Origin of the sequence: Streptomyces sp. NPDC014656 (assembly GCF_043084305.1) — a bacterium.
Lineage (GTDB): Bacteria > Actinomycetota > Actinomycetes > Streptomycetales > Streptomycetaceae > Streptomyces.
In genome coordinates, this window is record NZ_JBIBZN010000003.1 from 565,017 (window position 1) to 618,801 (window position 53,785).

Sequence of the window (53,785 nt, forward strand, 5' to 3'; positions counted from 1 at the left end):
CGCTTGTCGATGACGAGGCGGGCGGCACCGGCCTGGAGGGCGACGATGCCGATGCTGTGGGCGACGGTGTCGTGCATCTCGCGGGCGATCCTGAGCCGTTCGGCGATGACGGCCTGTTCGGCGGCGCGGGTGCGGGTCTCCTCGGCGTGGAGCCGGTTCTGGCGTACGGAGCGGCCGAGGAGCCAGACGGCGCCGGCGGTGGAGAGCACGGCGAGGGCGGTGGTAGTGCCGGCGGTCCAGCCGGCGAGCAGCCGGACGGCGAGGTGGCCGAGGACGACGCCGACCGCGAGGAGGGCGGCGCGCTCGGCTTCCTTCGTCGGCCGGTGGACGGCGATGGCGTAGAGGGCGACGTCGACGGCGAGGTACTGGGCGAGCGGTATGGCGGTGACGCCCAGCGGGAAGGAGCAGAGGACCGCGGCGGCGAGGAGGTGGCCGAGGCCGGCGGTGGGCCTGCGGTCGAGGAGCGCGCTGCCGCGGAGGGCGAGGGCGGTGGCGAGGCCGAGCATGGTGAGGCCGTCCCAGCGGAGGAAGACGACGCCCACGAGCACGTCGGCCTCTTCCTGACCGGGCAGGCGCATGCGCAGGAGCACGGTGAAGAGCAGGCCGGCGAGCCAGGCGAGCGCGGCCCACCAGCCGGGCGTGACCCGTTCGCGGAGCGGCACTGCCGAGGTCGCTGACATGCGGGGATCGTAGATCGCGGGGACGTGTCGGGTCATCAGACCCAGGTTGTACGACCGGGGATGACTGCCCGTCGCGTGATTGTCGGTCCTGGTCTGATGCCCGGGGGCGGGGCGGGGCGGCACCGTGGTGGACATGATCGAAGTCAGGGAACTCACGAAGCGCTACGGCGCCACCACCGCGGTCGACGGGCTGACCTTCACCGTGCGGCCGGGCCGGGTCACCGGCTTCCTCGGGCCCAACGGCGCGGGGAAGAGCACGACGCTGCGGATGGTCCTCGGTCTGCACGCGCCGACGAGCGGCGCGGTGACGGTCGGGGGCCGGCGGTTCGCGGACCGGCCGCGCGGGCTGCGGCACGTGGGCGCGCTCCTCGACGCCGCGGACGTGCACGGCGGTCGGACGGCGCGGGCGCACCTGTCGGTCCTCGCGCGGAGCAATCGGATACCGCTCGCGCGGGTCGACGAGGTGCTGGAGGAGGTCGGGCTCGGTGCCGCGGCGCGGCGGCGGATCGGCGGCTTCTCGCTGGGGATGCGGCAGCGGCTGGGCATGGCGGGCGCCTTGCTGGGTGATCCGCCGGTGCTGCTGTTCGACGAGCCGTTGAACGGGCTGGATCCGGAGGGGGTGCGCTGGGTGCGGGAGCTGTTCAGGCGGCTCGCCGGAGAGGGGCGGACGGTGTTCGTCTCCAGCCATCTGATGAGCGAGATGGAGCACACGGCCGACGACCTGGTGGTGGTCGGCCGGGGGCGGCTGATAGCGGAGGAGAGCCTGGCGGAGTTCGCGGCGCGCGGGGCGCGGCCGAGCGTGGCGGTCGGGACGCCGGATCCGGGGGTGCTGGCGCCGCTGTTGCTGGCCTCGGGTGCGGAGGTGGTCGCGGAGGAGGGCCTGCTGACGGTGACGGGGCTGAGCGCGGCCCGGATCGGTGAGCTGGCGGCGGAGCACCGGGTGGTGCTGCACCGGTTGACCACCCGCGGGGCCTCCCTGGAGGAAGCGTTCATGGAGCTGACGGCGGAGAGCGCCGACTACACGGCAGGAGGTGCCCGGTGACGGCGTCGGTCGTTCACGTGGTGGAGCCGCGGGCCCGGTTCCGCGATCTGGTGGGGTCGGAGTGGCTGAAGCTGTGGTCGCTGCGGTCGACCGGCTGGTCGCTGTTGCTGGGCGCGCTGGCGGTGATGGCGTTCAACGTGGGCACGGCCTGGGACCACTACCGGTACTGGTTCGCGTACGACGAGGCGTCCCGGGCGGCGTTCGTGGCGGACGGGATGGCCCTGGGGGACGCGTTCACGGGGAACGCGGCGATGGTGCTGGTGCTGTGCTCGGCGGCGATGGGCGCGGTGACGGTGGTCGGCGAGTACGGCAGCGGGCAGGTGCGGACGGCCTTCGCGGCGGTGCCGGCCCGGGGGGCGCTGATATCGGCGAAGGCGCTGGTGCTCGCCGGGGTACAGGCCGGGTTCGGGGCGGTGGTCGCGGGCGGTTCGTTCGGGGCGTCGCAGGCGGTGCTGTCGCTGCGGGGCGTGGGGGTGTCGCCGGGTCATCCGGGCGCGGTGCGGCTGGTGGTGGCGTCGGCGCTGCTGGCGCCGGTGTGCGCGCTGGCGGGGATGGCGCTGGGGACGCTGGTGCGGCGCGGGGCGGCGGCGGTGGTCGGCGCGGTGGCGCTGCTGCTGTTCCTGCCGATGGTGCTGAGCGAGGAGCGGTGGCTGACGGCGGTGCTGGGGCACGGGACGCCGTTCCGGGCGTGGCAGCGGCTGGCCGGGGAAGGGCTGGCGGGTCCGTTCCCGTGGACGACGGGCGGGGCGTGGCTGGTGTACGGCGCCTGGGTCGTGGGGGCGGTGGTGGTGTCGGTGGTGACGGTGCGTCGGCGGGATCAGTGAGGCGGGTCGGGGTCGGTGCGGGTGAGGCGCCGGCGGACCCGGGTCTCGTGGACGAGGCGGCCGACGAGGGCGCTGCCGTAGACGACGAAGCCGACGCCGACGAGCCAGGACTGGAGGACGAGGACGGTGCCGAACTGGCCGTAGGTGACGGCGTTGGAGGCGATCAGGGGGGAGAAGACCAGCTGGGAGAAGATCCGCAGTCCGAGGAGGCCCAGGGCGGTGAGGACGGCGCCGGGCAGGAGGGCGCGCCAGCGGATGCGGCCGCAGAGGAGGAAGCGCTGGGACCACCAGAAGAAGAGGAAGGTGCCGATGAGGTCGCCGAGGGCGACGAGGGCGGTCACGCCGGCGGGAGCGCGTTCGGGGGCCGGGAAGGCGACGAAGAGGAGGAGGGCGACGATGAGGACGGCGAGCCAGACGACGTGCCGCCACATGGTGTGCCAGCGGGCGGTGGGGAGGTCCCAGGCACGTTCGTAGCCGGTCTGGACGGCGGAGCCGAAGGTGACGCCGAAGGCGGCGAGGGCGGCGAGGCCGAAGGCGGTGGTGCGCTGGAGGGCCTGACCGGGCTGGCCGAAGAGCTGTTCGACCTCTTCCTCGGAGACCTCGGTGACGCCGAGGCCCTGGATGAGCCAGCGGGCGAAGCCCTGGCCGCGGGAGAGGTCGGCGGCGGCCACCACGATGAGGAGGGGGACGAGGGTGAGGAGGCTGAGGGCGGCGAATCCCATGGCGCGGTGCATGAGTTCCATGGCGCGGCCGCGGTTCCAGGCGAGCCCCACGGACGAGTCGAGCAGGCGGGCGTGCAGCCGGCGGAGCCGTGGGACGTGTTCGGGCGGCGGCTGGTCGCTCGGCGTACCGGGGGTGGGGGGCATGCATGGTCCGGTACCCGCCGGAGCGGCGGGTACCGCAGTGATGGGGCCGAACGGGTGGGCCCGGGTCAGGGGAGGGGGCGGGCTCCCGGGCCCGGGGCGACGGTGACGTCACGGGCGGTGAGGACCTCGGCGTCCTCGCCGGCGCACCGGACGACGACCTGGACGGGAGAGCCGCAGGCGGTGTGGCGGATGTCCAGGGCGGGGCCCTCGGGGCCGCCGGTGTGGGTGTCGCCCCATTGCTTGAGGGCGAGCATGACGGGCCAGAGGTCGACGCCCTTGGGGGTGAGCCGGTACTCGTTGCGGGTGCGGGCGCCGGGTTCCCGGTAGGGGACGCTGCGGAGGACTCCGGCGGCGACGAGCTTGCGGAGCCGGTCGGCGAGGACGGCCTCGGAGAGGCCGATGTGGCGGTGGAAGTCGTCGTAACGGCGGACGCCGTTGAAGGCGTCGCGCAGGATGAGCAGGCTCCACTTCTCGCCCACGAGGTCCAGGGTGCGCCGGACCGAGCAGTTCTCGGTGTCCGTCTCCAGCCACTTCATCGTCACACTCTAGCCAGCTGGCTGCGTCGTTGACAGTCAGCCGGCACGAGGTCTAGCTTCGCAGTACAGAGCCAGCAGTCGCCACGGCGGCCGGGAACGACGGAGCGGAGTGGTCATGGGGCGGTCACGGACGGTCGAGTGGGAGGACGCCGGGGCCACCGCGCGGGCGGCGGCGTCGATGGCGGGGCTCGACTTCCTGCGCGAGATGATCGCGGGCCGGCTGCCGGGCCCGCCGATCGCGGCGCTGCTCGGGTTCTCCCTGGAGGAGGCCGAGCACGGGCGGGCGGTCTTCGTCCTGGAGCCGGGCGAGGAGCACTACAACCCGATCGGCAGCGTGCACGGCGGGGTCTACGCCACGCTGCTCGACTCGGCGGCGGGGTGCGCGGTGCACACCACGCTCCCGCGGGGCACCGCCTACACCTCGCTCGACCTGCAGACCCGCTTCCTGCGTCCGATCACGACGGACACGGGCAAGGTACGGGCCGTCGGCACGGTCATCTCGCAGGGCCGGCGCACCGCGCTCGCGGAGGCGGGGCTGTACGACGGGCAGGACCGGCTCCTCGCCCACGCCACCAGCACCTGCATGCTCTTCCCGGTTCCCGGCCGGGAGACGGGCGACGGCGCTCGCGCCTGACGCCCGGCGCGCGCCCGTCCGGTCAGCGCTGGACGAGGACCGGGCGGGCGCGGGTACAGCGGTCGGGAGCCGCGTCCGGGGCCGCGGTGGCCTGGAGGGCGGCGCTGACCAGGGTGGCGAGCAGGTCGATGTCGGACCCCGCGTCGAGCAGGACCGTCACCCAGCCGGACCCGGCCCGGAGCCGTACCGCGGTGGAGTTCTGGAGGGCGGGCCGCAGCCTGGCGACCATCGCGCGGGTGAGGTGGACGTCGGCCTCGTGCTCGCCGTGGAAGTGGACGATCTCCTCCGTCGCCGTCCCGAGACCGAGTTCCGCACCGCAGTGCGCACGGCCACGGGTCAGCGAGGGCCAGCTCATCAGACGTTCACTGGCATGCCTGGCCGTGTTCATACGAGGAGCGTGCCGGGCTCCGGGGCGCGGCACAAGCGTCCTGGCGAAAGAATCCCGTCGAGGCCGGAAACCGTCGGCCGGCGAGGGCGGGGTGACGGATTGTCACCACCGTGGGTGGGGTCGGGGAAGCGTTCCGTCACCGCCTCCGGGTCAGGTCGCCGGGCGGCTGCGGACGCGGGCCGCGAGGACGGCGACGTCGTCCTCCGCGTGGTGGGCGTCGAGCCGGGCGAGGACCTCGTCGACGACCCGTTCCGGTCCGGGGTCCGGGGGCAGCCGGAGCCCCGCCAGCCGGGCCAGCGAGACGTCGATGTCCTCGCCCCTGCGCTCGACCAGGCCGTCGGTGAAGAGCAGCAGCGTGTCGCCCTCGGCCAGTGGCCGGGTGACGGGCTCGTAGCCACCGACGCCGGTGCCCAGCGGCGGGCCGACGGGCAGGTCCACGAGTTCGGCCGAGCCGTCCGCTCCGAAGACCGCCGGCGGGAGGTGGCCCGCGCCGGCGAAGGTCGCGGTGCCGCGCCCCGGGTCCACCCGGACCAGGAGGCAGGTCGCCGGGCGGCGGGCGCCGTCCTCGGCGACGACCGCGTCCAGATGACGCAGCACCCGGTGGGGCGGCAGGTCGGTGGCGGCCACCTCGCGGAGCGCGGAGCGGTAGGCGTTCATGTCGACGGCCGCGTCGAGGCCGTGGCCCATGACGTCGCCGACGACGAGCAGGCTCCGGCCGAAGTGGAGCCGTACCGTCTCGAACCAGTCGCCGCCGACCAGGGTCCGGGGCCCGGCGGGCAGATAGCGGCCGGCGATCTCCAGGTTGGGGTGGGGCCTGCCGGGTTCGGCGACGAGTGCCCGCTGGAGGTGGAGGGCGGTGTCCTCGGTGGCGGCGAGCCGCCGGGCGTGCCGGAGGTGACGGGCGGCGAGCCGTGCCGCCTGCCGCAGCACGACGAGGTCGTCCTCGGTGTACGGCTGCGCGGGACGGGCGACCGTGACCGTGCCCAGGGGGCGCTCGCGGTCCACGGCGAGCGGGACGGTCAGCGCGTGGACGGCCTCCTCCCCGCCGTGCGCCGGCGGGGAGGGAGGTGCGGGGGCCGGACCGGCGCCCTCGGCGCTCGCGGGCGTCAGCTCGACGGTGGCGGTACCGCCGGGGTGCCGGGCGAGGAAGGCGGTGAGTTCGCGGCAGGTGGTGGTCTCGTCGAGCGTGGTGCCGATGGAGCCGATCGCCGCGGCCAGGGCCTCGGCGAGACGCCGCCCGGCCGCCCCGGCGGACGCCCGCCCGGGGACGACCGGGGTGGGAGGGGGTGCCTCTCCTCGTTCCGCCACGACACCTCCACCGCCGTGCGGCCATCGGGCGGGCGACGGGCGCCCGCTCACCCCATTGCACCAGCGGGCGGCGTTCCGCGCACGGTGCGCACCGGCGCGGGGAACGGTTGTGCGGCGATGCGGGATCTGATCACGTACGGCCCGAGGCTACCGGTCGGTACTCTTCTTCGCTCCCCCGCCCCGCGCCCGTCCCCCTACCGGCTGTACGGTCCCGGGCCGGGCGAATTAGCGTGGGGCCCATGGAACTCCTGGGAGACATCGCCCCCGACCGCCCGCTGCTCGTCCTCGCCGTCAAGGAGGAGGCGCAGTTCCTCGACACGGCCCTGCCCGTGCTCCTCACCGGGATGGGCAAGGTGAACGCGGCGACCGCGCTCGCCACCGCCCTGGCCCGGGGGCCGCGTCCCTCGGGCATCGTCAACCTCGGCACCGCCGGCGCCCTGCGCTCCGGCTGGACGGGCACGCACGTCGTCGGCACGGTCGTCCAGCACGACCTGGACGGCGAGCTCCTCGCGACGCTGACCGGCGAGACGTACGGCGCCCCCATCGCCCTCCCCGACGGCGGTGACGTGGTCCTCGCCACCGGTGACGCGTTCATCTCCGACGAGGCCGCCCGGGCGCGGCTGGCCGAGCGGGCCCCCCTGGTCGACATGGAGGGGTACGCCCTGGCCGCCGCCGCGGAGCTCGCCGGGGTGCCGCTGCGGATCGTGAAGCACGTGAGCGACGAGGCCGGCGACGGCGCCGACCGCACCTGGCGCGAGTCGGTCGCCGCCTGCTCCCGCGAGCTGGCCGACTGGGCCGCCGCCCACATCCCGGCGTACCGCGCCTGACGCCGTCCCCGCCGCCGCCTCAGCCCAGCGGCAGTTCCAGGAAGGACGCGGCCTCGGGCGGCGAGCCGAGTCCGGTCTGCGTCCAGGTGACGGAGGCGTCCCCGTACAACGGGTCCTTGCTGTCGACGACGAGCATCAGCCGGTGGCCGGCGGGGATGTCGTACGAGGCGGCCTGGAGGCGCCAGGTGACGGTGGTGTCCCGGTCGGGCGTCAGGTCGTGGGCGTTGAGCGGTTCGTGGGTGATGATGCGGGCCGTGTCGTCCTCGGCGACGTCGAAGAGGTGGGCGATGAGACCGGCCGCGGAGACGGTGGAGCGGACGGTGAGGCGGAGCCTCGGTACGCCGCGGACGCGCCGGCCGACGGGGCCGCCGTCCGCCGGGACGAGGGGCGCGGTGGTCCAGGCGAGGGCGTGCCGCCGGTCGATCTTGCGGGTGTCGTAGATCTTGGGGTCGCCCCTCCATTCGGCCTGGCCGGTCCTGAGCAGTTCGCCCATCGCGGTGGCCTCCGTGTCGACGCCCGCGAGGAAGGTGCGGCGCCAGCCGGTCGTCTCCCCGTCCTCCCCGGGGGCGACGAGCCGGCCGTCGGTGCCGCCGGCCCCCTCGCCGGTGAGGCCGAGGAACTCGTGGCCGACGGTGACGTCCTGCCAGGTGGGCCGGGATTCGCGGACGGCGGGTTCGACGATCCGCCGGGCGCCGGTGGGCCGTCCGGTGACCGGGTCGGTCGCGGGCTCGGTGACGTACGTGAACATCACCTGGCCGCAGACCTCGTCCCACTCCTCCACGCCGTTGCGCTCGCCCTTGAGGTGGTGGTCGAGCCAGGCGTACGCCTCGTCCAGGACGGGGTCGGGGGCGCCGGGCGTGGTGCCGAGGAGGCCGGCTCCCTCGGGGGCGGCGTGGTCGCCGATCCAGAGGTTGAGCCGCTTGGGGACGCGGAGCCGGTCGAAGGTGTCGACGGCCTCGTTGACCGCGAAGAGGCTCTCGTGCCAGGTGTTCGAGAAGAAGGTGGGGGTGCCGTGCTCGTCGGTAAGGTCGGTGTACGTCTCCGGGGAGCGGCGCTCGCCCCAGCGGACGACCGCGTCGAGGTTCCGGTCGTTGAGGAAGTCGTCCAGGATCCGCCGGTTCTCCTCGTCGAACTTCTCCTCCACGGGTCCGCCGGTGAAGCCGATGAGGGCCTTCACCGCGGCCAGGTGGCGGGTCCTGTTCTCGTACAGGCTGGTGGCGAGGTTGCCCCAGGTGCTGAGGGCGACGACGGCGGCGACCCGTTCGTCGTGGGCGGCGACGAGCTGGCTGATGCCGGAGCCGTAGGACTCGCCCAGGAAGCCGGTGACGGCGGGGGCGAACCGCTCGATGCCGAAGTCGACGACGGTGGAGCCGTCGGCCACGTCGCGCGGGCCGGCGACGTCGACGTACCCCTCCGAGGTGGTGGGGAGCCCGGGGATGCCGAGGCCGCGCGGGGTGTAGGCGAGGACGTGGTAGCCGCGCAGGGCGAGGGCGATGTAGGCGCCGGGGAAGAGGCCCCAGCCGAAGGGGGTCCAGCCGGAGGGGACGACGACGAGGGGGTGGGGGCCCGGGGCGAGCTGCCGCAGGCTGAAGGCGGAGAGGCGGTGGCCGTCGTCGGTCTCGATCCGGTGGTAGCCCGGCAGGGCGAGGCCGCGCACGCGCGCGACCCGTTCGGCGAGTCCGGCGGGGAGCGTCTCCCCGGCGGTCGCGCCGTCGGCGAGGAGGGCGGTGAGGACGGTCTGGCCGAAGCGGACGGCCCCGGGGTGGACCGTCCCGCCGGAGGCCCACAGGCCGTCGGCGGCGACGCGGTCCGCGTCGGCCTCGGTGAGGGCCGTCCCGGCCCCGGGGAATCCCGGGAACTCCTCGGACGGGCCGTCGGGGGTGGAGCTGGGCTGGGGCACGTGCACCCGTTCCTCTCGACTGGAGTGTGACTGTCCGTCATACGGACGCACGCAAGCCTCACGTATCGGGAAGGGAGCGGCCAGAGCGCACGAAGGGCGCACGGGTCACGCAAGGGGGCGGGAACGACCCAGTCCGCCGCGAACTCGGCGTTTGAGAGCGGACGGAGTCGTTCCGGAGGTGGTCAGCGCGGTCCCTCCGGCGCGGTCGTCCCGCCGGTGCTGACGATGAGCAGCGCGGCGACGTCGTCGTCGAGCCCGCCGGCGCCGTAGGCGGCGAGATCCCGGTGCAGAAGCTCGGGGACCTGCTCGGAGGGGGCCCCGGACCACTGGCGGGCGCGCTCCTCCAGCGGGTAGAAGGCGCCGGAGCGGTCGCGGGTCTCGCTGACGCCGTCGGTGTAGAGCAGCAGCCGGTCCCCGGGGCCGAAGGGGAACTCCTCGACGTGGTGGCGGGAGTCGGCGAGACCGGTGAGGTTGAGCGGCAGCGAGGGGTCGGCGACGTCGACGGTGGTGACGTCGGTGCCGTGCTGGAGGAGCGGGGCGGGGTGGCCGCAGTTGAGGAGGCGGGCGGTGCCGGTGCCCTCGGGGAGTTCGACGAGGACGACGGTGGCGAAGCGTTCGGCGGCGTCGGAGTCGGGGTCCCAGGCGGCGTACCGGGCCAGGCCCTCGTCGAGCCGGTCGGCGAGCGCGGGCAGGTCGGGGGCGTCGTACGCGGTGGAGCGGAAGGCGCCGAGCAGGACGGAGGCCGTCTCGACGGCCCCGAGGCCCTTGCCCTGGACGTCGCCGAGCATGATCCGTACGGCTCCGGGGATCTGCACGGCCTCGTAGAAGTCGCCGCCGATGCGGGCCTTGGCCGCGGCGGCGACGTACAGCAGGTGGAGTTCGACGGGGCCGAGGCGGGGCGGGGGCGGACGGAGCACCACGCGCTGGACGACGTCGGCGACGGCGGTCACCTCGGCGAGGTCCCGCTCGTAGCGGGTGCGGACCGCGCTGACCCAGGCGGAGGCGGTGGTGACGCCGAGGATGAGGCCCTCGCTCGCGAGCAGTTCGGCGCCGGGTTCGCCCCGGCCCGCGACGAGCAGGGCCCTCAGGGCCATCGCGAGGAGGCCCATGCCGATGGTGGCCCGTACGCTCCAGGTGGCGGCGGCGAGCGCCGGGACGGTGATGAGGAGCCGGTCGACGCGCTCGGAGTCGGGGGTGACGAGGTCCACGGCGACGACCAGGACCATGACCAGGACGGGCAGGGCACGGCCGAGGTTGACCTGGGTCCGGGACCCGGTGGCGGGCCGGGGCCGGGGCCGGGAACCAGCTGCGCGCATTTCATGATCGTACGCAGAACGGGCGGCGGGACCGGCGTGCGGCGGGCTGGCGTGTCCCGCCGTCCCGGCCGCCGGACGCCCCCGGGAGCGCGAGGGCGGCGGGCAGGGTGAGGCCCGCGACGAGCGCGAGGGCCGGGAGGGCGGCGCCGTGCGCGGGGACGAAGCCGCCGGCCGGGACGACGGCGAGGAGGAGGGCGGCGGTGGCGACGCCGAGGGCGGGCCCGGTGTTCATGGCGGTCTGCTGGAGGCCGCCGGCGACCCCGGCGTGCTCCTCGGGCGCGTGCCGGACGATCGCGGCGGTCGCGGTGATCATCAGGGTGACGAACCCGGCGCCGAGGAGGGCCGCGCCGGTCCCGGTCGCCACGGCCCCCGCGGCGGTGTCGAGGCGGGCGAGGACCAGCACCCCGGAGGTGAGCAGGCCGCCGCCGGCGAGGGCGGCGCCCCGGGGGCCCAGGCGGCGCTGGAGCGGCGGACAGCACACGGCGCCGAGCACCATCAGGACGGCGAGCGGGAGGAAGCGGAGACCGGCGTCGAGCGGGTCGAGGCGCTGGACCTCCTGGAGGAAGTAGGTGGTGACGAAGAGGGTGCCGGAGAGGGCGGCGGAGGCGGCGAGCAGCGCGCCGAGCCCGGCGGCCACGGGCCGGCCGCGCAGCAGCGCGGGCGGCAGCAGGGGGTGCGGGGCCCGCCGTTCGTGGCGTACGAGGGCGAGCGCGGCGGCCGCCGAGGCGGCGAGGGTGACGGCGGCCCGGCCGGCGGCGCCGGGGTGCGGGAGGGTGACGAGCCCGTGCACGAGGAGGCCGAGCGCGCCGGCGAGCAGCAGGGCGCCCAGTGGATCGCCGCCGGCACGCGCGCGTGCCGGCTCCGTCCGGCGGGGCTCGCGGACGGTGAGGGCGAGGAGTCCGGCGGCGAGCGTCGGGGGCACGCCGAGGAGGAAGACGGAGCGCCAGCCGTACGCGGAGACCAGGGCGCCGCCGAGGAGCGGGCCGGCCGCGGCGGCGAGCCCGATGGCTCCGGTGCGCAGCGCGATGGGGCCGGTGAGCCGGTCGGGCGGGTAGGCGGCGCGGAGCATGCCCAGGGTGGCGGGCTGGAGCAGCGCCCCGCAGACCCCCTGGAGGACGCGGAGCAGCACGACGGCGCCGATTCCGGGGGCGAGCGCGATCCCGGCGGAGGCGGCGGCGAAGCCGAGGGCGCCGAGGGCGAAGACCCGGTGGTGGCCGTGCCGGTCGCCGAGGCGCCCGGCGAGGACGAGGAGGCTCGCGACGGCGACGAGGTAGCCGGTGCTGGTCCACTGGACCTGGGCGACGCCGGTGTGCAGGTCCCGCTGGAGGGCGGGCTGGGCGAGCGTCAGGACGGTGCCGTCGAGGGCGACGACGGCGGCACCGGTGACGCTGCACGCGAGGGTGCGGGCGCGGGCGCCGCGGGCGGGGAGGGGGCCGGCGGCGACGGTCACCGGGTGGGCTCCGCCGGGCCGAGATGGGCGTCGAGGGCGGCGCGGACGAGCGGGGCGGGGTCGTCGGAGCCGGTGGCGAGGGGGAGGCTGCCCCAGTGGCGGAGCTGGGCCAGTCCGTGGAGGTTCGCCCAGAGCGCGCCGGCGGCGGAGACGGCGTCGGTGCCGGGGCGGAGCTCGGCGACGAGCGCGGTGAGGCGGACGAAGAGCGGCAGGCTCGTCCCGCGCAGCCCCAGCCGGCCGCTCTCCAGCAGGTCGTGGCGGAACATCAGCTCGTACATGCCGCGGCGGTCGGCGGCGTATCCGAGGTAGACACGGGCGAGCGCCTCGATCCGGGCCCGGGGCCCGGCGTCCGTGCCTTCGGCTTCCCGGTCGGCCTCGGCGACGCGGGCGGCGAGTTCGGCGAAGCCCTCCCGGGCGATCGCCGAGAGCAGGTCGAGGTGGGTCGGGAACCAGCGGCGGGGCGCGCCGTGGGAGACGCCGGCGCGGCGGGCGATCTCGCGGAGCGTGAGGGCCTGGGCGCCTTCGGCGTCGACGAGGGCGACGCCGGTCCTGACGAGCCGTTCGCGCAGTCCGTCGCGCGCCTCGGCCTTGCCGGTGCGGTCGGCCCCGCTGCCGGCCTTCGCCTCGACGTCGACGTCGGGGGGCGTCTGAGCGTGATCCTGAGGTGCAGGGTGAGACATGGACACTGTCTACCACCTCGCGCAGACAGTGTCTACGAATCTCGGCCCGAGGGATAGACAGCGTCTACTTCCCCGGCGGCCCATCGGTTACACTGGTGGGCAGCGAAGGGGAGTAGCCCTGCGAACCGGTCGTCGACACACTGGAACCCCCGGGTTCCCGGTGACCGGGTCCGCGCACGACGCGGACGGGCGAGACCTTCGGCCAGGCATCACCGCGTCCACGATTCCGTGGGCGTGGTCCGTCATGCCGGGCCGAGTGGTCCTCCCGTCGCCCACCGAGGCGCCGTGCGGAGCCACCGGGCCCGGACCGAGCAGAGAGCGCCGGTATGCACCTCGACCCCTTGGCGATCGTCACCGCCTTCGGGCTCATCTTCCTCGCCGAGCTTCCCGACAAGACCATGTTCGCGTCGCTCGCCATGGGCACGCGCATGCGTCCCCTCTACGTGTGGTTCGGCACCTCCGCGGCCTTCGCGGTGCACGTCGCCATCGCCGTCGGCGCCGGCAGCCTCCTCGGGCTGCTCCCCGGCTGGATCGTCAAACTCGTCTCCGCGCTGCTGTTCGGCTTCGGCGCGTTCATCCTGCTGCGCGCCGGGGGCGACGACGAGGAGGACGACGCGGGCGGCAGGACCGTCACCGGCTTCTGGCCGGTGTTCTCCACCGCGTTCATGGCCGTCTTCATCAGCGAGTGGGGCGACCTGACCCAGATCACCACCGCCAACCTCGCCGCCACCAACGGCACCGCGTCGACCGCGATCGGCTCCTTCCTGGCGCTGACCTCGGTCTCCGCCCTGGCCCTGGTGGCCGGCCGCTTCATCGCCAAGCGCGTCCCGCTCAAGACCGTCCAGCGCATCGGCGGTGTCTGCATGGCGGGCCTCGCCGTCTGGTCCCTCGTCGAGGTCTTCACCGGCTGACGGACGCCGACCGCTCCCCTCCGGGGCCGTGACCGCACCCCGCGGGCACGGCCCCGGAGCCGTGTCCCCCGGGCCCCTCCGGTGCGATCACGCGATCCATGACCGCCGCCTCCGAACCGGCCGGCCGCCTCACGGCGTTCGGGAACCAGCTCGTCGACGTCCACCTCCGGCTCCGCGAGGAGCTCGCCCGGCTCCGCTCCGGGCTCGACGCCCTCCTGTCCGGCACCGGCGAGCGCCCCCACGAGCTGCGGGCGCGCTGCCTCGCCTTCTGCTCCGTGCCCACCCGCCACCACACCGCCGAGGACGGCGGCGTCTTCCCCGCGCTCGCCGGGGCCCGCCCCGAGCTGCGGCCCGTCCTCGACGAACCGGCCCACGACCACGTCCAGGCGGAGGAGGCGCCGGTCCGCCTCCAGGCCCTCCTCGACGGCCTGCCCACCGCGTCCGCCGCGCCGTTCGGCGCCGAGGAGGCACGCCGGGTGAGCGGCGAGCCGGACGGCCCGATCGCGCTCGTCGAATCGCACTTCACCTACGAGGAGAAGGAGCTCGTCGCGGCGCTCGACGCGCTCTCCGTCCCGCTGCCCGAGGACTTCGCGCGCTCCGCGACCTCACCGGCGGCTGACGCGCACCCCCTCACCGGTCACCGCCCCGAGCCCCTGGTCACCGTCGGGCGGCGCCCTCCCGCCTCCGCCGTCCGACGGCGAGCCTCATAGCGGGAGGGCTCCCGGTGGGGCACCGTCCCATCCGCAGACACCGGCACGCGCCGACCGCCACGAGAGGACGTCCCATGACCCACGATCCCGTCCACACCGAGCTCGACCGGCTGGCCGAGGAGACCTCCGCCCAGGTGATCGCCTGGCGCCGCCACCTCCACCGGCACCCCGAGCTGTCCAACCGCGAGGAGGGGACGGCCCGGCTGGTCGCCGACCACCTGCGGAGCCTGGGGCTCGACGAGGTCCGCACGGGCATCGCCGGGCACGGCGTGGTGGGCGTGCTGCGCGGTACGGCCGGCGGGGGCGGCGGCCGGGTGGCGGCGCTGCGCGCGGACACGGACGCGCTGCCGGTGAAGGACCTGTGCGGGGTGGACTTCGCCTCGGAGGTGGTGGACGCCGACTACCCGGGCGGCCCGTTCCCGGTCTCGCACGCCTGCGGCCACGACTGCCACACCGCGATGCTGATGGGCGCGGCGACGGTCCTGGCCGGGGTGCGCGACCGGCTTCCGGGCACGGTCCTCCTCGTCTTCCAGCCGGCCGAGGAGGGCCCGCCGGTGACCGAGACCGGCGGCGCGCTCGCCATGGTCGACGCCGGCGCCTTCGCCGACCCGGTGCCGACGATGGCGTTCGGGATGCACGTGACGCCGTTCCCGAAGGGGTACGTGGGCTACCGGGCGGGCAACCAGTACGGCGCCTCGGTGCTGGTCCGGATCACCATCGGCGGCAAGCAGGTGCACGGCTCCACCCCGTGGCAGGGGGTGGACCCGATGCCGGCGGCCGGCGCGGTGCTCACCGGCATCGGGCAGCTGTACCGCCAGGTGTCCGCCTTCGACCCGGTCACCGTCACCATCGGGCACGTCGAGGACGTCGGCCGGTTCAACATCATCGGCCAGACGGTGACGCTCTGGGGCACCGTCCGCTGCGCGGTGGAGGCCGACATGGCCGAGGTGCGGGAGCGGCTCCGGCGACTGGCCGAGCACTCGGCGGCGGCGTACGGGGCGACGGCCGAGGTGGAGTACCTCCAGCCGGTGCCGCCGGTGCACAACGCCGGGCCCTGGGTGGAGGCGGGACTGCCGACCTTCCGGCGGGTGGTGGGCGAGGAGCGGGTCACCGAGACCGGGGCGACCCTCGGCTACGACGACGTCTCCGAGTTCATCCGGCGCTTCGGCGGGCTGTACGTGATGCTGGGCGTCCAGGACGCGAAGCTGGGCGCCGACGGGCTGCCGGTCCCGGAGGAGGGCGGCCGCGGCCTGGTCACCAACCACAACCCGCACTTCTACGCCGACGACGACACCCTCGTGACCGGTGTCCGGCTCCACGCGCACGTGGCGTACGACCACCTGACGGGAGCGCTCCTCCCGGCGGGCTGAGCCCGGTCCCGCGGCCCCGAGTTGCGCCTCCGTACGCAGCCTGGAGGCTGGGGGTATGAACCAGGACCTCACCGACCTCACCGCCGTCGCCGACGAGCACCTGGCCGCCGCCCGCAGCGCGCCGCACGGGCGCAGCGCCCATCTCGTGCTGCACGACGGCGCGCTGCGGCAGACAGTGATCGCGCTGAAGGCCGGCACGGCCCTGGACGAGCACAACGCTCCCCCGGCGGCGAGCCTCCAGGTGCTCAGCGGCCGGGTGCGGCTCACCACCCACGGCTGGTCGGACGAACTGGCCGCGGGCGCGCTGCGGCTGATCCCCCAGGAACGGCACGGGCTCACCGCGGTGGACGACTGCGTGGTGCTCCTGACGGCGGTCAACGACTGACGACCGCCGGCCGGCCGGAGGCGTCACCCGGTCGCGTCGAGGTCCCGCGCGTAGTGCTCGATGGCCCTGCGGTACTCCCGTACGGACGGGTCCTCGCTGGTGGCGGCGAGGAGGGTCAGGAGCAGCCGTACGGAGTCGTGGTGGCGGCCGGTGTTGTAGAGGGCCATCGCGAGGAAGGCGCGCAGGGCGCCGTCCTCGGGGAACTCGGCCGAGGCCCGTCCCAGCAGCGCCGCGGCGTCCTCGTACCGGCCGAGGGTCCGGTAGGTGCTGCCGAGGCCGAGGAGGGCGCCGCGCCGGTCGTCGGCGGTCAGGCCGGTTCCGGCGAGCGCGGTCTCGTAGTAGGGCACGGCCTCGGCCTCCAGGCCGAGCACGTCGTGGGCCCAGGCGGTCTGGTAGGCGACCTCGGCGTCGCCGGGGAGCCGCGCGGCGAGGGCGACCAGTCGCCGCCGGGCCTCTTCCTCGCCGCCTCCGGAGCGGAGGACGACGGCCTCGGAGAGGAGGCGGTCACGTTCCTCGGGGGCAGGGGTGCTGTCGTTCATCCGGTCATGCTCGCAGCGGGGGCGCCGGCGGGCGAGGCGTTTTCGGGCGGCCTGGCCGGGTGCCCCGGGGGCGGCGCCCGGAGGCGGTGCGGAGCGCGTACCGGCGGGCACGGGCGCGGCGGCTGACGCTCCGTCGCACCCGCCCCTCGCTCCGGCCCCTCGCTGGCGCCCCGCGCCCACCGGGCTCCCGCTCACACCCCCCGCCGCTGTTAACGTTCATGAATGCGGCCTTTGTCCCGATTCGATGTGCGTGGTCTCGCGCGGCGGGCGGCAGCCCTGCGGCCCCGGCGGCGCACCGGCACCGTCACCCTGCCGGAGGACGGGACGGCCGGCCGGGAACGGCTCCGGGACCTCGCCTCGCTCCTCTGCGAGCTCGGTTCCGACCTGCTGCGGGCCGCCGAGCGCAGCTCGGAGGTCGAGCGGACGCTGCACGACGTCGCCACCCGCTACGGCACCCGGGCCCGCTGCTTCGTCGTGCCCACCGGGCTCTTCGTCCGCGTCGGCGGCGGACCCGACGGGCGCGGCGGCGAACTCGACTTCGCCCCGGTCGAGGGCCCCGACCTGCGGCTCGACCAGGTGGAGTCGCTCCAGGCGCTCGTCACCCGGATGCGCGCGGAGGAGGTGCCGTTCGACGAGGTGCGGCGCGCGCTCCGGGAGAACCGGGAGCGGCCGGACCGGTTCAGCCCGGCGACCACCGTCCTCGGCTACGTGCTGCTGACGGTCGGCCTCGGCACCATGCGGCACGCGACCGTGCCCGCCGTCGCCGGATACGCGGTGCTCGGCGCGGGCGTCGGCCTGCTGCGCCTCTTCGGCGACCGGCTGCCCGCCGCCCGTACCGCCCTGCCGGTCGTCACCGCCATCCTGGTCACCGCCGCCGCGCTGCGCTGGGCGGGTCCCCTCCTCCACGAGAACCCCGCCGTGCTCTACATTCCGCCGCTCATCGCCTTCCTGCCCGGCGCGGCGCTCACGCTCGGCGCCATCGAACTCGCCACCGGGGCCGCGCTGTCCGGGATCTCCCGGCTGGCCGGCGCGGTGAGCGTCCTGCTGCTGCTGTCGCTCGGCATCCTCGTCGGCTCCGAACTGCTGCGGCCCCACCCCGTCGGCGGGAAGGCCGCCGAACCGCTCGGCGCGTGGGCCCCCTGGGCCGGCGTGCTGCTGCTCGGCTTCGGCTTCCTGCTGTACTTCTCCGCCCCGCCCCGGGTCACCGGCTGGCTGCTCGGCGCCCTCCTCGTCGAACGGCTCGTGCAGTCGACCGCCTCCGAGGTGGCGGGCGCGGCCTTCGGCGCCTTCGCCGCCGGAGCGGTCCTGCCCCCGATGGCGAGCTGGATCGAGAAGCGCTCCCGCACCCCCGACCAGGTGGTCTTCCTGCCCTGCTTCTGGCTCCTGGTCCCCGGCGCGGTCGGGCTCACCAGCGTCTCGGAGATCATCGTCGAGAAGGACACCGACGGCGGCCTGAACAGCCTGACCGGCACGGTGATCACGGTCGCCGCGATCGCCCTCGGCGTGCTCGTGGGCGCCGGCCTCCAGCGCCGGCCCCGGCTGCTGCTCGGCGAACCCGCGCCGAGCACCCCCGAGCCCGCCCCCGGCGAGGAGGGACCCGGCGGGGCCGTCGGCGCGGAGACCTCGCGGGAGGGCGCGGGCGGCTGAGCCGGGCCCGGGGAGGGGCGGGGGCCGGGCTCGGGGAGAAAGGCCGGGACCGGGGAGAAAGGCCGGGACCGGGCTCGGCGGACGGGGCTCAGAGGGCGGGGCGCAACGGGGTTCCGGCCGCGCCGGGACGGGCCGCCCGGGCCCCGAGGGCGCTGCCGCGCAGCCACTGCGACCAGCCGAGGTTCCAGTCACCGTAGCCGTTGTCGAACGGGGTCATCGGCTCCCCGTACCCGTTGACGACCCGCACCGGGTCGCCCTCGCGGACCGTGCGGAAGAGCCAGCGGGCGTCCTCCGTGGACATGCCCGTGCAGCCGTGGCTCACGTCCTCGCTCCCCTGCGCGTCCAGGGACCAGGGGGCGGCGTGCAGGTACTCGCCGCTCCACGTCACCCGGGTGGCCCAGCGCACCTTCAGGTCGTAGAACTCGCGGCTGCCGCGGGCGATGCCGATGGAGTCGCCGCGCATCCGGACCACGGCCTCCTTGCCGAGGACGAGCTTGGTGCCGACCCGGGTGCGGAAACCGGGCTTGCCGGTGGTGACCGGGATGACCCGCACCAGACCGCCGTCGCGGTAGACCCGCATCTCGTGGGCGGCGACGTCGGTGACGGCCTCCACGCGGGCGCCCGTGGTGAAGGTGAGGGGGCGTGAGCGACCGCCGCGCAGACGGTCGGTGACGCGGGCCCCGTCGAGACCGGAGCGGACCCGGACGGTGGCGCCCGAGGGCCAGTAGAAGCGCGGCCGGTAGTGCAGGGTGTCGGCGTCCACCCAGTGCCAGGCCCCCTCGGCCCGGGGTTCGCTGCGCACCTCCAGGGCCCGCTCGACGACCCGGCGGGCGGCCGGATCGGCGGCCGGGACGGGGTGGCTGAGCTCGGCGGTGACCGGCTGGCCCACTCCGTACGTCCGCCGCCGCTCACCGTCGCCGGGACCGAAGGCGACGGTGAGCCGCTCGCCCTCGGGAGCCTTCGCGGTGCGGACGGCGAGCCGGAGGACCCTGCGGCGGGGACCGTCCGGCCCGTTCTCCTCCAGGACGAGCCGGGCGGTGTACGCGCCTCCGGCGGGCAGCGGGAGCTCGCTGGTCCAGCGGGTGCCGTCGGCGCCGGTGCGGCCGGCGATCCGGCGGCCCGCGCGGTCGGTGACGGTCACGTCGGTGAGCCGGCCGGGGCCGCGCAGCGCGAGGTCGACGGGGCCGGTGGCGGTTTCGGGCAGGGCGACGGCCGGGGCGTCCGGGGCGTCCAGGGTCACGGTGGTGCGGGGCACCCGGCAGAGGCCGCCGGTGCCGGAGCAGGTCCCGACCGTGAGGACGGCGGGCCCCCGGGGGGTCGCGGCGGCGGCGCGGCCGGTGGCGGGGGCCTGCGCGGCGGCGGTGGTGACGAGTACGGCCCCGACGGCGAGGGAGAGCGCTCCCCACCCCTGTACGTATCGGCGTGACGGCACGTCGGACACCCTCCCCTTTCGTCACCGACCGGTCGGAAGGCCGGCGGACGGGCGCCGGCCCGATCATCAGAACCGACGGGAGGGGAAAAGGATGATCACGGGCCCGGGCGTGGCGGAGGAGAGGCCGGGGAGACGACTCGAATGGGTCAGCGGGGCGGTTCCGGAAGCTCCTCGCCGGTCTCCAGGAGCGACTTCAGGCTGGAGACGATCGCGGGCCAGCCCTCCCCGATGAGTCCCCGCACGATGCCGTCCGGTTCCAGGCCGTCGTGGGTGACGGTCAGCCGGACCGTGTCGCCCGAGGGTTCGACGGTGAAGGCGACGGTGGACCTGCGCTCGCGGGAGAGGACGCCGTACACCTCGTCGTCCAGGCCGACGGCCTTCGCCCATTCGGGGGTGAAGGTGTGCCAGGTGTAGGCGAGGCGGCGGCCCGGGACGGCCTCGACGACGACCTGCTCGGGGTCGGCGGTCCTGCGGTCGCCCTCGTCCCAGACCATCGGCGCGCCGGGGGTCCACTCCGTCTCGAAGGCCACGCCCCAGTAGCGCCGGGTGAGTTCCGGCTCGGTGAGCGCCCTCCAGAGCTCGTCCGGAGTGGTCCTGATGTAGCTGGTGTAGACGTACGCGTCGGTGTCCATGGCGCTGCTCGATCCTCCGGCTCGCCGGTCGTCTCCCCCGTGGTGTCGTGGTGATCCAGCCTAGGCAGGCGCCGGACCGCCCGCGCGGCAGGGACGTGCGGACCGCCCCCGCCGCGCCGGGGGCGAGGGGTCCTTCCGCTCGTTGATTAGGTGCGGAGGAAACTATTCAACGGACTGCTAGCGTGTCCGGATGTCGCTCAAGCACGCCGTCCTCGCAGCTCTCCTGGAGGGCGAGGCATCCGGATACGACCTCGCCAAGATCTTCGACGTGTCCGTCGCCAATTTCTGGGCCGCCACCCCCCAGCAGCTCTACCGCGAGCTCGACCGGCTCTCGGAGGCCGGTCTCATCACCGCGCGGGTCGTCGAACAGGAACGGCGGCCGAACAAGCGGATGTTCAGCCTCACCCCGGAGGGCCGGCGGGACCTCGACGCCTTCACCTCCGCGGCACCTCGGCCGACGGCGGTCCGGGACGAGCTGATGGTGCAGGTCCAGGCGTGCGACGGCGGTGACACCCGGGCCGTACGGGGCTTCGTGGCCCGACGCATGGACGCCTCCCGGGACAAGCTGGCGCGCTACGAGCGGCTGCGGGAGTGGCTGCTCGACGGCCGGGACGAGGAGACGTACCTGCGCGATTCCGAGCGCGTCGGCCCGTATCTGACGCTGATGCGCGGCCGGTTGCTGGAGGAGGAGAACCTCCGCTGGAGCGAGCGGGTCCTGGCGGTGCTGGACGCGCGGATCGCCGCGGGCCGGGGCGGCCACGGGGTGACGGCGGCTCCTACCCTGCGGTAGAACTCTCGGGTAGCCCGCCGGGGTGGCCGGCGGACGCGGAACGGGCGGACACCGGTGACCGGGACGCCCGGCGAAGGGGCGACCTCATGAACGTCGGCGATCTCGTCGAGGACTTCACCCTTCCGGATGAGACCGGGGCGGCGCGCTCCCTCTCCGGACTGCTCGCCGAGGGGCCGGTGGTCCTCTTCTTCTATCCGGCGGCGATGACACCCGGCTGCACCGCGGAGGCCTGCCACTTCCGCGACCTGGCGGCCGAGTTCCGCGCGGCCGGCGCGCTGCCCGTCGGCGTGAGCGGCGACGGCGTGGAGCGGCAGCGGGAGTTCACCGAGCGGCACTCGCTCGGCTATCCGCTGCTCTCCGACCCCGAGGGCACCGTGCGGGAGCGCTTCGGCGTGCGGCGCGGCTTCTCGCTGGCCCCGACGAAGCGGGTCACGTTCGTGATCGGGCAGGACCGGCGGATCAAGGAGGTCGTCCGCAGCGAGCTGCGGATGAGCGCCCACGCGGACCGGGCGCTGACCGCGCTCGCGGCGCTGCGCACCGCCTGACCGCGCCCGGGTCCCGGGCCCGCACGCCGAGCAAGGCGGGACGGCCACGACATGCGGGCGCGGGCCGGACGGGTGAGACTCGCTCCAACGCTCGGCCTCCCGGCCGGCGAGCGAACGGAGTGTGCAGGAATGGACGACTACCCCCTCCTGAACGTCTTCTGGACGATGATGTGGTTCTTCCTCTGGATCATGTGGCTCTTCCTGCTCTTCAAGGTGATCACGGACATCTTCCGGGACCACGGACTGAGCGGCTGGGGCAAGGCGGGCTGGCTGATCTTCTGCATCCTGCTCCCCTATCTCGGCGTGCTGGTCTACGTGATCGCCCGGGGCAAGGGCATGGGGCACCGTGACGCCGAGCAGGCCCGGGCGGCCGAGGCCCGCTTCCAGGAGTACATCCGGCAGACGGCCGGCACCCAGGCCGCCGCGAACGGCTCCCCGAGCGCCACGGACGAACTCACGCGGCTCGCCGACCTCAAGGCGAAGGGCGCGATCTCCGAGGAGGAGTTCCAGCAGGCGAAGACCAAGATCCTCGCCTGACCCGCTTCCGCCCCACCCCCGCCCTCCGGCGGACCCCGGTATCCCGGACTGCGCACCCTTAATGCGAGTCCGGGATACCGCTTTGATACGGTCGCCCCGTGAGGCTGACCAAGTTCACCGACCTGGCCCTGCGCGCCGTGATGCGCCTGGCGGTCACCGACGACGAGGAGCCCGTCACCACGCGCGCGGTGGCGGAGGAGATGGCGGTGCCGCACGCCCACATGGCGAAGGTGGTCACCCGGCTCCGACACCTCGGCGTGGTGGAGGCCCGGCGCGGGCGCGGGGGCGGGCTCGCCCTCACGGACTTCGGCCGGCGCTCCTCCGTGGGCTGGCTGACCAGGACGCTGGAGGGCGAGGAGGAGGTCGTCGGCTGCGAGGCCGATCCACCCTGCCCGCTGCGGGCGGCCTGCCGCCTGCGGGGCGCGCTGCGGGAGGCCCAGGACGCCTTCTACCGCGCGCTCGACCCGCTGACGGTGGCCGATCTCGTACGGTCACCGACGGGCCCGGTGCTGCTCTCGCTCACCCCCCGCCCCCCGTCATGACCTCGCGCACCCCACCCCGGGCGGCCCGCGCCCCCGGGGCTTCCACCTCACTTTAAATACGTAGATCATCTACCAGATTGAGAGTTCCGATGCTGTCCGAGCAGGCCGTACCCGTCGTCCGCGCCACGCTGCCCGCCGTCGGCGGAGCGCTCGACCAGATCACCGAGCGCTTCTACGGGCGGCTCTTCGACGCCCACCCCGAGCTGCTGCGCGACCTCTTCAACCGGGGCAACCAGGCCAACGGCGACCAGCGCAAGGCGCTCGCCGGCTCCATAGCCGCCTTCGCCGTCGCGCTCCTGGAACACCCGGACACCCGCCCCGACACGATGCTCTCCCGCATCGCGCACAAGCACGCGTCCCTCGGCGTCACGGCCGACCAGTACAAGGTCGTGCACGAGCACCTCTTCGCCGCGATCGTCGAGGTGCTCGGCGAAGCCGTCACCCCCGAGGTCGCCCGGGCCTGGGACGAGGTCTACTGGCTGATGGCGAACGCGCTCATCGCGCTGGAGACCCGCCTCTACCAGGAGGCGGGCGTCGAGAGCGGCGAGGTCTGGCGGCCGGTGCGGATCTCCGAGCGGCGCGAGGAGACCGCGGACACCGTCTCCCTCGTGCTCACGGACCCGGACGGCTCGCCGCTGCCGCCCTTCCGGCCCGGCCAGTACGTGAGCGTGCGCGTCGCCCTGCCGGACGGCGCCCACCAGATACGCCAGTACAGCCTCTCCTCCGCCCCCGGCCGCCCCGCCTGGCGGATCACGGTCAAGCGGGTCGACGGCGACCCGGCGGGCGAGGTCTCGAACCGGCTCCACTCCCACGCGGCGGCCGGTGACGTCCTGGAGGTCTCCGCTCCCTTCGGCGACCTGGTGCTGCCCGAGGGCGACGGCCCGCTGCTGCTCGCCTCCGCCGGCATCGGCAGCACCCCGATGCTGGCCATGCTCGACCACCTGGCCGCCACCGGCGCCCGCCGCCCGGTCGTCGTCGTGCACGCCGACCGCTCCCCCGAGGCCCACGCCCACGCCGAGGAGCTGCGCGAGCTGGTCGGCCGGCTGCCGGAGGGCAGCCTGCACCTCTGGTACGAGGAGCCGGGCGCGTCCGGCGCGCGCGAGGGCCGCGCCGACGTCGGCTCGCTGGAGCTGCCGGCCGGCACCCACGCCTACCTCTGCGGTCCGCTCCCCTTCCTGCGGACGGTCCGCGGCGACCTCGTCGCCTCCGGAGTCGCCGCGGCCGACGTCCACTACGAGGTCTTCGGCCCCGACCTCTGGCTGGGCACCGCCGCCTGAACCGGACCGCGGATGGACCGCAGACGGACCGCGGACTGACTGCGGACGGCCGGTCCGGGGCGTGGCTCCCTTCGCCCCGGACCGACCATGATCCTTCGATCCTCAAGCGCCATGGCGTTCCCGCTGCGGATCCTGCATAGTGTGGGCGCGGATCGGCCTCGTAATCAGTGGGCCGACAGGGAATGGACGGAAGCGATGGGATCGTACGGAGCGGGTGGCACCCACCTCGACGCGCGGCGGCCGGTACGGGGGATCGCCCTCGACATCGGCAGCTCACGGACACGGGCCTGGGCGCCGGGCGCCGGGGTCTTCGCCGACGTGCCGAGCACGGCGGTCCGGCGCGGCCGGGTGGCGGACGACTCCTCCCAGCTTCTGCTCCTCAAGCGGCTCGCCGCCTCCGCCCCGGGCGCCGAGGGCCACGACACCGTCGTGATGCTGACCCATCCGGTGCTCGCCGCCCCGGCGGAACGCGAGGCGGCCCGCCGGGTGGTGGCCGGGCTCGGCCCGGTCCGGGTGATCGCCGTCGACAGCGCCCGGGCCGCCGCCGCCTACGCGGCGCCGCCCGGCGGCGGCCCGCTGCTCGTGGTCGACCTCGGCGCCCGGCTGACCGAGGTCACGCTCGTCGTGGACGGGCAGGTGCAGGACGCGCGGCTCGCGGAACTCGGCATGGACGACCTGCCGGAGCACGGCGGGGCGCCGGACGCCGTGGTGGGCACGGCCGCCGACATGGTGGCCGACATGTGGCGCGAGGACGGCACCGGCGCGGTGCGCGGGGCGCTGCGCCGCGGGGTCCTGGTGACGGGCGGCGGCGCGCTCCGGCTCGACGTGACCGCGCGGCTCGCGCAGGTGCTGCGCGGCCGGGTCCGGCTGGCCAACGATCCGGCGACCAGCGTGGTCCGGGGCGCCGGCCTGATGCTGGCCTCGGCGCTGCGGCATCCGGGAGCCCGGCGCACCCCGTGACGGGAGCGCGCCGGGCCCGGGATCAGCAGCCGGTCGCCCAGATGTGGGAGTCGCCGCGGTCGTTGGCCGCGCCGCTGTACCCCACCTCCTGTCCCGGGGCGAGGCAGATGGTCATGCCGCCGCCCTGCCAGGCGCTCTCGTAGACCCGCACGTGGTCCTTGATGCCGGGGCCGGAAATGCCGTGGTTGGCCCACGAGGAGTCGGTGTCGGAGATCCAGTTCTCCCACCAGCCGTCGTCACCGCTCCAGTTGGCCCGCTGTCCGCCGAAGTTCGCCTCCTGCCAGACGCAGAAGTTCCCGGAGGGGCATTCGGCGGCGGCGGCGGGACCCGCGACGGCGAGGCCGGTGGTGAGGGCGAGCAGGGCGGCGGCCGTGGTGGCCAGGATTCGCTTCACGAGGGGGCGTTGCCTTTCGGTGAGGGGGTGGGCGCGGGCAGCCGGACCGCCCGCAGCAGTGCGCGGTCGCGCAGCTGCCGGTAGGTGGTGAGCTCCTCGCGGTGCAGGGCGCGCACCTCGGTCAGCTCGGCGCGCTCCAGTCGGGCGCGGGTCTCGTCGAGGCCGGTCTCCCGCGCGCAGCGGGCGGCGTCCTCGGGGTCGGGGTTCCGCGGGCGGGGCCGGCCGGGCGGTGCGACGCAGGCGGTCCACCGGGCGAGGGCGGTGCGGTGGGCGGGGTCGTCGCGGTAGCGCGCCTGGGCCTCCGCGCGGAGGTTGTCGACGACGACCTGGACCCGGAACCAGCGCCGCTGGTCGCCGTAGAGCCGCCGGCGGGCGGCGGCCAGGCAGCCGTCGCTGTGGGCGGTGACGGTGGCGCCGGTGGCGAGCGTCACGGAGAGTTCGCGCGGGCCGGTCCCGAACAGGGCGGCCCTGAAGGCCCCGTCCTGGGCGGGCGCGCGCGGTTCGGCGGTGACCCGGATGCCGCGGCCGGCGAGACAGTCGTCGACGAGCCGGCGCTCCGCGGCCCTGAGGAGGGCGTCCTGGGCGGCGCGCGTCTCCGGCACCGCGGGCGGTCCCGGCAGGTCGGGGCGGACGGAGGTACAGCCGGCGAGCAGGGTCAGAACGGCGGCGGCCGGCAGGGCCCGGCGGGCGAGCTGCGTCGTGGCGTACGGCATGGGTCCCCCCGCGAGCGATGGCGTGGTGCCTGGTCGACGGGCCGGAGGATGATCATCGGTCGGCCCGCACGATCACTGCCCGTGACGGGTGCGGCTATGCGTGACCTCACTCGAACGGGTCGAACGCGCCGTGGTGCGCGCCCCTCGGGCGCCGTGTGCGAGCCGCCCCGGACATGGCGGAGCCCCGGCTGGACGGGGGATTCCAGCCGGGGCCGCTCACCGTGACGGGCGAAGGGCGGTCACCTCTGGGGGGGAACCTGGGGACCGGACCCCTCCGTCGTCACATAAGGGAGAACGGTGAACGTTTGCCCAATGTTCCGGACGGTCCGGGGTGAACGGTGTGAGTCGGGTCACCCGTCACGGGCCGGCAGGGGCCGCGGCGCGGTCAGTCCTTCTCGGGCCGGTAGACGGCGCCGGCGCGGGCGGTGCCGGGGGCGAGCAGCTCGGGGACGGTCACGAAGGTGTAGCCGCGGCTCTGGAGCTCGTCGATGATCCCGGGGACGGCGGGGACGGTGCCGTCGTATATGTCGTGGAGCAGGATGATGCCGTCCCGGTGCGCCTGGGTGAGGACGCGCTCCTTTATCAGGGCGGAGTCGGTGGTGGAGTAGTCCTTGGCGGTGATGCTCCAGAGGACCTGCGCGAGGCCGAGTTCGCGGCTGACGTCGCTGACGGTGGAGTCGGTGCGGCCCTGCGGCGGGCGCATGAGGACGGGCTCGCGTCCGGTGATCTCCTTGATGGCGTCCTGGGTGCGGGACAGTTCCTCTCGGATCTCGCCCTCGTCGAGGTCCGTGAGGATGCGGTGCGACCAGGTGTGGTTGGCGAGCTCGTGCCCCTCGTCCGCGATGCGCCGGACGACCTTCGGATAGCGGTCGACGTGCTTGTGGCCGAGGAGGAAGAAGGTCGCAGGCACCCGCTTCTCCTTGAGGACGTCGAGGAGGTGCGGGGTGTCCTTGCCCGGCCCCGCGTCGAAGGTGAGCGCGATGCACTTCACCTGGGCGCAGTCGACCCGGCGGGACTCCGCGCCGCCCTTGCCGTCGTCCCCCGCCTCGGCCCGCGCCGCCTGCGGGGTGAGCGGGTCCACGCCGCAGCCGCCGAGGGCGAGCATGAGCGTGGCGGCGGTGAGCACGGCGGCGGTCCTCCCACCGCGACGGCCCGGCCTGGTTCGGAACATGGTGGTACCCGCTTTCCCCGGTTTCGTGTGCGAAGCGGCCGCCGCGCGCCTGGTCAGGGCACGTGGACTCGATGGCCGCCGTGAACTCTACACACGGTGTATACCGGGGTCGGAAGGGGGGTCTCCCCTTCCGATCAAGACCCCATGCGAATCCCCCTCCGGGCACGACCGCGCCCCGGGCGGAGCCCGTCCGCTCCGTCCGGGGTGTTCGGGTGGCGCCGTTACCGCTGCGGCTCAGCGGGGGGCGAGGAGCAGCCGCGCCTCGGTCTCCTGGTCGCCCGAGACCGTCTGGAGCGACTCGATGTCGAAGCCGGCGGCAAGCACCTTCTCGACCTCACCGACGGCGTGGTAGCCGCCGGTGAGCGTGGCGACGACCTTGCCGGCGAGCGCGGGGGGAGCCACCTCCTCGCGCCGGCCGCCGGAGGTGTCGAAGGTGGCCATCCACACGGTGGCGACCGGCCCCGCGCCCGTCTGGGCCGGGGCCTCCCCGTCTTCCAGCAGGTAGTAGCGGTCGAGGACCCCGAAGACGGCCCGGGCGTCCTCCTGGCCGCAGTCGCTCAGCTGGACGTTGACGTCGGTGTCGATGTTCAAGTCGTGCACGTCGCTCATCTCCTCGCGGGCCGGATGCCACCCCTCCAGCATCCCCCTCGGCCGCCGGAACGTCGACGGCTCGCCCCTCCCCCCCGTCGACGACCGGGCCGGTTCCGGCGAGAACGACGGCTGGAGGAGGGCGCGGAGGGGGCTTCGGTCAGGGGAGGGTGACGTTGTTGAGGGCGTCGTGGGTGGGCAGGGTGTCGGTGGCGTCGGCGGTGTCGGCCCGCTGGTCGCCGTTCCCGAGGCCCTGGGACAGGAGTCCGAGCCCGGGAAGGTTGTTGCCGACGCTGTCGGCCGACGCCGCCCCGGCCGAGGCGAGGACAGCGGTGGCGGCGACAGCGGCGGCGGCGAGCGTACGGCGGTTGAGGATCGTCATGCCGGGCTCAACGACGCGGGCCCCGGCAGGGCACGCCGACCCGCGCCGGACGGCGGAGGCGACGCGAGCCCGACGAACCCGTCCCCCGGAACACGGCCCGCCCCGGGTCAGGCCAGGCCAGGTCGGGTCAGGTCAGGTCGGGTCAGGTCAGGTCAGGTCAGGTCAGGTCAGGTCAGGTCAGGTCAGGTCAGGTCAGGTCAGGTCAGCCGATCCAGTGGCGCCAGCGGGCCACCGGCGGGCCGCAGCGTCCTGACGCGATCATGTCCTGGTAGGCGCGCTCGTCCAGTTCGTCCCAGTCCCACGTGACGTCCTCCCCGTCCACGGGGAGGGGCCGTCCGTCGCCATCGGCGAAGGCGGCGAAAGCGACCTCGCAGCCAGGGGGCGTACGGTCTGGCCGGCGTACCAACCGAAGGCGACGACGGCGGCAGCACAGCAGGCCGACAGCGCTCGGGCCCGGCGTCCGGACCTCATCCGCCGGATCGTAGAACACTCATGCGGCTTCCCGCCCCGGACCGGCCGCCTCAGCCCCAGTCGCGCCGGCCCGCCCACCCTCCGCCCCCGCCCGTCCGGCCGGGGAGCGATCGCCGGAGCCGGTCCAGCAGCCCGGGCCGCCGGGGATTCGGCGCCCTCCCCGGCGGGCGCGCCCCCCGCACGGCACGGGGGCGGGCCCGCGGGCGAGACCCGGTCCCGTCGCCCGCTCCGGCTCCGGCCGGCTCGGCTCTCGCCGACACCGCCACCGGTCGCGGCAGCTCGCCGGGGTGCGGCGCCCGGCGGGCGGCACGGGCCTCGTCCAGGGCGAGGGCGAGGCTCACCCGGTGCCACAGGATCTCGTCCGGGTCGTCGGCACGGACGAGCCGGGCGGCGACCTCGTGGGCCGCGCCCGCGACCGGGAAGCCCGGCGGCGGTGCCGGGCGCAGCCGGTCGAGGTGGCCGCGTTCGCGCGGGTCGTCGACGACCTCCGCCACCTGGACCGGGTCGAGCAGTGAGGCGATGGCCGCCGCGCGGGCCCACGGGTCGTCGGTGCCGCGCAGCAGCAGAGCCAGATGGCGGGAGCGCCAGTTCCTGGCCCGCAGGTCCTCCCCGGCGGCCTCCCGCTCGCGCACGCCGGCCGGCAGCCGGCCGGTGAGCAGGGCGGGGTGCTCCGCGCCGAAGGCGGTGACCTCGGCCGCCACGTACAGCCAGATCACCGACCGGTAGCGGTTGAGGTAGAAGCGGACCGGGCTGAGGTGGCCGGTGCGGGCCAGGCGGGCGAACCGGCCGGGGGTGATGGAGAGGAGCCCGGCCGCCTCCCCCGCGCCCACGGCCCGCACGCGCTCCCTGAGGCCGTCGGGGAAGTCCGGCGCCGCCTTGAGCCGGTCGAGCTCGGCGCGCTCGACCGGGCGCCGCTCGGGCGCCCGGTCCCGGCCGCCTCCCCGGTCCCGGACGGCCCCTTCCCGGTCCGCGGCCGGGAGCGGGCCGGGGAGGGTCCTGATCAGGCCCATCCGGACGGCGAGCCGGAACTCTTCGCGCCTCAGTTCCAGCTCTTCCGCCGCCCGGGCCGGTGTCACCGTCCGCGTCGTCCCGTCCACCGTCATGGTGTCCGCCTCCCCCACTCGTCCGTCCCGGCCTGCCGGCCGGCGCGGGTTCCGACGAACCCGACACGACGAATGTAACGGAGAGTGACGACTCACGTGTCTCCTGTGGACAACCGCCTGTGGAAAACCCTCCGAGGAGCGCGGGCGGCGGACGGCGGCCGCCGTCAGGAGGTCGGCCCGCCCGGCTGCCGTACGGAGACGCCCAGGTGCTCGCCGACCCTGTTCACCAGCAGGGTCATCTCGTACGCGACCTGGCCGACATCGGCCTCCGCGTCGCTGAGCACGCAGAGGCAGCTGCCCTCGCCCGCCGCCGTCACGAACAGCAGGGCCTCGTCGAACTCGACCATCGTCTGCCGGGCCCGGCCGGCCCGGAAGTGCCGGCCCGAGCCGCGGGCGAGGCTGTGCAGGCCGGAGGAGACCGCGGCCAGGTGTTCCGCGTCCTCCCGCGCGAGTTCACTGCTCGCGCCCGTCACCAGTCCGTCGTTCGACAGCACCAGCGCGTGCCGTATCGGTCCGACCCGCCGGGTCAGGTCGTCCAGGAGCCAGTCGAGCCCCTTGTCCAGCGCCATGTGGTGGTCCTCCCCCTCGTCGGTGCGGCCGTGCCGGCCGGGCCCCGTGCCCGCGTGCGCCGTACGGACCGCGTGTCCCGGCAAGCCTTACGCACTGTCGTGGACAGGGCAAGCACCCCATCGGCCCTGGTGTGCCGCCGCGCGCCCACCTGATGGCGCACGATGGGGAGATGACGAGAATGACCGAGGAACAGTGGCGGACCTTCGTGTCCCGGGGCACCCGTACCGGCAAGCTCGCGACCGTCCGCGCGGACGGCAGCCCGCACGTGGTGCCGGTGTGGTTCGTGCTCGACGGCGACTCCTTCGTCTTCAACACCGGGAAGGACACGGTGAAGGGCCGCAACCTCGCCCGGGACGGCAGGGTCTCGCTCTGCGTCGACGACGACGCCCCGCCGTTCTCGTACGTCACCCTGAGCGGCCGGGCCGAGCTGAGCGAGGACCCGGCGGATCTGGTCCGCTGGGCCACCAGGATCGGCGGCCGCTACATGGGCGAGGACCGGGCCGAGGAGTTCGGGGCCCGCAACGGGGTGCCGGGCGAGCTGCTGGTCCGGGTGAAGATCGAGAAGGTCGTCTCGGCGGGCGGCGTCTCCGACTGACGCCACGCCGCCGCTCCCCCGGAGGGCTCCGGCCGGCTCAGCCGACCGTGTCGAGCAGCCGGGCGGTGTGCATCCGCCCGGCGTACTCGACGACCCGGATGAGGACCTCCTTGCCGGAGTCCCGGTCGCGCGCGTCGCAGAGCACCACGGGGGTGCCCAGGTCCAGGTCGAGGGCGCGGGAGACGTCCTGCGCCCCGTAGGAGCGGGCGCCCTCGAAGCAGTTGACGGCCACCACGAACGGGATCTTCCGGTGCTCGAAGTAGTCGACCGCCGGGAAGCAGTCCTCCAGGCGGCGGGTGTCGGCGAGGACGACCGCGCCCAGGGCCCCCTGCGAGAGCTCGTCCCACAGGAACCAGAAGCGGTCCTGTCCCGGGGTCCCGAAGAGGTACAGCGACAGGCCCGCGCGGATCGTGATCCGGCCGAAGTCCATGGCCACGGTGGTGGTGGTCTTCCGGTCCACTCCCCCGGTGTCGTCGACGAGTTCGCCGGCCCGGCTGAGCCGTTCCTCGGTGCGCAGCGGCCGGATCTCGCTGACCGCCCCGACCAGGGTGGTCTTGCCGACGCCGAAGCCTCCGGCGACGAGGATCTTCAGGGCGAGGGCGTCGCCGCCGTCCGCACCGGTGCTCTCAGAGCGCTCGTAGGCCATCGATCACTTCTCTCAGGATGCGTTCGTCGGGGAGCTGTGCGGGCGGTACGGGTCTGCTGACGCGTACGAAGCCCGATTCGAGGAGGTCGCCGAGGAGGACCCGGACGACTCCCACGGGGAGGTCGGCGTCGGCGGCGAGTTCGGCCACCGACTGGGTCTCGGACCGGCAGAGGGCGAGCAGGGCGCGGTGTTCCGGGCCGAGCACGGCCTCCTCGGCCTCGCCCGGCGGGTCGTCGTCGACGACGACGAGGGCGATCAGGTCGAACCGGACGTTGCTGGGGCCGGGTCTGGTGCGGCCGCCGGTCATCGCGTACGGCCGGACGAGCGGCCCGGCGTCGGCGTCGTACCACTGGCTGCCCGTCATGGGCGGCCCTCCGCCGGTGCCGTCCCCGCCGGTCGTCTCCCCGCCGGTGGTGTCCCCGCTGCTGTCCATCGTCATGGGGTTCTCCGGTCAGCCGGCGGCCGGTGGGGGCACCGTGAGCCGCGGCGGGGTGTGCAGGTGCTCGCCGACGCGCTTGACCAGGCGGGCCATCTCGTAGGCGATGAGGCCGACGTCGGCGCTGACGGAGCTGAGGACGGCCAGGCAGGAGCCGTCGCCGGCGGCGGCGACGAAGAGGAAGCCGTCGTCCATCTCGACCATGGTCTGGCGGACGCCGCCGGTGTGGAACTGGCGTCCGGCGCCCTTGGCGAGGCTGTGGAAGCCGGAGGCGATCGCCGCGAGGTGTTCCGCGTCCTCCCGGCTCAGTCCGCTGGAGGCGCCGACGGGGAGGCCGTCGCTGGAGAGCACCACTGTGTGCCGGACCTCGCGGACCCTGGTGACCAGATCGTCGAGGAGCCAGTCGAGTTCGCCGGAGCGGTGGTGGGAGATCCTCTCGTGGTCGATCATGCGTCGTCTCCTTCGGATCGGGGGTCCTGGGGCGGGTTCGGGCGGGCGCCGAAGTAGGGGCCGAGGTCGGTACGCGCGCGTGCGTCGCTGCGCGGGTCGTACGGGGGCTCGTGCGGGGCGGTGGGCCTGGTGTCGCCGTACGCGCGCGTGCCCGGGCCGGCCGGGAGCGCGCCGTCGCCGAGCGGGCGCCTGGCCCCCGGGGCGGGCCCGCCGCCGCGCTGCCAGCCGTCGCGGTAGGCGGCCATCCGGTCGCGCACCTGCTCCGGCGTCCGCTCCGGGGCGCCCGCGACGGCGGGCGCGGGGACCGGGTCGGGCGCGGGCGCCTCGCGCAGCTGGGGGACGAGGCTCGCCTGCCGGATGCGGCGGGGCAGCCCGTCGTCGGCGCCCGGGTCGGCGGGCCCGTGGCCCGTCCGGTCCGGCGGCGCCTGCGGCGGCAGGGAGTGGCCGCGCGGGCGCAGGGGGGTGACGCCGGCCGGGACGGGTGCGGGGGCGGAGCCCGGGGCGAGCGCGGGGACCGCCGTGGGGCGCGGCGGGGTCTGCGGCCGGGCCGTGGCCCGTCCGGGACCCGGCGGCGCGGGCGCGAGGGAGGTGCGGGGCGCCTCGGGGGCGGACGGGGACGGGCCCGCGAGGGTCTTCGGGGCGCCGGTGTCCGCACCGGTCGCGGGGGTGCGCGGGTCGGGCGCGGGGCGGGCGAAACGGCGGGCCTCCGCGCGGTGGGCCTCCGCGCGTTCGCGGGCGGCCCGTTCCCCGTCGCGGGCGACGGTGGCCGCGGGGGCGGCGGTCCCGGCGTCCACGGGGTCGGCGGCGGTGCCCTGACCGGTCGGCGGGGCGCCCTGGAGGAGGTCGGTGGGGAGCAGGACGACGGCGGTGGTGCCGCCGTACGGGGACGGCCTCAGGTGCACCTTGACGGCGTGCCGGGCGGAGAGGCGGCTGACGACGAAGAGGCCGAGGCGGTCGCTGTCGAAGAGGTCGAGGGCCTCGGACCGGTCGATGCGGGCGTTGGCCTCGGCGAGGGACTCCTTGCCCATGCCGAGGCCGCGGTCCTCGATCTCCAGGGCGTAGCCGTTGCCGACGGGCTCGCCGCTGACCCGCACCTTGGTGTGCGGCGGGGAGAACTGGGCGGCGTTCTCGATGAGTTCGGCGAGGAGGTGGGTGAGGTCGGCGACGGCTCCGCCCGCGACGGCGGTCTCGGGGAGCCGGCGCACCTCCACGCGCGCGTAGTCCTCGATCTCGGAGACGGCGGCGCGGACGACGTTGGTCAGCGGCACCGGCATCCGCCAGGCACGGCCCGGGGCGGCGCCGGAGAGGATGATCAGGCTCTCGGCGTGGCGGCGCATGCGGGTGGTGAGGTGGTCGAGGCGGAAGAGGTCGCCGAGCTCGCCGGGGTCGTCGGCGCGCCGCTCCATGCTGTCCAGGAGGTTGAGCTGGCGGTGGACGAGGACCTGGCTGCGGCGGGCGAGGTTGACGAAGACGCCGGAGATGCCGCTGGCCAGTTCGGCGCGTTCGACGGCCGCGGAGAGGGCGGCCCGGTGCACGGTGGCGAGGGCTTCGCCGACCTGGCCGATCTCGTCCCGGGCCGCGGGTCCCGGCGGGGCCTCGGCCAGGACGTCGATCTCCTCCCCGGCGCGCAGTCTGCCCATGGCGGCGGGGAGTTTGCGGCGGGCGATGCCGAGGGCGGTGTTGCGGAGGCTGACCAGCTCGACGACGAGGCCGCGGCCGATGCGCACGGAGATGACGAGGGAGGCGGCGACGGCGACGAGGCCGAGGACGACGGCCGCGCCCGCGGGGCTGAGGATGCCTCCCGCGAAGGGGCCGGTGTCGTCGGCCGCCGCGGCGCGCGCGTCGTTCTCGACGGCGGCGAGTCCGGTGCGTACGGCGGCGAGGGCGGGGTCCCAGTCGGCGGACGGCGCGGCCTGGGCGGCGGGGCGGCCGTCGGCGGCGCGGGCGACGCGGTCCTCGGCTCCGGTGAGCCGGGCGTGGTCGGCGCCGTCGGCGAGCCGGGACCAGGCGGCCCGGCCGGCCGGGGGGAGGTCGGCCGTGGCCGAGGCGAGGAGGGTCCGCCGGGTCTCGGCCGCGCCGGTGAAGGCGCGCTGGTGGGCGGCGGTCAGCCGGCCGGTGAGGTGGGCGGAGCCGAGGAGGGCGTCCTCGCGGGAGAGCATCTCGCCGGCCCGGGCCAGTTCGAGGAGCACGCGCGCGTGGGCCCCCCGTTCGGTGTCCTGGATGCCGCTGAGGGCTCCGCCGACGGCGAAGCCGGCCGAGACGGCGGTCGTGTACGCGTCGTACGCCCGGTCCCAGTCGCCGCGTCCGCCGGCGGCGGCGGTGCGGAGGCGGGCGAGGCCCTGGACCTCGCCGACGAAGGCGCCGACGCGGTCGGCGACGTCGGCGGGCAGGCCCCCGGAGTCGCCGACGGTGTGACCGCCGCCGAGCCGGAGCCGGTCGGCGGCCTCGTCGGTGCGGCGGATCCGGTCCTTGAGCTCGGCGGCCCGGCCCGCGCCGGGGGCGGCGATCTGCCGCAGGGCGGCCCGGCGTTCGTCCTGGAGGGCGGCGAGGACGGCGGACACCGGCTGCCGGATGTCGGCGTCGACGCGCTGGAGCTGGCGGATCCGCGCCATGTCCTGGGCGGTGGTGACGGTGGCGAAGCCCCAGAGGGCGAGGAGCGAGACGACCGGGACCATCAGAAGCGAGACGATCTTGGCCCGTACGGTACGGGGCCGCAGGCCCCGCCGCCGGGCCTCCGCGCCCGGGGCCTCCGCGCCGGGGGCGGGCGCGGTTCCGGCGGCGTCCTCCCCCGCTTCGGCCACCGGGTCCCCGGCGGGCGGCCCGGGCGGGGTGCCGGGCGCCCGTTCGGGGGCGCGGTCGGGTGCCCGGTCGAAGGCGCGGTCGGGGGTGTGGGGTTCGGGTTCTTCGGCGGGCGGTCCGGCGTGCGCGCGCCGCCCGCGTGCGGTCGCCGGCGGCGTGGGCGCCGCGGCGTCCTGGTTCTTGCGGGGAGTGCGCATGGGCTCCTCGTTCCGGCGGTTTCCGGCTGGGTGCGATGGCGGGTGCACGCGCGCGTGCGGGAGGGCGGGAGGGGGAGGGCGGTCAGGGCGCGGGCGTCCGCAGCGGGTCGCGGCCGGCCCGGAAGCCGGGCGGGGCCACGTCGACCGCGCGCTCGTCCGGTTCGGTGAGGCGTTCGGCGGAGGCGTACGCGGCCCGTTCCCCGGCCGTCGGGGAGAGGGCGACGAAGGCGGAGGTGATGAAGAGGTACGAGCCGAGGCCGACGGCGAGCGGGAAGATGAACTGCATGACCGTGGCGCCCGGGAGGCCGGCGGAGGAGGGAGCGACCTCCACGTCCACGGCGAACATGCCCGTGTAGTGCATGCTGCTGACGGCGGCTCCCATGACGAGCGAGGCGAGCGCGACCGCGATCGGGGCGTGGATGTGGAGGGCGGCCCAGAGCGCCGCGGTGGCCGCGACGACCGCGATGAGGACCGAGAGGGCGACGAGCACCGGGTCGTAGTGGACGGTGCCGTGGAGGCGGAGGGCCGCCATGCCCATGTAGTGCATGCTCGCGACGCCGATCCCGGTCGTCAGTCCGCCGATCAGAAGCGATCGCACGCGGTCGCGTCCGTAGCCGACGGCGAAGACTCCGACCCCCACCACGCCCATCGCGATGACGAGGCTGAGGACGGTGAGCGGCACGTCGTAGCGGATGTCGGTGCCGGTGACGCCGAAGCCGAGCATCGCCACGAAGTGCATGGTCCAGATGCCGGTGCCGATCGCGGAGGCGGCGGTGAGCAGCCAGTTCCGCCGCGAACGGCCGGTCGCGTCGAGCGCGCGTACGGTGCAGCGCAGCCCGAGGGCGGCGCCGGTGCAGGCCATCGCGTACGACAGCACGGGTGTCAGCCAGCCGAAGGTGGCGTGGTCCAGGTGTCCCATGACTCGGGGACGCTAGTGCGCACACGGGGGCGCACCGGGGGCGCATTTCGAAAGCTGCTGGAATATGACGGAGAGAAGTTCCAGATCGATCGCGCGACGCTCGAACGGGTCCATAGAACGTTCACCCCCTGGGGTGGGCGATCATGAGCGCATGAGCGATGACCCCACAGATGTCCGAGCGTTCTTCGCCGTCCGCGCGGCCGACTGGGACAGCCGTTTCCCCGACGACGGCCCCGCCTACGCCGCCGCCGTGGCCGAAATGAGCCTGCGCCCCGGCGACTCCGTGCTCGACGCGGGCTGCGGCACCGGCCGCGCGCTGCCCCCGCTGCGTACCGCCGTCGGCCCGTCGGGGACCGTGATCGGCGCCGACCTCACCCCCGAGATGCTGGCCGAGGCCGTACGGGCCGGGCGGCGCGGCCCGGCGGGCGCCACGGCCCTGCTCCTCGCCGACGTCGGCCGGCTTCCGCTGCGCGACGGCGGGCTCGACGCGGTCTTCGGCGCCGGACTCGTCTCCCACCTCGCCGATCCGGTCGCCGACCTGCGCGAACTCGCCCGCGCCGTCCGTCCCGGGGGGCGGCTCGCGCTCTTCCACCCCATCGGACGCGCCGCGCTCGCGGCCCGGCACGGGCGGCGGATCTCCCCGGACGACCTCCGGGCCGAACCCCGGCTGCGCCGCGTCCTCGCCGAGGCCGGCTGGCGGCTCGACACGTACGTGGACGAGGACGCCCGCTACCTCGCCCTGGCCGTACGGGAGAACTGACGCCCGGGCGGGGAACCGGCGCGCAGGGCCATGCGGAGCACTCCCTCCCCCGACACCCCGCCGGGCAGGGTGATCCTCCTGACGACCAGGTGATCACCCCGCCGCTCCGAGGAATTCTCCTCATCGTTTCTGCAGGTGAACCCGGCGAGCCGTCGGCGACGCGGCCGCCCCGGGGAAACAGGAGGAGAAGATGGCCCGCTACAGATGGACGGGCGGCGCGGCCCTCGGAGCCATGGCCCTGGGCGCCACCACCGTCACCGGTTTCGCGCCGCCGGGCCCGGGCGACGGATCCGGGGCGGCCGCCCGCGAGCGCGCGGAGCGCGCCGTCGTGGCGGCGGGGGCCTTCAGCCCGGACGGCGGCGAGCGCGTGACGAACAGGAGCGCGGGCCCGGCCCGCACCGGGCCGGCCGGCGACGACGACGCGGCGGAGGCCTTCGGCGCGGAGTTCGTCCGTGGCCGGATCGCGCGGGTCCTGCCGGCCGCCCTGGCGCCCGTCTGCGGCACCGGTTACGGCCGCGAGGCGACCTTCCCGCTCTTCGGGGACGTGGTCGTCCAGGCGGTGGAGGCCACCCGGAGCACCGTCGGCTCCACCCTGGTCTGGCACGGCCGGGTGGCCGGCGCCCCCGACCAGAACGTGGTCCTCACCCTCGACGGGGGCTGCGACAAGACGCCCGGCAACGAGATCCTGAGCGGGCAGTTCATGCTCGGCGGCGACCTGTACGCGATCCGCCCGGTCGGCCCGGGCCGCGTCCTCATCTCCCAGGGGACCCCGCTGACCGACGAGGACGAGCCCCGGCCCACCGAGCCTCCGGCCGCCGCGCTCTCCGCCGCACGGACCGGCGCCACCGCGCCCCGGGAGGAGGCCCCCGCCGGCAGGGCCGCCGCCTGCAAGGGCGGCGCGGACCACGTCCTGATCGACGTGCTGGTCGGCTACACCCCCGGGGCCCGTACCGAGGCCGGCGGCGACGCCCAGATCAAGTCGCTCGCCGCCCAGGGCGTCTCCCTCGGCAACGACGCCTTCGCGGCCAGCGGCACCAAGGTCCGGCTGCGGCTCGTCGGCACCACCCTGGTCTCCGTCCCGGCCTCCCTCGACGGCGTCACCAACAACCTCCTGAGCGCGGTCGCGATCCCCACGGACGGCGTCGCGGACACCCTCGCGGCGCAGCGGGACCGGTACGCGGCCGACGTCGTGTCCGTCCTCGCCGCCGGCCGGCGCGCCGGCGGTCTCGGCTACACCCCGCCGGACCCCGGCCCCGCCACCGCGCCCTGGGGCTACAACGTGGTCGGCCGGGCCGCCGTCGCCAACTACTCCATGGGTCACGAGATCGGCCACAACATGAGCGCCGACCACGACCGCGTCACCCAGCCGGTCCAGCCGGACAACGGCGCCACCGGCTACTTCCCGGCCAAGGGCGACTGGTCGACCGTGATGGCCTACGAGTCCAGCTGCCGCAAGGCCACCAAGGGCGTCTGCACCCGCATCAACCGCTTCGCCAACGCCCACCAGACCTACCGGGGCGAGCGCCTCGGCGTCCCCCTCGACGCCCCGGGCTCGGCCGACACCGCCGACGTGCTGAACACCACCGGCAGGGCCGTGGCCGCCTACCGGGCCGCCAGGACCTCCGACGCGCTGTGCGCCGTGACCGCCTCGGTCAGCCCGAAGGGCGCCGGCACCGTCAAGGCCGCGATGCCGGGGCCGTACCCCCAGGGCACCCGGTCCACCTACACGGCGACGGCGGCGAAGGGGTACGTCTTCAGCGGCTGGAAGCTGGACGGCAAGGCCGTCAAGGGCGGTGCCTCCGGCTTCTGGGTCCCGGCCGGCGACCACACGGTCGTCGCCGTCTTCAAGAAGGGGACCGCGCCGGCCTCCAAGGTGACCACCACGACCAGCGGCAGGGGCACGGTCAAGAAGGCCCCCGCCGGGCGGGCCGAGGCGGAGGGAGCCGACCTGCTGTACGAGGCCGTGCCCGCGCCCGGCTGGGACTTCGCGGGCTGGCGCCTCGACGGCTCGCACGCCGGTGACGACGACAGCCTCGCCCTCACCGTCGGCCGGGACGACATGGAGCTCACCGCCCTCTTCGAGGAGCGGCGCCACGAGCTGAGGGTCGAGCAGCGGGGCCACGGCAGCGTGGAGCTCTCGCAGGACGGGCCGTACTCCGACGGCGACACCGTGTCCGCGACGGCCGTGCCCGCGCCCGGGTACGTCTTCACCGACTGGCTGCTCGACGGCGAGCCGTACGGCGGGGACGAGGAGAGCGCCAGGGGCGAGACCGCCGTCTCCTTCGAGGAGACCGGCCACACCCTGACGGCCGTCTTCACCCGCGCCGGCGGCCACCCCGACGCCGGGCCCGGCCACGGCTCCGGGCCCGGTCACGACGCCGGGCACGGCCACGGACCCGGGGCGGCCGCCCGCCGCTAGCGGCGCGGTCCGTCCCCAACGCCCCCTTCTGCCCCGGCACTTCACTGTCTACCGTGGGAGTGCCGGGCAGTCGTGCCCGGGGAAAGGCGGCAGGCCGTGGCACGGATAGCGGAACGCATGCGCAAGCTCCTCCCCTCCGCCCGACGCGCGTCCGGGAGCGAGGCCGCCCCGCCCCCGGCCCGCACCGGACGCCAGGGCCACAACCTCTTCGAGGCGGCCGCGGTCTACGTGGCCGCCTGCGCCGAGGACGACCAGGAGCGGCTGGAGGAGGCCGTGACCTGGGTCTCCCCCGGCCAGCTCGCCTTCGGCGTCAACGAGCTGGCCTGCCGCGCCCTGCTCACCCTCGCCCGGGAGCGGAACCAGACCCCCGAGACCGTCGCCCGCTCGCTGCTCGGGGTCAAAGGGCGCTGAGTCTCACACCCCGGGGACCCTCGACGCGCGGGTTACTCACTGGTTAAGGTGCGCCGACGATCCGATGGGGAGCGAGATGGGGAGGATGCCGTGGCGGCTACGGAACCGGCGGCCGGGGACGACTCGCTGTACGTCCTGACCGCGTGCCTGCTGACGCCCGCGCGCTTCCCGAGCGTGCTCGGCGACGACTACCCGGCGGCCTGCGCCGCCCTCGGCCTCGAACCGTACGAGGAGGGGTACGGGCTCGTCTTCGGCCAGGACGGGCTCGGCGCGCGCTGGACGGTCGTCATCGACGACGTGTCGCTGGTCGCGGTGGCCATCGCCTCCTGGGACTGCGGCATGGCCTACGACCTCTCCCCCGACGAGGCGTCCGTGGTCGCCGGGCTGCCCGGCTGGCCGCTCCCCGTCGCCACCCAGGCCCCGGGCGTCCCCGACCCGCACGACCCCGAGCCCGAGGAGGGCGATCCCGCCCCGCTGGCCCCGCCGTCCGGGGACGTGTGGGGCCCCGCCCAGCGACGGCTCGGCGCCGACGAGGTGGCCCTGCACTGGAACGAGTGGCGGGGCCGGGTCGGGCCCCGGCCCGCCCCGGAGCCGCCGGCGGCCGCCGCCGCGCCGGACGCCGCGGCCGATCCGTACACCGGTGTGCGCCGCGCCCTGGCCGAGCTGCGCGGCTACCTGGAGGAGCCGCCGCCGGTCGGCCGGGTGCGGTCCGGCTTCACCGGCGAGGGCGCGCGGACGCTCCGCGCCGACGGCCCCGGCTGGTCGCTGGTGGCCCGCACCGACGACATGGCCTTCGTCCTCCTCGACGAGCTGCCGCGCGAAGTGCTCCCGGTGAGCCGCGGCCCTCGGCTGCCCGCGCTGCTGGAAGGGCTCGACGCGATCGCCGTACGCCCCTCCTGACCGGGGGTCAGACGCGCTCCAGCGGGCGGTGCGGACCGGCCGGCAGCTCGACCCGGACCGGGTCGCCGGGCCGGACCTCGCCGCCGGTCAGCACGATGCCCATGATCCCGGCCTTGCGGACGAGCGCGCCGTCGGCGTCGCGGCCCACGACCTGCTTGAGCAGTCCGTGGCTGAAGCCGTCGATCTGGGCGCACGGGTTGCGCAGCCCGGTCACCTCGACGACGGCCTCCGCGCCGAGGTGGAGGAGGGCGCCGGTGGGCAGGGCGAGCAGGTCGACGCCGCGGGTGGTGACGTTCTCTCCGAGGTCGCCGGGGGCCACCTCGAAGCCGGCCGCGGCGACCTCGTCGAAGAGCTCGCCGTGGATGAGGTGGACCTGCCGGAGGTTCGGCTGGGTGGGGTCCTGGGCGACCCGCGAGCGGTGCTTCACCGTGACGCCGGCGTGGACGTCGCCCTCCACGCCGAGGCCGGCGAGGAGCGTGATGGCCTCGCGGTTGGGCTTGGTGAAGGAGTAGACGCCGTTGCTGCTGACGGTGGTGACGGTGCCGTCGCTCATGTGGGAGACCCCCTGGTCGCTCGGTGCCGGGCGGATGCGCGTTCGACCCTACTCCGGGCGTCCCGCGCGCTCCTCGCGGAGGGTGGCGCCCACCTCGTGGAGGTGGCCGAGCGCCTGCCGGTAGGAGTCGACGAAGCCGGTCTCGGTGTACGGGATGCCCAGGGCCCGGCAGTGGGCGCGGACGGCGGGCTGGGCGAGCCGCAGGTGCGGGCGGGGCATGGACGGGAAGAGGTGGTGCTCTACCTGGTAGTTGAGGCCGCCGAGGAACCAGTCGGTGAGGGCGCCGCCCCGGATGTTGCGGGAGGTCAGGACCTGGCGGCGCAGGTGGCCCCAGCTGTCGCCGTCCTCGTGCTCGTCGGGCCGCTCCATGCCCTTGTGGTTGGGGGCGAAGGCCAGGCCGAGGTGGACGCCGAACAGCATCTGGTGGACGAGCGCGAGGACGAGGGCCTGGGCGGGGGTGAGGGCGGTGAGGAGCAGCGCCGCGTAGCCGGCGAAGTGGAGGAGGAGCAGGGCGCCTTCGGTGAGGCGCTCGCCGCGGGTGCGGTAGGGGCCGTCCTTCGCGAGCAGGGCCCGGACGCCGTACAGCTTGAGCGCGAGGCCCTCCAGGGTGGTCAGCGGGAAGAAGAGCAGGGCCTGGTGGCGGGTGAGGAAGCCGCGCAGGCCGGTGCGGCCCGCGGTCTGGTGCTCGGCGAAGACGAGGACGTCGGCGGCGACGTCCGGGTCCTTGTCGAGGTGGTTGGGGTTCGCGTGGTGGCGGTTGTGCTTGTCGTTCCACCACTCGCGGCTCATGCCGAGGAGGAGGTTGGCGTGGACGAGCTGGACCGCCCGGCCGGCCCGGCGGTCCGCGGTGATCTGGGCGTGGCCCGCGTCGTGCGCGGTGAAGGCGGCGCGGGCGGAGAGCAGCGCGAGGGGGACGGCGAGGAGGACGGACCACCAGGTGGGGCCGGCGAGGAGGAGGACGACGGCCACGGCGGCGAAGCCGAGGAGGGTGAGGGCGATGTCCCGGGCGTACCAGCCGGGACGGTGGTCGAGCAGGCCCTGGCCCTTCACCAGGCGCAGGAGCGGGGAGAACTCGCTGCCGCCGCCCCTCGTCCGTGCGGCGGGCGCCGGGGCGGGGGCGAGGGCGGTGGCCTGGGGCATGGGCGGGCTCCGGCTTCTGTGAGAGGGGGCGGCTGCCGTCCGCGCCGAGGGGGCGGCGGCGGTCTTCACCGTACGGATCCGTGACGGCCCGGAACCATGGCGTCACCACCCGGCCGCGCCCGGGGGCGGGCCGGGGCCGGGGGGTGGGGCGTTCCCCACCCCCCGGGCCGGGGCGGCGCGCGTGTGTCGGGCGTCACGCCCGGATGGGCGCGTTCCGGGACGCCGGTGGGGTAAGGTCGGCCGTTCCCTCACCGGTAGTCAAATTTGAGGAGTGCGTTGACGTCGTCGCCGGGATCCCCTCGTCCCTCCGCCGCACCCGCTGCCGTCTTCCTGCCCGCCGACCCGCCGCGCACCGGCCGGATCGCCCTCTGGTCCCCCGAGGACGAGCCCCTTCCCTCACCGGGACCGGCCGGAGCGGTACCGGACGAGCTGACGGTGGTGGACGGCACCGACCTCCAGACCGTGTCCGTCCCCGCGCTCTCCCTGTCCGTACGGGACGCCCTGCCGTTCCTCGCCCGCGCCCGGCTCTCCGGCGGGGCCGACCCGGCCGCCGCCTTCTGGGGCGGTGCCGCGCTCCTGGCGCTGGACTTCGCCGCGCGCGGACTGCTGCTGCCCGGGGTGACGGCCGGCGGGCACGACGCCTGGCGGGCGGGCCCCCTGGGACCCGAGGAGCTGGACCGGCTGCGGACCCTCGCCGCCTCGATGCCGCCGACCGCGCACGCCGTGCCGCTGGACCCCGCGGACGGGGCCGCCGAGGCGGAGGACCGGCTGCTGCCGGAACCCGAGGCGCTGCTGCGGGCCTTCCTGGACGCGGTCGCCGACACCCTCCCCCGCACCCCCGCCGCCGCGCTCGCCGCCGGCGGGCCGGCGTTCGCCGCCGAAGAGCCGCTGTCCGTCCCCGAACAGCGGGCGTGGGCGGCCGACCTGGCGGCCGGTCACGACACCGGCGTACGGCTGTCGCTCCGCGTGGAGCTCTCGGACGGCGGGGCCGGCACGGCGGAGACGCCGGGCTTCCGCGTGGTGCTCCAGCTGCACTCCGCCGCCGACCCGGCGCTGGTCGTGGACGCGGCCGACGCCTGGTCGGGCGCCGGGCCCGCGGCGGCCTCGCTCGGGCCCCGTGCCCGGATCGACGCCCTGCTGGCGCTGCGGCGGGCCGCGCGCGCCTGGCCGCCGCTCGCCCCGCTGCTGGCTGCGGCCGTGCCGGACACGATGGAGCTGGCCGACGAGGAGGTCGTCGAGCTGATGGGCCCGGCGTCGCGCGCGCTGGCCGCGACCGGCACGCGGGTGCACTGGCCGCGCGAGCTGACGGACCGGCTCACCGCACGCGCGGTGGTCGGGCCGGTGGAGGAGCCCGGTCCGGCCGGGACCGCACCCGCCTTCCCCGGGGGCGGCTCCGGCGGAACCGCGTCCGCCCTCCCGGAGGGCGGCGCCGGCGGCGGGGTGCCCTCGTTCCTCTCCGCCGACGCGCTGCTCGCCTTCAACTGGCGCTTCTCCGTGGGCGACCAGGAGCTGACCCGGGCCGAGCTGGACCGGCTCGCCGAGGCCGGGCGGCCGCTCGTCCGGCTGCGCGACCGGTGGGTCCTGGTCGACCCGGCGGAGCTGCTGCGCGCCCGGGAGCGGCAGGACCGGAAGGTGACGCCGGTCGACGCGCTCGCGGCCGTCCTCACCGGCACCACGGAGGTCGACGGGCGTCAGGTCGAGGTCGTCGCGACCGGCGCCCTGGAGCGGCTGCGCGAGCGGCTGGCCGACCCCGAGGGCGGCGTCCGGGAGGTCCCGCAGCCCGCCGGGCTCGCCGCCACCCTGCGCGACTACCAGCTGCGCGGCCTGAACTGGCTGCACCGGATGACCTCGCTCGGCCTCGGCGGCTGCCTCGCCGACGACATGGGCCTGGGCAAGACCATCACGGTCATCGCGCTCCATCTGCACCGGCAGGGCGAGCCGGCCACGGCGGGACCCACCCTCGTCGTCTGCCCGACCTCGCTGATGGGCAACTGGCAGCGGGAGTTCGAACGGTTCGCGCCCGGCACGCGGGTGCGCCGCTTCCACGGCACCGCGCGCGACCTGGACGGGCTCGCGGACGGGGACGTCGTACTCACCACCTACGGCACCATGCGGCTCGACGCGGAGCGGCTGGCCGCCCGGGCGTGGGGGCTGCTGGTCGCCGACGAGGCACAGCACGTGAAGAACCCGTACTCGGCGACCGCCCGGCGGCTCCGGACGATCGGCGCACGCGCGCGCGTGGCGCTGTCCGGCACGCCGGTGGAGAACAACCTCTCCGAGCTGTGGGCGATCCTCGACTGGACGACCCCGGGACTGCTCGGCGGGCTCGGGGCCTTCCGGCGCCGGTACGCGGCCGCCGTCGAGGACGGCACGGACCCGGCGGCCGCCGAACGGCTCGGCGCGCTCGTCCGCCCGTTCCTGCTGCGCCGCCGCAAGTCCGATCCCGGCATCGCCCCGGAGCTGCCGCCGAAGACCGAGACCGACCGGGCCGTCTCCCTGACGCCGGAACAGGCCGGCCTGTACGAGGCGGTGGTGCGCGAGAACCTGCTGGCCATCGGGGAGGCCGAGGGCATGGCGCGGCGCGGTCTGGTGGTGAAGCTGCTGACCTCGCTCAAGCAGATCTGCAACCACCCCGCCCAGTACCTCAAGGAGGAGCGGCCGCGGCTCGCCGGCCGCTCGGGGAAGCTGGAACTCCTGGACGAACTCCTCGACACCATCCTGGCCGAGGGGGCGAGCACCCTGGTCTTCACCCAGTACGTGGGGATGGCCAGGCTCCTGGAGGCGCACCTGGCCCGGCGCGGGGTGCCGACGGAGTTCCTGCACGGCGGCACCCCGGTCGCCGCGCGGGAGGCGATGGTCGCCCGCTTCCAGGCCGGCGAGGTGCCGGTCTTCCTGCTGTCGCTGAAGGCGGCCGGGACGGGCCTCAACCTCACCCGCGCCGAGCACGTGGTGCACTACGACCGCTGGTGGAACCCGGCCGTGGAGGCGCAGGCCACCGACCGGGCCTACCGGATCGGGCAGACCCGGCCGGTGCAGGTGCACCGGATCGTCGCCGAGGGCACGGTCGAGGACCGGATCGCGGCCCTGCTCGACCGCAAGCGGGAGCTGGCCGACGCGGTGCTCGGCACCTCGGGCGACGCGCCGGCGGAGCTGACCGAACTGACCGACGCGGAACTCGCGGAGCTGGTGCGGCTGCGCGCGGACGGCGACGAGCACGGGAACGGGAACGGGGACGGACGATGAGCGGGTACGGGACGGGCCAGGAGTCCGGGGAGCTGACCTTCGCGGCGCCGCCGCCCGTGCGGGGCGGGGCCTTCGCCCGCACCTGGTGGGGCCGGGCGTGGCTCAAGGCGCTCGACGACACGGCGCTCGACGGCCGGCAGGTGAAGGTGGGCCGGCAGCGCGCCCGGGCGGGCGCCGTCGGGGCCGTGTCGGTGCGGCCGGGGCGGATCACCGCCCTCGTGCAGGACCCCGACGGCAGCGCGTACCGCGGCGACGTACTGGTGCGCGTCCTGACGGACGAGGAGTGGGACCGGCTGCTCGACCTCGCCGTCGACAGCGCCGGGCACATCGCCGCGCTGCTCGACCACGAGATGCCGCCGCACCTGGTGGAGGACGCGGCGGGGGTCGGCGTCGACCTGCTGCCGGGCGTCGGCGACCTGGAGCCGGAGTGCGGCTGCGAGGCGTGGGACCACTGCTCGCACACGGCGGCGCTCTGCCACCAGATGGCGCGGATCCTGGACGAGGACCCGTTCGCGCTGCTCCTCCTCCGGGGGCGGGGCCGGCGGGCCGTCGTGGACGCGCTCCAGGCCCGCAGCGCCGCCCGGGCGGGCGGCGGGACCGCGGCCGGCGCGCCGCGGGACGCCGGTGCCGGAAGCGCTCCGGCGGGGGTGTCGGCGGCGGAGGCGTACGCGCTGCGGGACATCCTGCCGCCGCTGCCGGCCGTGCCGGTGCCGGAGGCGGCGCCCGGGGAGCCGCCGTCGCTGGACACGGAGACGGATCCGGAGCCCGGAGTGGAGCCCGCCGCACTGGAGTTCCTGGCGGCGGACACGGCGGCCCGCGCGCACCGGCTGCTCACCGAGCTGCTCGCCGGCCGGACGGCTCCTCCGGGCGTCGCGGCGACGGGCCTGTCGGTCGCCGAGGACGCGGTGCGGCTCGCGGCCGGCCGGCCTCCGGCGTGGGTCGCGGGGCGGCTCGCCGCGCGCACCGGGCGGTCCCGGGCGGGCCTGGAGCTGGCCACGCGCGCGTGGCGGTGGGGCGGGGCCCCGGCCCTCGCGGTGCTGGAGGAGTCCTGGGCGCCGGACGGGGCGGCCCTGGCGCGGGCGGCGGCGCGGCTCACCGAGGCGTGGGAGGACGGCGAGGGCCCGGAGCTGGTCCGGTCGGGGGCGCGCTGGACGGTGGCGGGCGCGAAGGCGCAGCTGCGGCTCGGGGAGGACGGCCGGTGGTGGCCGTACCGCTTCGACGGGGGCGCGTGGACCCCGGCGGGTCCGGCGGACCGGGATCCGGCGGCGGCGCTGACGACGGCGACGGGCGAGGGCGAGCGGGACGAGTAGGGCGCTCCCCCACTTCCCCGCTCCCGCGGGGCCGCGGCCCCGCGGGGCCGGCGTGCGCCTCCGGCGGCGGTGATGGCCCGGGCTCCCCGTGCGGGAGCCGCGGGCGCCCTCGGCATGTTTCGGAATGACCGGTAAAAAGCACGAGCCCTGATCGCTTGTTGTCATTTTCGATATGCATTCCTGCTCTCTTATGGAGCTGGAATGACTGATAGAACCCTTCCCTCCATCGAGGTCACACGCCAATCCCGAACTGACTATGCTCCGCAGATGTGTTGCGCCCCGCTCACAGCGAGTCATGAACGCTGGGAGCGGGCGCCGACGGAGCACGGCCGCGAGGAGACGAGGGCATCGACGCGTGGGCGAGGGAACCCGCCAGCGGTCCCATTCGAGCACGTGTACGCAACCGATCGAATGTCCCCTCTTTCCTGTCGGCACGTCGCGCCGCTTCAGTCCGCTTCCTGTTCCAGACTGTTTAGGGAAACCGTTGATGGTTCGCGCAGGTTCAACTTCCAGAGCCAGGCCGGGTGCGACGGCTCCGGTGTGGCTCGTCCCGCCGGCGGTGCTCGCCGCCCTCTTCGCCATAGGGCTGCTCTTCGCGCCGGCGCAGATACGGACACCGGTGGCCTGGTACGGCTTCGCGGCGGTCTCCCTCACGGTCGGCAGCGCGGCGCTGACCGTGCGCCTGGCACGGGCGGCCGAGGAAACCCGTCACACGGGCGCGCTGCGGGCGGCGCGGCGGGCCCACGCCGAGAGCGAGGCCGCGATGCTCGCGCGCCTGGCCGACCAGCGGACGAGCACCGTGTGGATGGCCGAGCAGCTCCTGCCCGCTGCCGTGGCCCGGCTCCAGAAGGGCGACTCCACCTCGGAGATCGTGAAGTCCGTCCGCTTCGGCGACCATCTCGACCCGGAGTTCACCGAGGCGCTGAAGCACGCCCTGGAGACCCTCCTGCAGGCCGTCGAGGCCGAGGAGAACACCCGGGACTCCTCCCAGCGCGCCCTCGTGGCCGTCGCCCGCCGCGTCCAGGCGATCGTGCACCAGCTCGCCAAGGACCTCCGCGAGATGCAGATGGTCCACGGCACGGACCTCGTGCTCGCCCGCGGTCTGCAGGACGTCGACCACCGCAACGCGCTCATCGGCCGCCTCGCGGCGAGCATCGCCGTCCTCGGCGACGCCCGCCCCGGACGCCAGTGGTCGAAGCCCATCCCCCTCTACGACGTGCTGCGCGGCGCCATGTCGCGGATCGTGGACTACCCCCGCGTGAAGCTCCAGTCCGTCACCGAGGCGGCGGTCATCGGCCCCGGCGCCGAGCCGCTGATCCACCTGCTCGCCGAACTCCTCGACAACGCCACGACGTTCTCGCCGCCGCACTCCCCCGTCGAGGTGAGCGCCGTCGAGGTGCCCTCGGGCATCGCGATCGAGATCGAGGACCGCGGCGTCGGCCTCACCGAGGAGGTCCGCAGCCGCATCAACCGCGTCATGACGGACTCGTCGTCGGGCCTCTTCCTCGCCGGTCTCGGCGAGGTGACCCAGCTCGGTCTGCCCGTGGTGGCCCGACTGGCCCGCGAGCACGGCTGCGACGTCGACCTGCGTCCCTCCGCCTACGGAGGCGTACGGGCCGTGATCCTCGTACCCCGACGTCTGATCACCACGGTGGAGAAGCCCGTCGTGAGAACCCCTGAGCCCGCACGGAAGCGCGCGGCAGGACCGCTCCGTCCGCTGCCGTCGCGCGGCGGCCCCTCGGTGCCGCCGCCGGCGCCCGTACCGCCGCCCACCCCCCTCCTCCCCTCCTCCTTCGACGAGGGCGCGGCGCCGTTCATCGACGGGCAGACCCTCAACGGCCTGCCCAAGCGCCGCCGCGACTCGCCCGTCCCCACGCCGGTCGTCCGCACCGGCCCCGAGCCCACGCCCGCCCCGAGCAACCCCGCCCGCCAGCCCGGGCTGATGTGGGAGGCCTTCAACGGCGACAAGCGCTCGGGCTCCGCATCCTCCACTCCGCACCGCCAGCCGTCTGATGAGGTCGAATAACATGCAGCCACTGCCCAACATCGACTGGATGCTCACCGAGCTCGCGGGCAGCGTGCCGCACGTGCGGCACGTGGTCGTCCTCTCGGCGGACGGTCTCAGCATCGGCCAGGCCAACACGGCGCCCGACACCGCCGACGCGATCGCCGCCGCCTGTTCCGGCATCCAGAGCCTCGCCCGGGCGATCGCGCAGATGTTCCCGCACGGGAACGGCTCGACCCACATGGTCGGCATCGAGGCCGACGGCGGCTACTTCTCCCTGATGGCGGCCGGCCCCGGCGCCTACCTCGCCGTCCTGGCCGACGCGGAGGTGGACGCCGGCCTGCTCGGCGACCGCATGCGGACCCTCGTGACCAGGATCGGCCGGCACATGACCAGTCCGCCGCGTGAAGACGTCCGGCAGGCGATGTGACCTCGGACAACCCGAAGCCCTGGGAGGAGGGCACCCCCGTACCGCTGTACGTCATCACCGGCGGCGAGGGGTCCTCGGCCAAGACCTTCGACCTGGTCACCCTGATCGCGACGAGGGCCGAGCCCGAGCCCTCGATGCAACCCGAGCAGGCGTCCATCCTCACCATGTGCGAGTACCCGCTGTCGGTGGCCGAGGTCTCGGCCTACCTCAGCCTTCCGTTCAGCGTCGTCACCGTGCTGCTGTCCCAGCTCGTCGACGACGAACGCGTCGAGGCGATTGCGCCCGTGCCCGTCGCGGCCTTCCCCGACCGCGGCCTTTTGGAGGCGGTGATCCATGGACTACGGAGACTCTGACACGCTCAGGGCGGGGCCGCGCGCACCCGACCTGCTGCTGCCGCACGGCGCCAGGGGCGTCAAGGTGGTCGTCGTCGGCGGCTTCGGCGTGGGCAAGACGACGATGGTCGGAGCGGTGAGCGAGATCCAGCCGCTGACCACCGAGGAACGCATGACCCAGGCCGGCGTCGGGATCGACCACAACCCCGGCGTGACCGGCAAGAACACCACGACCGTCGCGATGGACTTCGGCCGGATCAGCATCAACGAGGAGCTGATCCTTTACCTGTTCGGGACCCCGGGACAGGAGCGCTTCTGGTTCCTGTGGAACGGGATCTTCGAGGGCGCGCTCGGCGCCGTGGTCCTCGTGGACACCCGCAGGATCGAGGTCTGCTTCGAGATCATCACCCGCCTGGAGGACCGCCGCGTCCCCTTCGTGGTGGCCGTCAACACCTTCCCCGAGGCCCCCCAGTACCCGCTACCCGAACTGCGCACGGCGCTGGCCCTCAGCGACTCCGTCCCCCTGGTCACCTGCGACGCCCGCGACCGGGCGTCCTGCCGGGACGCGCTGCTCTCGCTGATGGTCTACCTGTGCTCCCTCGCCGCCCAGGAGACCGCATGACCCTCCCCGCCCACGAGCACGCCGCACAGGCCCCGGGGCTCGTCCCACCACCCGGCTGCCCGGCCCACGCGGCCACCGGACCCGGCGGCGCGGCCCGGCTCTACGGCCCCGCCGCCGAGACCGACCCCATGGGCCTGTACGAGGAACTGCGCGCCGCCCACGGACCGGTGGCGCCCGTCCTCCTCGACGGCGACGTGCGCGCCTGGCTCGTCCTCGGCTACAACGAGAACCGGGACGTGGCGACCCGCGCGACCCAGTTCTCCCGCGACCCCCGGGTCTGGCACGGCTGGAGCACCGGGGAGATCGACCCCGCCACCTCGCCGCTGATGCCGATGATCGGCTGGCGCCCCGACTGCGTCTGCGCGGACGGCGAGGAGCACCAGCGGCTGCGCAGCGCCGTCACCGCCTCGCTCGACCAGTTCGACCACCGGGGGATCCGGCGCCGCATCAACCGCTTCGCCCACGAGCTGATCGACACCTTCTGCGAGGCGGGCGAGGCGGAGCTGGTCGACCGCTTCACCGAGCACCTGCCGATGCTCACGCTGATCCACCTGCTGGGCATGTCCGACGAGGAGGCGCCGGAGCTCGTCCAGGCCGCGCGGGACCTCTTCAAGGCCACCGAGACCTCACTCGCCAGCAACGCGTTCGTGGTGGCCAGCCTGGAACGGCTGGTCCAGGAGAAGCACGTGAAGCCCGGACAGGACATCGCCTCCGCGCTGTTGTCCCACCCGGCGGGGCTCACCGACGAGGAGGTCGTGCACCACCTGCGCCTGGTCCTGCTCGCCGGCTACGAGACCACCGCCAACCTGATGTCGAACGTGCTGCGGATGGTGGTCACCGACCCGCGGTTCCGCGGCTCGCTGGCCGGCGGTCAGATGACGCTGCCGGAGGCCGTCGAGCAGGTCCTGTGGGACGAGCCGCCGCTGATGGTCTGCCCGTCCCGCTACGCCAACGGCGACACCACGCTCGGCGGTCAGCGGATCATGGCGGGCGACATGCTGCTGCTGGGCCTGGCCGCCGGGAACATGGACCGGGCGGTCCGCCCGGATCCGGCGGCGCCCGTGCACCACAACCGCGCGCACCTGTCCTTCAGCGCCGGCAGCCACGAGTGCCCCGGGCAGGACGTCGGCCGCATCATCGCCGACACCGGCATCGACATCCTGCTCACCCGGCTGCCCGACATCGCCCTGTCCGTCCCGGAGGAGCAGCTGAGCTGGCGCTCCTCCACCTGGGCGCGGCACCTGACGGCGCTTCCGGTCTCGTTCGCGCCGCGGGCGCCGCGGGGCCACCAGTCCGAGGCTCCGCTGCCCGCCGCCCCGCCGCCGCACGCGGCCGGGATCCCGGCGCCGGCCGCGGCGCCGGAGGCGGCTCCCGCCGTCGCCCCCGGGCCGGCCGGACGGCCGGGGGCACGGCCGTCATGGTGGGAGCGGCTGCAGCGGCTGCTGCGGCTCCGGTAGGTCCGTCACGGCTCGGCGTCGACACCGAGCCCGACGGCGGAGGGGGGTGTCGCCGCGTGCCGGCCGGCACCCCTTCCGTACCACTGCTCGGGGGGAGCCGAGGCGGGCAGGCGCTGTTCCGGGAAGGCCGGGTCGGTGGGGACGTAGCGGGGCGCGCCCGTGTACCAGGCGTGGAGGCCGGAGAGGAAGCTGCACGCCCCGCCCAGCCAGGTGTCCAGCTCGGCCCGCTCCTCCGGGTCGAGCCCGGCGCGGCGGGCGAGCAGGGGGACGTCCTCCTCGCGGAGCTGTTCGAAGTCGCGCATGCGGGAGTTGACCAGGTGGACGGAGGCCGGGACGGCCTCGCGCAGCGGGATGCCCAGGGAGGTGCCGAGGACGACGACGAGGTTGTTCACGTCGTGTTCCTCGTGGACCTCCCGCTCGTAGGAGGCGATGTCGTTCGCCAGGCCCATGACGTCCATGAACGCGGCGGTGAGGCCGCGCACGGTCCGGTGGTGGCGGATCCGCTCCGGTATTCGGGCGCCCGTGGCGAGTTCGACGGAGTAGGGCGCGGTGTGGGCGGCGAAGCTCTCGCGCCGGAAGGGGGCGTAGTCGATGAGGTGGGGGACCCGGCCGGTGCGGCTGTTGGCCAGCTCCTCGACGCCCGCGTCGACGTACCGGGCCAGCGCGCGGCTGAACTCCTGCCGCCAGTGGGCGAGCCGGGGCGGGAAGAGGTGCTGCTGGAGGTCGGCGATGCCGCGTTCGACGGCGTTGACCGGCTCGGGCAGGCGGGCGCCCTCCTCCGGGCGCAGGAAGGCGTGGAGCCGGGCGGTGAAGTCGTGGGCGCCCTGGAGGTCGCTCGTCCGCTTGAAGGAGTGGGCGAAGTAGTCGTCCCAGGCGAGGGCCCAGATGTTGAAACGGTGGTTGAGCCGGAGGGCGGCGGGTGAGGCGTCGGGCAGGGTCCAGGCGGTGAGCAGGTCCACCGTCATGGCCCGGAACTGGGCCTGGGTCCAGATCGGCCGGCGGTCGGGCCGATCGTCGCCGCTGTCCAGCATGCCCATCTCGCGGGCCCAGGTCTCGCTCTCGGCGCGGAGCCCCGGCAGGTGCGGATTGACCTTGAGTGGATGAGGCATCCACAACGCGGGGATTTCGACGGCATGCAGGGGCATGGTCGCTCCACCTCCTTCAGTCCTCGGAACCCGTTGTATGTTGCCGCTGTTACTGACGGCCGACAATTCCCGCCACGCAACGCTGCAAACCTGCCCGCCCGAACCGGCCCACAACCCCCGGACCGGACGCGTCCGGATCACGGTAACCCTGGCGTCTTGCTGGGCAGTTGTCTTCTCGTGAAGTCACGGGGTCGTCGATGGACCACTGGCCCGCCCGCACGGGCGCGCCGACGACCATGGCCTGTTCCGGCTCGCCGCCGGGACACCGCGCGGACCCGGGACGCCGGGAGGTGGGGACGAGCGTCGCGCCGAGAGTCACGAAGGCGGGAACAGTCCGTCGCCGCGGGACGGTTCCTGTTCCGCGCGCGCACCCCGGGGCGGGATGATGGGCACATGATGACGCTCGCCGAGGTGGACGCGCTGGCCGGCCGCGCGCACGCCGGTCAGACCGACAAGACCGGTGTCCCGTACGTGGAGCACGTCAGGGCCGTCGCCGCCGGGCTCGCCCCGCTCGGGCCGGAGCTCGCCATGGCGGGACTGCTCCACGACGTCCTGGAGGACACCCCGTGGACCGCGGGGGAGCTGCGGGCCGCCGGGGTCCCCGACCGGGTCGTCCGGATCGTCGAGGCGGTCACCAACGAGCCCGGAGGCTCGTACGAGGAGAAGATCCGGCGCGTCGCGCGGGATCCCGACGCCACCCTGGTGAAGATCGCCGACAACGCGCACAACAGCCGCGCGGACCGGGCGGCGCGGCTCGCGCCGGAGCCGCGCGAGCGGCTCGCCGCCAAGTACCGGGCGGCGCGGCGGGTCCTGTGGGCGGCGGCCGATCCCGGGCAGGTCGCGACGATCCTCCGGATCGTCAATCCGGACCTCCTGTCCGAACTCCCGGGCGCGTA

Annotated in this window: 55 protein-coding genes (2 of these 55 only partly in view); 28 read left to right on the forward strand and 27 right to left on the reverse strand. The window is 75.2% G+C overall.

The genetic code is table 11. The features are described 5' to 3' along the window. Positions 1-680, reverse strand: partial view of a sensor histidine kinase gene (locus ACF1ED_RS09820; RefSeq protein ID WP_391758401.1) — the 5' portion only. Its footprint begins 577 nt before the window's first position; only the first 680 of its 1,257 coding nucleotides appear in the window; the start codon lies at positions 678-680; its stop codon lies off the left edge, out of view. 133 nt (positions 681-813) lie between these two features. Here ACF1ED_RS09820 and ACF1ED_RS09825 point away from each other — a divergent pair, with 133 nt between their 5' ends. Continuing rightward, positions 814-1,722, forward strand: coding sequence for an ABC transporter ATP-binding protein (locus ACF1ED_RS09825; RefSeq protein WP_391758403.1), 909 nt, complete (start codon positions 814-816; stop codon positions 1,720-1,722). Continuing rightward, a complete protein-coding gene (locus tag ACF1ED_RS09830) occupies positions 1,719-2,546 on the forward strand; it encodes an ABC transporter permease (protein WP_391758405.1) in 828 nt (275 codons plus the stop codon). Before ACF1ED_RS09825 ends, ACF1ED_RS09830 begins: the two co-directional genes overlap by 4 nt. On the opposite strand, the gene ACF1ED_RS09835 is transcribed toward ACF1ED_RS09830, so the two are convergent. Continuing rightward, on the reverse strand, positions 2,540-3,412 hold the full coding sequence (locus tag ACF1ED_RS09835) for a YhjD/YihY/BrkB family envelope integrity protein (protein ID WP_391758407.1): 873 nt from the start codon (positions 3,410-3,412) through the stop codon (positions 2,540-2,542). The two genes, ACF1ED_RS09830 and ACF1ED_RS09835, sit on opposite strands and share 7 nt — an antisense overlap. 65 nt (positions 3,413-3,477) lie before the next feature. Next, entirely contained in the window at positions 3,478-3,948 is a 471-nt protein-coding gene (locus ACF1ED_RS09840; RefSeq protein ID WP_391758409.1) for a winged helix-turn-helix transcriptional regulator, read from the reverse strand. Between the two features lie 115 nt (positions 3,949-4,063). Between ACF1ED_RS09840 and ACF1ED_RS09845 the strand changes: the two genes are divergently transcribed. Then, on the forward strand, positions 4,064-4,582 hold the full coding sequence (locus tag ACF1ED_RS09845; RefSeq protein ID WP_391758411.1) for a PaaI family thioesterase: 519 nt from the start codon (positions 4,064-4,066) through the stop codon (positions 4,580-4,582). Positions 4,583-4,604: 22 nt separating this feature from the next. Here ACF1ED_RS09845 and ACF1ED_RS09850 read toward each other — a convergent pair whose 3' ends face one another. Next, complete coding sequence (locus tag ACF1ED_RS09850) at positions 4,605-4,970, reverse strand: luciferase family protein (protein ID WP_391758413.1); 366 nt, start codon at positions 4,968-4,970, stop codon at positions 4,605-4,607. Between the two features lie 150 nt (positions 4,971-5,120). After that, on the reverse strand, positions 5,121-6,278 hold the full coding sequence (locus tag ACF1ED_RS09855; protein ID WP_391758415.1) for a PP2C family protein-serine/threonine phosphatase: 1,158 nt from the start codon (positions 6,276-6,278) through the stop codon (positions 5,121-5,123). Between the two features lie 239 nt (positions 6,279-6,517). On the opposite strand from ACF1ED_RS09855, the gene ACF1ED_RS09860 reads away from it, so the two are divergent. Next, positions 6,518-7,105, forward strand: a complete 588-nt coding sequence (locus ACF1ED_RS09860; protein ID WP_391758417.1) for a nucleosidase — start codon at positions 6,518-6,520, stop codon at positions 7,103-7,105. Between the two features lie 19 nt (positions 7,106-7,124). Here ACF1ED_RS09860 and ACF1ED_RS09865 read toward each other — a convergent pair whose 3' ends face one another. The 4 genes from ACF1ED_RS09865 to ACF1ED_RS09880 all read right to left on the reverse strand — a co-directional run bounded on the left by ACF1ED_RS09865 (position 7,125) and on the right by ACF1ED_RS09880 (position 12,451). Further along, complete coding sequence (locus ACF1ED_RS09865) at positions 7,125-9,005, reverse strand: CocE/NonD family hydrolase C-terminal non-catalytic domain-containing protein (protein WP_391758419.1); 1,881 nt, start codon at positions 9,003-9,005, stop codon at positions 7,125-7,127. 182 nt (positions 9,006-9,187) lie between these two features. Beyond that, the gene (locus tag ACF1ED_RS09870; RefSeq protein WP_391758421.1) at positions 9,188-10,321 is read right to left on the reverse strand and encodes a PP2C family protein-serine/threonine phosphatase; all 1,134 of its coding nucleotides are present in this window, start codon (positions 10,319-10,321) and stop codon (positions 9,188-9,190) included. Between the two features lies 1 nt (position 10,322). Then, positions 10,323-11,771, reverse strand: coding sequence for an MFS transporter (locus ACF1ED_RS09875; RefSeq protein ID WP_391758423.1), 1,449 nt, complete (start codon positions 11,769-11,771; stop codon positions 10,323-10,325). Continuing rightward, positions 11,768-12,451, reverse strand: coding sequence for a TetR/AcrR family transcriptional regulator (locus ACF1ED_RS09880; RefSeq protein WP_391758425.1), 684 nt, complete (start codon positions 12,449-12,451; stop codon positions 11,768-11,770). The genes ACF1ED_RS09875 and ACF1ED_RS09880 overlap by 4 nt, the downstream gene beginning before the upstream one ends. 326 nt (positions 12,452-12,777) lie before the next feature. Between ACF1ED_RS09880 and ACF1ED_RS09885 the strand changes: the two genes are divergently transcribed. The 4 genes from ACF1ED_RS09885 to ACF1ED_RS09900 all read left to right on the forward strand — a co-directional run bounded on the left by ACF1ED_RS09885 (position 12,778) and on the right by ACF1ED_RS09900 (position 15,827). Further along, positions 12,778-13,362: a TMEM165/GDT1 family protein gene (locus tag ACF1ED_RS09885; protein ID WP_391758427.1), complete on the forward strand. Its 585-nt coding sequence runs from the start codon at positions 12,778-12,780 to the stop codon at positions 13,360-13,362. 98 nt (positions 13,363-13,460) lie between these two features. Further along, entirely contained in the window at positions 13,461-14,072 is a 612-nt protein-coding gene (locus ACF1ED_RS09890) for a hemerythrin domain-containing protein (RefSeq protein ID WP_391758429.1), read from the forward strand. Between the two features lie 74 nt (positions 14,073-14,146). Then, on the forward strand, positions 14,147-15,442 hold the full coding sequence (locus tag ACF1ED_RS09895) for a M20 family metallopeptidase (RefSeq protein WP_391758431.1): 1,296 nt from the start codon (positions 14,147-14,149) through the stop codon (positions 15,440-15,442). Positions 15,443-15,497: 55 nt separating this feature from the next. Then, positions 15,498-15,827 carry a cupin gene (locus ACF1ED_RS09900; protein ID WP_391758433.1) on the forward strand — a complete coding sequence of 110 codons (330 nt, stop codon included), beginning with the start codon at positions 15,498-15,500 and terminating at the stop codon, positions 15,825-15,827. 23 nt (positions 15,828-15,850) lie between these two features. Here ACF1ED_RS09900 and ACF1ED_RS09905 read toward each other — a convergent pair whose 3' ends face one another. After that, positions 15,851-16,366 (reverse strand): tetratricopeptide repeat protein, encoded by a 516-nt coding sequence (locus ACF1ED_RS09905; RefSeq protein WP_391758435.1) that lies wholly within the window; start codon positions 16,364-16,366, stop codon positions 15,851-15,853. A 231-nt stretch (positions 16,367-16,597) separates the two neighbouring features. Here ACF1ED_RS09905 and ACF1ED_RS09910 point away from each other — a divergent pair, with 231 nt between their 5' ends. Beyond that, positions 16,598-18,013, forward strand: a complete 1,416-nt coding sequence (locus ACF1ED_RS09910; RefSeq protein ID WP_391758437.1) for a threonine/serine exporter ThrE family protein — start codon at positions 16,598-16,600, stop codon at positions 18,011-18,013. A gap of 88 nt (positions 18,014-18,101) precedes the next feature. Here the strand turns inward: ACF1ED_RS09910 and ACF1ED_RS09915 are convergent, their stop codons facing one another. Together ACF1ED_RS09915 and ACF1ED_RS09920 are read right to left on the reverse strand one after the other, a co-directional pair. Next, positions 18,102-19,445, reverse strand: coding sequence for an Ig-like domain-containing protein (locus ACF1ED_RS09915; RefSeq protein ID WP_391758439.1), 1,344 nt, complete (start codon positions 19,443-19,445; stop codon positions 18,102-18,104). 146 nt (positions 19,446-19,591) lie between these two features. Beyond that, the gene (locus tag ACF1ED_RS09920; RefSeq protein WP_391758441.1) at positions 19,592-20,077 is read right to left on the reverse strand and encodes an SRPBCC family protein; all 486 of its coding nucleotides are present in this window, start codon (positions 20,075-20,077) and stop codon (positions 19,592-19,594) included. A gap of 190 nt (positions 20,078-20,267) precedes the next feature. On the opposite strand from ACF1ED_RS09920, the gene ACF1ED_RS09925 reads away from it, so the two are divergent. The 6 genes from ACF1ED_RS09925 to ACF1ED_RS09950 all read left to right on the forward strand — a co-directional run bounded on the left by ACF1ED_RS09925 (position 20,268) and on the right by ACF1ED_RS09950 (position 24,728). Continuing rightward, complete coding sequence (locus ACF1ED_RS09925; protein WP_391758443.1) at positions 20,268-20,867, forward strand: PadR family transcriptional regulator; 600 nt, start codon at positions 20,268-20,270, stop codon at positions 20,865-20,867. 86 nt (positions 20,868-20,953) lie between these two features. Beyond that, complete coding sequence (locus ACF1ED_RS09930; RefSeq protein ID WP_391758445.1) at positions 20,954-21,412, forward strand: peroxiredoxin; 459 nt, start codon at positions 20,954-20,956, stop codon at positions 21,410-21,412. Between the two features lie 129 nt (positions 21,413-21,541). Continuing rightward, positions 21,542-21,949 (forward strand): SHOCT domain-containing protein, encoded by a 408-nt coding sequence (locus ACF1ED_RS09935; RefSeq protein WP_391758447.1) that lies wholly within the window; start codon positions 21,542-21,544, stop codon positions 21,947-21,949. 98 nt (positions 21,950-22,047) lie between these two features. After that, positions 22,048-22,491, forward strand: coding sequence for an RrF2 family transcriptional regulator (locus ACF1ED_RS09940; protein WP_391758448.1), 444 nt, complete (start codon positions 22,048-22,050; stop codon positions 22,489-22,491). Between the two features lie 89 nt (positions 22,492-22,580). After that, positions 22,581-23,768: a globin domain-containing protein gene (locus tag ACF1ED_RS09945; protein WP_391758450.1), complete on the forward strand. Its 1,188-nt coding sequence runs from the start codon at positions 22,581-22,583 to the stop codon at positions 23,766-23,768. Positions 23,769-23,963: 195 nt separating this feature from the next. Further along, positions 23,964-24,728, forward strand: coding sequence for a rod shape-determining protein MreC (locus ACF1ED_RS09950; RefSeq protein WP_391758452.1), 765 nt, complete (start codon positions 23,964-23,966; stop codon positions 24,726-24,728). 22 nt (positions 24,729-24,750) lie between these two features. Here the strand turns inward: ACF1ED_RS09950 and ACF1ED_RS09955 are convergent, their stop codons facing one another. The 7 genes from ACF1ED_RS09955 to ACF1ED_RS09985 form a co-directional block, all read right to left on the reverse strand. Continuing rightward, on the reverse strand, positions 24,751-25,122 hold the full coding sequence (locus tag ACF1ED_RS09955; RefSeq protein ID WP_391758454.1) for a peptidase inhibitor family I36 protein: 372 nt from the start codon (positions 25,120-25,122) through the stop codon (positions 24,751-24,753). Beyond that, complete coding sequence (locus ACF1ED_RS09960) at positions 25,119-25,835, reverse strand: hypothetical protein (RefSeq protein ID WP_391758456.1); 717 nt, start codon at positions 25,833-25,835, stop codon at positions 25,119-25,121. Before ACF1ED_RS09960 ends, ACF1ED_RS09955 begins: the two co-directional genes overlap by 4 nt. Positions 25,836-26,220: 385 nt before the next feature. Further along, positions 26,221-27,006 carry a polysaccharide deacetylase family protein gene (locus tag ACF1ED_RS09965; RefSeq protein WP_391758458.1) on the reverse strand — a complete coding sequence of 262 codons (786 nt, stop codon included), beginning with the start codon at positions 27,004-27,006 and terminating at the stop codon, positions 26,221-26,223. A 234-nt stretch (positions 27,007-27,240) separates the two neighbouring features. Beyond that, entirely contained in the window at positions 27,241-27,615 is a 375-nt protein-coding gene (locus tag ACF1ED_RS09970; RefSeq protein ID WP_391758460.1) for a hypothetical protein, read from the reverse strand. A 139-nt stretch (positions 27,616-27,754) separates the two neighbouring features. Continuing rightward, complete coding sequence (locus ACF1ED_RS09975; protein ID WP_391758462.1) at positions 27,755-27,976, reverse strand: hypothetical protein; 222 nt, start codon at positions 27,974-27,976, stop codon at positions 27,755-27,757. Positions 27,977-28,497: 521 nt separating this feature from the next. Next, positions 28,498-29,550 carry a DUF6397 family protein gene (locus tag ACF1ED_RS09980; RefSeq protein ID WP_391758463.1) on the reverse strand — a complete coding sequence of 351 codons (1,053 nt, stop codon included), beginning with the start codon at positions 29,548-29,550 and terminating at the stop codon, positions 28,498-28,500. Between the two features lie 164 nt (positions 29,551-29,714). Then, positions 29,715-30,119 (reverse strand): roadblock/LC7 domain-containing protein, encoded by a 405-nt coding sequence (locus ACF1ED_RS09985; RefSeq protein WP_391758755.1) that lies wholly within the window; start codon positions 30,117-30,119, stop codon positions 29,715-29,717. 170 nt (positions 30,120-30,289) lie between these two features. Between ACF1ED_RS09985 and ACF1ED_RS09990 the strand changes: the two genes are divergently transcribed. Continuing rightward, positions 30,290-30,715, forward strand: coding sequence for a PPOX class F420-dependent oxidoreductase (locus ACF1ED_RS09990; RefSeq protein ID WP_391758465.1), 426 nt, complete (start codon positions 30,290-30,292; stop codon positions 30,713-30,715). Positions 30,716-30,752: 37 nt separating this feature from the next. On the opposite strand, the gene ACF1ED_RS09995 is transcribed toward ACF1ED_RS09990, so the two are convergent. From ACF1ED_RS09995 to ACF1ED_RS10015, 5 genes are all read right to left on the reverse strand, one after another. Next, positions 30,753-31,361, reverse strand: coding sequence for an ATP/GTP-binding protein (locus ACF1ED_RS09995; protein ID WP_391758467.1), 609 nt, complete (start codon positions 31,359-31,361; stop codon positions 30,753-30,755). Next, positions 31,342-31,794 carry a DUF742 domain-containing protein gene (locus ACF1ED_RS10000; RefSeq protein ID WP_391758757.1) on the reverse strand — a complete coding sequence of 151 codons (453 nt, stop codon included), beginning with the start codon at positions 31,792-31,794 and terminating at the stop codon, positions 31,342-31,344. Before ACF1ED_RS10000 ends, ACF1ED_RS09995 begins: the two co-directional genes overlap by 20 nt. Before the next feature lie 18 nt (positions 31,795-31,812). Next, positions 31,813-32,247 (reverse strand): roadblock/LC7 domain-containing protein, encoded by a 435-nt coding sequence (locus ACF1ED_RS10005; protein WP_391758469.1) that lies wholly within the window; start codon positions 32,245-32,247, stop codon positions 31,813-31,815. Further along, a complete protein-coding gene (locus ACF1ED_RS10010) occupies positions 32,244-35,243 on the reverse strand; it encodes a nitrate- and nitrite sensing domain-containing protein (protein WP_391758471.1) in 3,000 nt (999 codons plus the stop codon). The genes ACF1ED_RS10005 and ACF1ED_RS10010 overlap by 4 nt, the downstream gene beginning before the upstream one ends. Before the next feature lie 82 nt (positions 35,244-35,325). Then, positions 35,326-36,162 carry an MHYT domain-containing protein gene (locus ACF1ED_RS10015; protein WP_391758473.1) on the reverse strand — a complete coding sequence of 279 codons (837 nt, stop codon included), beginning with the start codon at positions 36,160-36,162 and terminating at the stop codon, positions 35,326-35,328. Between the two features lie 151 nt (positions 36,163-36,313). Between ACF1ED_RS10015 and ACF1ED_RS10020 the strand changes: the two genes are divergently transcribed. From ACF1ED_RS10020 to ACF1ED_RS10035, 4 genes are all read left to right on the forward strand, one after another. Next, positions 36,314-36,922, forward strand: a complete 609-nt coding sequence (locus ACF1ED_RS10020; RefSeq protein WP_391758474.1) for a class I SAM-dependent methyltransferase — start codon at positions 36,314-36,316, stop codon at positions 36,920-36,922. Positions 36,923-37,112: 190 nt separating this feature from the next. Continuing rightward, the gene (locus tag ACF1ED_RS10025) at positions 37,113-39,341 is read left to right on the forward strand and encodes a reprolysin-like metallopeptidase (protein WP_391758476.1); all 2,229 of its coding nucleotides are present in this window, start codon (positions 37,113-37,115) and stop codon (positions 39,339-39,341) included. A gap of 117 nt (positions 39,342-39,458) precedes the next feature. Next, positions 39,459-39,752: a hypothetical protein gene (locus tag ACF1ED_RS10030; RefSeq protein WP_391758478.1), complete on the forward strand. Its 294-nt coding sequence runs from the start codon at positions 39,459-39,461 to the stop codon at positions 39,750-39,752. A gap of 90 nt (positions 39,753-39,842) precedes the next feature. Further along, positions 39,843-40,652, forward strand: coding sequence for a hypothetical protein (locus ACF1ED_RS10035; protein ID WP_391758480.1), 810 nt, complete (start codon positions 39,843-39,845; stop codon positions 40,650-40,652). 7 nt (positions 40,653-40,659) lie between these two features. Here ACF1ED_RS10035 and ACF1ED_RS10040 read toward each other — a convergent pair whose 3' ends face one another. Together ACF1ED_RS10040 and ACF1ED_RS10045 are read right to left on the reverse strand one after the other, a co-directional pair. Further along, complete coding sequence (locus tag ACF1ED_RS10040; protein ID WP_391758482.1) at positions 40,660-41,205, reverse strand: MOSC domain-containing protein; 546 nt, start codon at positions 41,203-41,205, stop codon at positions 40,660-40,662. Positions 41,206-41,253: 48 nt separating this feature from the next. Beyond that, on the reverse strand, positions 41,254-42,345 hold the full coding sequence (locus ACF1ED_RS10045) for a fatty acid desaturase family protein (RefSeq protein WP_391758484.1): 1,092 nt from the start codon (positions 42,343-42,345) through the stop codon (positions 41,254-41,256). Between the two features lie 276 nt (positions 42,346-42,621). Here ACF1ED_RS10045 and ACF1ED_RS10050 point away from each other — a divergent pair, with 276 nt between their 5' ends. The 7 genes from ACF1ED_RS10050 (at position 42,622) to ACF1ED_RS10080 (ending at position 51,744) form a co-directional block, all read left to right on the forward strand. Continuing rightward, positions 42,622-45,588, forward strand: a complete 2,967-nt coding sequence (locus ACF1ED_RS10050; RefSeq protein WP_391758486.1) for a DEAD/DEAH box helicase — start codon at positions 42,622-42,624, stop codon at positions 45,586-45,588. After that, positions 45,585-46,898 (forward strand): SWF or SNF family helicase, encoded by a 1,314-nt coding sequence (locus ACF1ED_RS10055; protein WP_391758488.1) that lies wholly within the window; start codon positions 45,585-45,587, stop codon positions 46,896-46,898. Before ACF1ED_RS10050 ends, ACF1ED_RS10055 begins: the two co-directional genes overlap by 4 nt. A gap of 538 nt (positions 46,899-47,436) precedes the next feature. After that, positions 47,437-48,924, forward strand: a complete 1,488-nt coding sequence (locus ACF1ED_RS10060) for a sensor histidine kinase (RefSeq protein ID WP_391758490.1) — start codon at positions 47,437-47,439, stop codon at positions 48,922-48,924. 1 nt (position 48,925) lies between these two features. After that, entirely contained in the window at positions 48,926-49,333 is a 408-nt protein-coding gene (locus ACF1ED_RS10065; protein WP_391758492.1) for a roadblock/LC7 domain-containing protein, read from the forward strand. Next, on the forward strand, positions 49,330-49,686 hold the full coding sequence (locus ACF1ED_RS10070) for a DUF742 domain-containing protein (protein WP_391758494.1): 357 nt from the start codon (positions 49,330-49,332) through the stop codon (positions 49,684-49,686). The genes ACF1ED_RS10065 and ACF1ED_RS10070 overlap by 4 nt, the downstream gene beginning before the upstream one ends. After that, positions 49,667-50,287 (forward strand): ATP/GTP-binding protein, encoded by a 621-nt coding sequence (locus ACF1ED_RS10075; RefSeq protein WP_351854496.1) that lies wholly within the window; start codon positions 49,667-49,669, stop codon positions 50,285-50,287. Before ACF1ED_RS10070 ends, ACF1ED_RS10075 begins: the two co-directional genes overlap by 20 nt. Next, on the forward strand, positions 50,284-51,744 hold the full coding sequence (locus ACF1ED_RS10080) for a cytochrome P450 (RefSeq protein WP_391758496.1): 1,461 nt from the start codon (positions 50,284-50,286) through the stop codon (positions 51,742-51,744). Before ACF1ED_RS10075 ends, ACF1ED_RS10080 begins: the two co-directional genes overlap by 4 nt. 5 nt (positions 51,745-51,749) lie before the next feature. Here the strand turns inward: ACF1ED_RS10080 and ACF1ED_RS10085 are convergent, their stop codons facing one another. Next, on the reverse strand, positions 51,750-52,889 hold the full coding sequence (locus ACF1ED_RS10085) for a hypothetical protein (RefSeq protein WP_391758498.1): 1,140 nt from the start codon (positions 52,887-52,889) through the stop codon (positions 51,750-51,752). Between the two features lie 393 nt (positions 52,890-53,282). On the opposite strand from ACF1ED_RS10085, the gene ACF1ED_RS10090 reads away from it, so the two are divergent. After that, positions 53,283-53,785, forward strand: the 5' portion of a protein-coding gene (locus tag ACF1ED_RS10090; RefSeq protein WP_391758500.1) for an HD domain-containing protein. Its footprint extends 1 nt past the window's final position; only the first 503 of its 504 coding nucleotides appear in the window; the start codon lies at positions 53,283-53,285; the stop codon is cut by the window's right edge — 2 of its three bases fall inside, at positions 53,784-53,785.

What these genes read in the sequence shown, in the direction of transcription:
- ACF1ED_RS10040 (WP_391758482.1), bottom strand. Translation starts at nt 41,205, where the DNA reads ATGAGCGACGGCACCGTCACCACCGTCAGCAGCAACGGCGTCTACTCC.
- ACF1ED_RS09975 (WP_391758462.1), bottom strand. Translation starts at nt 27,976, where the DNA reads ATGACGATCCTCAACCGCCGTACGCTCGCCGCCGCCGCTGTCGCCGCC.
- ACF1ED_RS09990 (WP_391758465.1), top strand. Translation starts at nt 30,290, where the DNA reads ATGACGAGAATGACCGAGGAACAGTGGCGGACCTTCGTGTCCCGGGGC.
- ACF1ED_RS09860 (WP_391758417.1), top strand. Translation starts at nt 6,518, where the DNA reads ATGGAACTCCTGGGAGACATCGCCCCCGACCGCCCGCTGCTCGTCCTC.
- ACF1ED_RS09930 (WP_391758445.1), top strand. Translation starts at nt 20,954, where the DNA reads ATGAACGTCGGCGATCTCGTCGAGGACTTCACCCTTCCGGATGAGACC.
- ACF1ED_RS10045 (WP_391758484.1), bottom strand. Translation starts at nt 42,345, where the DNA reads ATGCCCCAGGCCACCGCCCTCGCCCCCGCCCCGGCGCCCGCCGCACGG.
- ACF1ED_RS09945 (WP_391758450.1), top strand. Translation starts at nt 22,581, where the DNA reads ATGCTGTCCGAGCAGGCCGTACCCGTCGTCCGCGCCACGCTGCCCGCC.
- ACF1ED_RS09825 (WP_391758403.1), top strand. Translation starts at nt 814, where the DNA reads ATGATCGAAGTCAGGGAACTCACGAAGCGCTACGGCGCCACCACCGCG.
- ACF1ED_RS10055 (WP_391758488.1), top strand. Translation starts at nt 45,585, where the DNA reads ATGAGCGGGTACGGGACGGGCCAGGAGTCCGGGGAGCTGACCTTCGCG.
- ACF1ED_RS09895 (WP_391758431.1), top strand. Translation starts at nt 14,147, where the DNA reads ATGACCCACGATCCCGTCCACACCGAGCTCGACCGGCTGGCCGAGGAG.
- ACF1ED_RS10065 (WP_391758492.1), top strand. Translation starts at nt 48,926, where the DNA reads ATGCAGCCACTGCCCAACATCGACTGGATGCTCACCGAGCTCGCGGGC.
- ACF1ED_RS10025 (WP_391758476.1), top strand. Translation starts at nt 37,113, where the DNA reads ATGGCCCGCTACAGATGGACGGGCGGCGCGGCCCTCGGAGCCATGGCC.
- ACF1ED_RS09965 (WP_391758458.1), bottom strand. Translation starts at nt 27,006, where the DNA reads ATGTTCCGAACCAGGCCGGGCCGTCGCGGTGGGAGGACCGCCGCCGTG.
- ACF1ED_RS10075 (WP_351854496.1), top strand. Translation starts at nt 49,667, where the DNA reads ATGGACTACGGAGACTCTGACACGCTCAGGGCGGGGCCGCGCGCACCC.
- ACF1ED_RS10005 (WP_391758469.1), bottom strand. Translation starts at nt 32,247, where the DNA reads ATGATCGACCACGAGAGGATCTCCCACCACCGCTCCGGCGAACTCGAC.
- ACF1ED_RS09980 (WP_391758463.1), bottom strand. Translation starts at nt 29,550, where the DNA reads ATGACGGTGGACGGGACGACGCGGACGGTGACACCGGCCCGGGCGGCG.
- ACF1ED_RS09985 (WP_391758755.1), bottom strand. Translation starts at nt 30,119, where the DNA reads ATGGCGCTGGACAAGGGGCTCGACTGGCTCCTGGACGACCTGACCCGG.
- ACF1ED_RS09880 (WP_391758425.1), bottom strand. Translation starts at nt 12,451, where the DNA reads ATGTCTCACCCTGCACCTCAGGATCACGCTCAGACGCCCCCCGACGTC.
- ACF1ED_RS09970 (WP_391758460.1), bottom strand. Translation starts at nt 27,615, where the DNA reads ATGAGCGACGTGCACGACTTGAACATCGACACCGACGTCAACGTCCAG.
- ACF1ED_RS09960 (WP_391758456.1), bottom strand. Translation starts at nt 25,835, where the DNA reads ATGCCGTACGCCACGACGCAGCTCGCCCGCCGGGCCCTGCCGGCCGCC.
- ACF1ED_RS10010 (WP_391758471.1), bottom strand. Translation starts at nt 35,243, where the DNA reads ATGCGCACTCCCCGCAAGAACCAGGACGCCGCGGCGCCCACGCCGCCG.
- ACF1ED_RS09885 (WP_391758427.1), top strand. Translation starts at nt 12,778, where the DNA reads ATGCACCTCGACCCCTTGGCGATCGTCACCGCCTTCGGGCTCATCTTC.
- ACF1ED_RS09845 (WP_391758411.1), top strand. Translation starts at nt 4,064, where the DNA reads ATGGGGCGGTCACGGACGGTCGAGTGGGAGGACGCCGGGGCCACCGCG.
- ACF1ED_RS09870 (WP_391758421.1), bottom strand. Translation starts at nt 10,321, where the DNA reads ATGCGCGCAGCTGGTTCCCGGCCCCGGCCCCGGCCCGCCACCGGGTCC.
- ACF1ED_RS09935 (WP_391758447.1), top strand. Translation starts at nt 21,542, where the DNA reads ATGGACGACTACCCCCTCCTGAACGTCTTCTGGACGATGATGTGGTTC.
- ACF1ED_RS09850 (WP_391758413.1), bottom strand. Translation starts at nt 4,970, where the DNA reads ATGAACACGGCCAGGCATGCCAGTGAACGTCTGATGAGCTGGCCCTCG.
- ACF1ED_RS10085 (WP_391758498.1), bottom strand. Translation starts at nt 52,889, where the DNA reads ATGCCCCTGCATGCCGTCGAAATCCCCGCGTTGTGGATGCCTCATCCA.
- ACF1ED_RS10000 (WP_391758757.1), bottom strand. Translation starts at nt 31,794, where the DNA reads ATGGACAGCAGCGGGGACACCACCGGCGGGGAGACGACCGGCGGGGAC.
- ACF1ED_RS09840 (WP_391758409.1), bottom strand. Translation starts at nt 3,948, where the DNA reads ATGAAGTGGCTGGAGACGGACACCGAGAACTGCTCGGTCCGGCGCACC.
- ACF1ED_RS10030 (WP_391758478.1), top strand. Translation starts at nt 39,459, where the DNA reads ATGCGCAAGCTCCTCCCCTCCGCCCGACGCGCGTCCGGGAGCGAGGCC.
- ACF1ED_RS10020 (WP_391758474.1), top strand. Translation starts at nt 36,314, where the DNA reads ATGAGCGATGACCCCACAGATGTCCGAGCGTTCTTCGCCGTCCGCGCG.
- ACF1ED_RS09925 (WP_391758443.1), top strand. Translation starts at nt 20,268, where the DNA reads ATGTCGCTCAAGCACGCCGTCCTCGCAGCTCTCCTGGAGGGCGAGGCA.
- ACF1ED_RS10080 (WP_391758496.1), top strand. Translation starts at nt 50,284, where the DNA reads ATGACCCTCCCCGCCCACGAGCACGCCGCACAGGCCCCGGGGCTCGTC.
- ACF1ED_RS09920 (WP_391758441.1), bottom strand. Translation starts at nt 20,077, where the DNA reads ATGGACACCGACGCGTACGTCTACACCAGCTACATCAGGACCACTCCG.
- ACF1ED_RS09950 (WP_391758452.1), top strand. Translation starts at nt 23,964, where the DNA reads ATGGGATCGTACGGAGCGGGTGGCACCCACCTCGACGCGCGGCGGCCG.
- ACF1ED_RS09890 (WP_391758429.1), top strand. Translation starts at nt 13,461, where the DNA reads ATGACCGCCGCCTCCGAACCGGCCGGCCGCCTCACGGCGTTCGGGAAC.
- ACF1ED_RS10015 (WP_391758473.1), bottom strand. Translation starts at nt 36,162, where the DNA reads ATGGGACACCTGGACCACGCCACCTTCGGCTGGCTGACACCCGTGCTG.
- ACF1ED_RS09905 (WP_391758435.1), bottom strand. Translation starts at nt 16,366, where the DNA reads ATGAACGACAGCACCCCTGCCCCCGAGGAACGTGACCGCCTCCTCTCC.
- ACF1ED_RS09900 (WP_391758433.1), top strand. Translation starts at nt 15,498, where the DNA reads ATGAACCAGGACCTCACCGACCTCACCGCCGTCGCCGACGAGCACCTG.
- ACF1ED_RS09995 (WP_391758467.1), bottom strand. Translation starts at nt 31,361, where the DNA reads ATGGCCTACGAGCGCTCTGAGAGCACCGGTGCGGACGGCGGCGACGCC.
- ACF1ED_RS09835 (WP_391758407.1), bottom strand. Translation starts at nt 3,412, where the DNA reads ATGCCCCCCACCCCCGGTACGCCGAGCGACCAGCCGCCGCCCGAACAC.